This window comes from Leucobacter sp. cx-42 (assembly GCF_014529985.1).
Lineage (GTDB): Bacteria > Actinomycetota > Actinomycetes > Actinomycetales > Microbacteriaceae > Leucobacter.
Map to the genome: position 1 here is coordinate 1 of NZ_JACVMU010000014.1, position 57,671 is coordinate 57,671.

General features: G+C 62.0%; 53 protein-coding genes (1 of these 53 running past the window's edge). 8 read left to right on the forward strand and 45 right to left on the reverse strand.

Going from position 1 to position 57,671, the window contains the following annotated elements:
- Nucleotides 1–207: 207 nt before the first annotated feature.
- From trpB to rpoZ, 4 genes are all read right to left on the reverse strand, one after another.
- Nucleotides 208–1,419, reverse strand: a complete 1,212-nt coding sequence (gene trpB, locus ICM05_RS11895; protein WP_188024849.1) for a tryptophan synthase subunit beta — start codon at nt 1,417–1,419, stop codon at nt 208–210.
- A gap of 190 nt (nt 1,420–1,609) precedes the next feature.
- On the reverse strand, nt 1,610–3,721 hold the full coding sequence (locus tag ICM05_RS11900) for a hypothetical protein (RefSeq protein WP_188024850.1): 2,112 nt from the start codon (nt 3,719–3,721) through the stop codon (nt 1,610–1,612).
- A gap of 5 nt (nt 3,722–3,726) precedes the next feature.
- Nucleotides 3,727–4,911, reverse strand: a complete 1,185-nt coding sequence (gene metK, locus ICM05_RS11905; RefSeq protein ID WP_188024895.1) for a methionine adenosyltransferase — start codon at nt 4,909–4,911, stop codon at nt 3,727–3,729.
- Nucleotides 4,912–5,037: 126 nt separating this feature from the next.
- Nucleotides 5,038–5,292 carry a DNA-directed RNA polymerase subunit omega gene (rpoZ, locus tag ICM05_RS11910; protein ID WP_188024851.1) on the reverse strand — a complete coding sequence of 85 codons (255 nt, stop codon included), beginning with the start codon at nt 5,290–5,292 and terminating at the stop codon, nt 5,038–5,040.
- A 176-nt stretch (nt 5,293–5,468) separates the two neighbouring features.
- On the opposite strand from rpoZ, the gene ICM05_RS11915 reads away from it, so the two are divergent.
- Nucleotides 5,469–6,341, forward strand: a complete 873-nt coding sequence (locus ICM05_RS11915; protein ID WP_188024852.1) for an acyl-CoA thioesterase II — start codon at nt 5,469–5,471, stop codon at nt 6,339–6,341.
- A 74-nt stretch (nt 6,342–6,415) separates the two neighbouring features.
- On the opposite strand, the gene ICM05_RS11920 is transcribed toward ICM05_RS11915, so the two are convergent.
- Genes ICM05_RS11920 through ICM05_RS11930 form a run of 3 tightly spaced genes read right to left on the reverse strand, consistent with a single transcriptional unit; the run spans nt 6,416 to nt 9,089 of the window.
- On the reverse strand, nt 6,416–6,880 hold the full coding sequence (locus tag ICM05_RS11920) for a thioesterase family protein (RefSeq protein WP_188024853.1): 465 nt from the start codon (nt 6,878–6,880) through the stop codon (nt 6,416–6,418).
- Nucleotides 6,881–6,906: 26 nt separating this feature from the next.
- Nucleotides 6,907–8,586, reverse strand: coding sequence for an energy-dependent translational throttle protein EttA (gene ettA, locus ICM05_RS11925; protein WP_188024854.1), 1,680 nt, complete (start codon nt 8,584–8,586; stop codon nt 6,907–6,909).
- A gap of 11 nt (nt 8,587–8,597) precedes the next feature.
- Nucleotides 8,598–9,089, reverse strand: coding sequence for a hypothetical protein (locus ICM05_RS11930; protein ID WP_251364659.1), 492 nt, complete (start codon nt 9,087–9,089; stop codon nt 8,598–8,600).
- Between the two features lie 168 nt (nt 9,090–9,257).
- Here ICM05_RS11930 and ICM05_RS11935 point away from each other — a divergent pair, with 168 nt between their 5' ends.
- Nucleotides 9,258–9,812 carry a single-stranded DNA-binding protein gene (locus ICM05_RS11935; protein ID WP_188024856.1) on the forward strand — a complete coding sequence of 185 codons (555 nt, stop codon included), beginning with the start codon at nt 9,258–9,260 and terminating at the stop codon, nt 9,810–9,812.
- A gap of 87 nt (nt 9,813–9,899) precedes the next feature.
- Here ICM05_RS11935 and msrA read toward each other — a convergent pair whose 3' ends face one another.
- The 23 genes from msrA to ICM05_RS12050 all read right to left on the reverse strand — a co-directional run bounded on the left by msrA (nt 9,900) and on the right by ICM05_RS12050 (nt 35,564).
- Nucleotides 9,900–10,433 (reverse strand): peptide-methionine (S)-S-oxide reductase MsrA, encoded by a 534-nt coding sequence (gene msrA, locus ICM05_RS11940; protein WP_188024857.1) that lies wholly within the window; start codon nt 10,431–10,433, stop codon nt 9,900–9,902.
- The gene (gene nadE, locus ICM05_RS11945) at nt 10,430–11,263 is read right to left on the reverse strand and encodes an ammonia-dependent NAD(+) synthetase (RefSeq protein ID WP_188024858.1); all 834 of its coding nucleotides are present in this window, start codon (nt 11,261–11,263) and stop codon (nt 10,430–10,432) included. Before nadE ends, msrA begins: the two co-directional genes overlap by 4 nt.
- Nucleotides 11,264–11,265: 2 nt before the next feature.
- Nucleotides 11,266–14,784, reverse strand: coding sequence for a DNA polymerase III subunit alpha (gene dnaE, locus ICM05_RS11950; protein ID WP_223160482.1), 3,519 nt, complete (start codon nt 14,782–14,784; stop codon nt 11,266–11,268).
- Nucleotides 14,785–15,017: 233 nt separating this feature from the next.
- Nucleotides 15,018–15,935 carry an RluA family pseudouridine synthase gene (locus ICM05_RS11955; protein ID WP_188024860.1) on the reverse strand — a complete coding sequence of 306 codons (918 nt, stop codon included), beginning with the start codon at nt 15,933–15,935 and terminating at the stop codon, nt 15,018–15,020.
- On the reverse strand, nt 15,922–16,623 hold the full coding sequence (lspA, locus tag ICM05_RS11960) for a signal peptidase II (RefSeq protein WP_353055904.1): 702 nt from the start codon (nt 16,621–16,623) through the stop codon (nt 15,922–15,924). The genes ICM05_RS11955 and lspA overlap by 14 nt, the downstream gene beginning before the upstream one ends.
- A gap of 8 nt (nt 16,624–16,631) precedes the next feature.
- On the reverse strand, nt 16,632–17,288 hold the full coding sequence (locus tag ICM05_RS11965; RefSeq protein ID WP_188024861.1) for a DivIVA domain-containing protein: 657 nt from the start codon (nt 17,286–17,288) through the stop codon (nt 16,632–16,634).
- Nucleotides 17,289–17,372: 84 nt separating this feature from the next.
- Nucleotides 17,373–17,642, reverse strand: a complete 270-nt coding sequence (locus tag ICM05_RS11970) for a YggT family protein (RefSeq protein ID WP_353055905.1) — start codon at nt 17,640–17,642, stop codon at nt 17,373–17,375.
- Between the two features lie 31 nt (nt 17,643–17,673).
- Entirely contained in the window at nt 17,674–18,156 is a 483-nt protein-coding gene (locus ICM05_RS11975; protein ID WP_188024863.1) for a cell division protein SepF, read from the reverse strand.
- Between the two features lie 30 nt (nt 18,157–18,186).
- On the reverse strand, nt 18,187–18,876 hold the full coding sequence (locus ICM05_RS11980) for a YggS family pyridoxal phosphate-dependent enzyme (protein WP_353055906.1): 690 nt from the start codon (nt 18,874–18,876) through the stop codon (nt 18,187–18,189).
- 3 nt (nt 18,877–18,879) lie between these two features.
- Complete coding sequence (gene ftsZ, locus ICM05_RS11985; protein WP_188024864.1) at nt 18,880–20,112, reverse strand: cell division protein FtsZ; 1,233 nt, start codon at nt 20,110–20,112, stop codon at nt 18,880–18,882.
- A 125-nt stretch (nt 20,113–20,237) separates the two neighbouring features.
- Nucleotides 20,238–21,284 (reverse strand): FtsQ-type POTRA domain-containing protein, encoded by a 1,047-nt coding sequence (locus tag ICM05_RS13010; RefSeq protein WP_188024865.1) that lies wholly within the window; start codon nt 21,282–21,284, stop codon nt 20,238–20,240.
- A complete protein-coding gene (gene murC, locus ICM05_RS11995; protein ID WP_188024866.1) occupies nt 21,281–22,702 on the reverse strand; it encodes a UDP-N-acetylmuramate--L-alanine ligase in 1,422 nt (473 codons plus the stop codon). Before murC ends, ICM05_RS13010 begins: the two co-directional genes overlap by 4 nt.
- 28 nt (nt 22,703–22,730) lie before the next feature.
- On the reverse strand, nt 22,731–23,828 hold the full coding sequence (gene murG / locus ICM05_RS12000) for an undecaprenyldiphospho-muramoylpentapeptide beta-N-acetylglucosaminyltransferase (RefSeq protein WP_188024867.1): 1,098 nt from the start codon (nt 23,826–23,828) through the stop codon (nt 22,731–22,733).
- Nucleotides 23,829–23,832: 4 nt separating this feature from the next.
- The gene (ftsW, locus tag ICM05_RS12005; RefSeq protein ID WP_188024868.1) at nt 23,833–25,047 is read right to left on the reverse strand and encodes a putative lipid II flippase FtsW; all 1,215 of its coding nucleotides are present in this window, start codon (nt 25,045–25,047) and stop codon (nt 23,833–23,835) included.
- Nucleotides 25,028–26,545 carry a UDP-N-acetylmuramoyl-L-alanine--D-glutamate ligase gene (gene murD / locus ICM05_RS12010; RefSeq protein ID WP_370566784.1) on the reverse strand — a complete coding sequence of 506 codons (1,518 nt, stop codon included), beginning with the start codon at nt 26,543–26,545 and terminating at the stop codon, nt 25,028–25,030. Before murD ends, ftsW begins: the two co-directional genes overlap by 20 nt.
- A complete protein-coding gene (gene mraY, locus ICM05_RS12015) occupies nt 26,542–27,627 on the reverse strand; it encodes a phospho-N-acetylmuramoyl-pentapeptide-transferase (RefSeq protein ID WP_188024869.1) in 1,086 nt (361 codons plus the stop codon). Before mraY ends, murD begins: the two co-directional genes overlap by 4 nt.
- Complete coding sequence (murF, locus tag ICM05_RS12020) at nt 27,624–29,033, reverse strand: UDP-N-acetylmuramoyl-tripeptide--D-alanyl-D-alanine ligase (RefSeq protein ID WP_188024870.1); 1,410 nt, start codon at nt 29,031–29,033, stop codon at nt 27,624–27,626. Before murF ends, mraY begins: the two co-directional genes overlap by 4 nt.
- Entirely contained in the window at nt 29,030–30,625 is a 1,596-nt protein-coding gene (locus ICM05_RS12025) for a UDP-N-acetylmuramoyl-L-alanyl-D-glutamate--2,6-diaminopimelate ligase (protein WP_353055907.1), read from the reverse strand. Before ICM05_RS12025 ends, murF begins: the two co-directional genes overlap by 4 nt.
- A gap of 32 nt (nt 30,626–30,657) precedes the next feature.
- Entirely contained in the window at nt 30,658–32,454 is a 1,797-nt protein-coding gene (locus tag ICM05_RS12030) for a penicillin-binding protein 2 (RefSeq protein WP_188024871.1), read from the reverse strand.
- Nucleotides 32,455–32,499: 45 nt separating this feature from the next.
- Nucleotides 32,500–33,093 carry a hypothetical protein gene (locus ICM05_RS12035; RefSeq protein ID WP_188024872.1) on the reverse strand — a complete coding sequence of 198 codons (594 nt, stop codon included), beginning with the start codon at nt 33,091–33,093 and terminating at the stop codon, nt 32,500–32,502.
- Nucleotides 33,090–34,058 carry a 16S rRNA (cytosine(1402)-N(4))-methyltransferase RsmH gene (gene rsmH, locus ICM05_RS12040; protein ID WP_188024873.1) on the reverse strand — a complete coding sequence of 323 codons (969 nt, stop codon included), beginning with the start codon at nt 34,056–34,058 and terminating at the stop codon, nt 33,090–33,092. Before rsmH ends, ICM05_RS12035 begins: the two co-directional genes overlap by 4 nt.
- Nucleotides 34,059–34,072: 14 nt before the next feature.
- Nucleotides 34,073–34,504, reverse strand: coding sequence for a division/cell wall cluster transcriptional repressor MraZ (mraZ, locus tag ICM05_RS12045; protein WP_188024874.1), 432 nt, complete (start codon nt 34,502–34,504; stop codon nt 34,073–34,075).
- A 673-nt stretch (nt 34,505–35,177) separates the two neighbouring features.
- Complete coding sequence (locus ICM05_RS12050) at nt 35,178–35,564, reverse strand: DUF3040 domain-containing protein (RefSeq protein ID WP_188024875.1); 387 nt, start codon at nt 35,562–35,564, stop codon at nt 35,178–35,180.
- Between the two features lie 81 nt (nt 35,565–35,645).
- Between ICM05_RS12050 and ICM05_RS12055 the strand changes: the two genes are divergently transcribed.
- The gene (locus ICM05_RS12055; RefSeq protein ID WP_188024876.1) at nt 35,646–36,746 is read left to right on the forward strand and encodes a polyprenyl synthetase family protein; all 1,101 of its coding nucleotides are present in this window, start codon (nt 35,646–35,648) and stop codon (nt 36,744–36,746) included.
- 90 nt (nt 36,747–36,836) lie between these two features.
- Here the strand turns inward: ICM05_RS12055 and ICM05_RS12060 are convergent, their stop codons facing one another.
- Both ICM05_RS12060 and ICM05_RS12065 read right to left on the reverse strand, forming a co-directional pair.
- Nucleotides 36,837–38,267: a dipeptidase gene (locus ICM05_RS12060; protein ID WP_188024877.1), complete on the reverse strand. Its 1,431-nt coding sequence runs from the start codon at nt 38,265–38,267 to the stop codon at nt 36,837–36,839.
- A 169-nt stretch (nt 38,268–38,436) separates the two neighbouring features.
- Nucleotides 38,437–38,769, reverse strand: a complete 333-nt coding sequence (locus ICM05_RS12065; RefSeq protein WP_353055908.1) for an Rv2175c family DNA-binding protein — start codon at nt 38,767–38,769, stop codon at nt 38,437–38,439.
- Nucleotides 38,770–38,873: 104 nt separating this feature from the next.
- On the opposite strand from ICM05_RS12065, the gene pknB reads away from it, so the two are divergent.
- Nucleotides 38,874–40,817, forward strand: a complete 1,944-nt coding sequence (pknB, locus tag ICM05_RS12070; protein WP_353055909.1) for a Stk1 family PASTA domain-containing Ser/Thr kinase — start codon at nt 38,874–38,876, stop codon at nt 40,815–40,817.
- Between the two features lie 69 nt (nt 40,818–40,886).
- Here the strand turns inward: pknB and ICM05_RS12075 are convergent, their stop codons facing one another.
- A complete protein-coding gene (locus ICM05_RS12075; protein WP_188024900.1) occupies nt 40,887–42,218 on the reverse strand; it encodes a class II 3-deoxy-7-phosphoheptulonate synthase in 1,332 nt (443 codons plus the stop codon).
- Between the two features lie 136 nt (nt 42,219–42,354).
- On the reverse strand, nt 42,355–43,038 hold the full coding sequence (locus tag ICM05_RS12080; protein WP_188024879.1) for a lysophospholipid acyltransferase family protein: 684 nt from the start codon (nt 43,036–43,038) through the stop codon (nt 42,355–42,357).
- Nucleotides 43,039–43,185: 147 nt separating this feature from the next.
- Between ICM05_RS12080 and ICM05_RS12085 the strand changes: the two genes are divergently transcribed.
- On the forward strand, nt 43,186–44,985 hold the full coding sequence (locus tag ICM05_RS12085; RefSeq protein ID WP_188024880.1) for a long-chain fatty acid--CoA ligase: 1,800 nt from the start codon (nt 43,186–43,188) through the stop codon (nt 44,983–44,985).
- 101 nt (nt 44,986–45,086) lie between these two features.
- Here the strand turns inward: ICM05_RS12085 and def are convergent, their stop codons facing one another.
- On the reverse strand, nt 45,087–45,578 hold the full coding sequence (gene def / locus ICM05_RS12090; protein WP_188024881.1) for a peptide deformylase: 492 nt from the start codon (nt 45,576–45,578) through the stop codon (nt 45,087–45,089).
- A 123-nt stretch (nt 45,579–45,701) separates the two neighbouring features.
- Between def and ICM05_RS12095 the strand changes: the two genes are divergently transcribed.
- Nucleotides 45,702–46,544 carry a ParA family protein gene (locus ICM05_RS12095; protein WP_188024882.1) on the forward strand — a complete coding sequence of 281 codons (843 nt, stop codon included), beginning with the start codon at nt 45,702–45,704 and terminating at the stop codon, nt 46,542–46,544.
- A gap of 118 nt (nt 46,545–46,662) precedes the next feature.
- Here the strand turns inward: ICM05_RS12095 and ICM05_RS12100 are convergent, their stop codons facing one another.
- From ICM05_RS12100 to ICM05_RS12115, 4 genes are all read right to left on the reverse strand, one after another.
- Nucleotides 46,663–47,208, reverse strand: coding sequence for a MerR family transcriptional regulator (locus ICM05_RS12100; protein ID WP_188024883.1), 546 nt, complete (start codon nt 47,206–47,208; stop codon nt 46,663–46,665).
- Nucleotides 47,209–47,376: 168 nt separating this feature from the next.
- Nucleotides 47,377–48,054 carry a MerR family transcriptional regulator gene (locus ICM05_RS12105; RefSeq protein ID WP_188024884.1) on the reverse strand — a complete coding sequence of 226 codons (678 nt, stop codon included), beginning with the start codon at nt 48,052–48,054 and terminating at the stop codon, nt 47,377–47,379.
- 1 nt (nt 48,055) lies between these two features.
- Nucleotides 48,056–48,520 carry an FHA domain-containing protein gene (locus tag ICM05_RS12110; protein WP_188024885.1) on the reverse strand — a complete coding sequence of 155 codons (465 nt, stop codon included), beginning with the start codon at nt 48,518–48,520 and terminating at the stop codon, nt 48,056–48,058.
- Nucleotides 48,521–48,645: 125 nt separating this feature from the next.
- Nucleotides 48,646–50,124 (reverse strand): XRE family transcriptional regulator, encoded by a 1,479-nt coding sequence (locus tag ICM05_RS12115; protein WP_188024886.1) that lies wholly within the window; start codon nt 50,122–50,124, stop codon nt 48,646–48,648.
- 182 nt (nt 50,125–50,306) lie between these two features.
- Here ICM05_RS12115 and aceA point away from each other — a divergent pair, with 182 nt between their 5' ends.
- On the forward strand, nt 50,307–51,599 hold the full coding sequence (gene aceA / locus ICM05_RS12120; protein WP_188024887.1) for an isocitrate lyase: 1,293 nt from the start codon (nt 50,307–50,309) through the stop codon (nt 51,597–51,599).
- Nucleotides 51,600–51,649: 50 nt separating this feature from the next.
- Nucleotides 51,650–53,296, forward strand: coding sequence for a malate synthase A (gene aceB, locus ICM05_RS12125; RefSeq protein ID WP_188024888.1), 1,647 nt, complete (start codon nt 51,650–51,652; stop codon nt 53,294–53,296).
- A gap of 42 nt (nt 53,297–53,338) precedes the next feature.
- Here the strand turns inward: aceB and mnhG are convergent, their stop codons facing one another.
- The 6 genes in view from mnhG to ICM05_RS12155 are tightly spaced (each overlapping or abutting the next) and all read right to left on the reverse strand, a layout consistent with a single transcriptional unit that may run on beyond the window.
- The gene (mnhG, locus tag ICM05_RS12130) at nt 53,339–53,695 is read right to left on the reverse strand and encodes a monovalent cation/H(+) antiporter subunit G (RefSeq protein WP_188024889.1); all 357 of its coding nucleotides are present in this window, start codon (nt 53,693–53,695) and stop codon (nt 53,339–53,341) included.
- Entirely contained in the window at nt 53,688–54,023 is a 336-nt protein-coding gene (locus ICM05_RS12135) for a monovalent cation/H+ antiporter complex subunit F (protein WP_188024890.1), read from the reverse strand. Before ICM05_RS12135 ends, mnhG begins: the two co-directional genes overlap by 8 nt.
- Nucleotides 54,020–54,586 carry a Na+/H+ antiporter subunit E gene (locus tag ICM05_RS12140; RefSeq protein WP_188024891.1) on the reverse strand — a complete coding sequence of 189 codons (567 nt, stop codon included), beginning with the start codon at nt 54,584–54,586 and terminating at the stop codon, nt 54,020–54,022. Before ICM05_RS12140 ends, ICM05_RS12135 begins: the two co-directional genes overlap by 4 nt.
- The gene (locus ICM05_RS12145; protein WP_188024892.1) at nt 54,583–56,244 is read right to left on the reverse strand and encodes a Na+/H+ antiporter subunit D; all 1,662 of its coding nucleotides are present in this window, start codon (nt 56,242–56,244) and stop codon (nt 54,583–54,585) included. The genes ICM05_RS12140 and ICM05_RS12145 overlap by 4 nt, the downstream gene beginning before the upstream one ends.
- Nucleotides 56,241–56,720, reverse strand: a complete 480-nt coding sequence (locus ICM05_RS12150; protein WP_188024893.1) for a Na(+)/H(+) antiporter subunit C — start codon at nt 56,718–56,720, stop codon at nt 56,241–56,243. The genes ICM05_RS12145 and ICM05_RS12150 overlap by 4 nt, the downstream gene beginning before the upstream one ends.
- Nucleotides 56,717–57,671, reverse strand: the 3' portion of a protein-coding gene (locus ICM05_RS12155; RefSeq protein WP_188024894.1) for a Na+/H+ antiporter subunit A. 2,015 nt of this gene lie beyond the right edge of the window; 955 of the gene's 2,970 nt are visible here — the last part of the coding sequence; its start codon lies beyond the right edge, outside the window; its stop codon occupies nt 56,717–56,719. Before ICM05_RS12155 ends, ICM05_RS12150 begins: the two co-directional genes overlap by 4 nt.

Below are 57,671 nucleotides of genomic sequence, written 5' to 3' on the forward strand. Positions count from 1 at the left end.
AGGCTGAGATTCTGTTTATGCAGAACCAGCTCAATCGTCGCCCTCGGCAGACTTTGGAGTTTGCAACACCTGCTGAGACACTGAGTGAGTATCTCGCAGGTGTTGCACTCACCGTCTGAGACCGCCGTGTTTCATACGCATGAAACGGCCCGTCTCGACAGAAAGCGGCTGTTTCGCCGGTCTCGCCAGGTTGACGGCGAGGCCAGGCTATGCCTGGCGCAGACGCTCCGCGACGAAGTCAACGTCCTTGTCGCCGCGACCCGAGAGGTTCGCGATGACGATCTGGTCTTTGCCGAGGGTCGGTGCAAGCTTGATCACCTGTGCGAGTGCGTGCGACGACTCAAGCGCGGGAATGATGCCCTCCGTGCGGGTGAGCTGCTGGAACGCGTCGAGCGCCTCAGCGTCGGTGACCGACACATACTCAACGCGGCCGAGCTCTGCGAGGTGCGCGTGCTGCGGGCCGACACCTGGGTAGTCGATGCCCGACGCGATCGAGTGCACTGCCGAGGGCTCACCATCAGCATCCTGGAGCACAACCGTGCGCATGCCGTGCAGCACGCCGGCAGTACCGAGCGTCATAGTTGCTGCGTGGCGATCCGACTCGAGGCCCTCACCTGCGGGCTCAACGCCCTGGATCTTGACCGACTCGTCATTCAGGAACGCGTCAAAGAGGCCCATGGCGTTCGATCCGCCACCGACTGCCGCAACGAGGTAGTCAGGAAGCTTGCCCTCCTCAGCGAGAATCTGCTCGCGTGCCTCACGGCCGACAACCGACTGGAAGTCGCGCACCATCGACGGGTACGGGTGGGGTCCAACGACCGAGCCGATTGCGAAGAAGTACTCCTCGGGGTTTGCAGCGAAGACACCAAAAGCGGAGTCGACGGCTTCCTTCAGGGTCTTGCCACCCTCTTCAACCGAGACAACCTTCGCGCCGAGCAGCTCCATGCGCACGACGTTCGGATGCTGCTTGGCGATATCAACCGCGCCCATGTGGATCTCACACTTCAGGCCAGTGAGCGCAGCCGCGGTTGCGAGCGCAACACCGTGCTGGCCCGCACCGGTCTCAGCGATAAGGGTCTTCTTGCCCATACGCTTCGCGAGGAGCGCTTCGCCGAGGCAGTGGTTGATCTTGTGCGCACCGGTGTGGTTCAGATCCTCACGCTTGAGGTACACCTTTGCGCCACCGAGCTTCTCGGTGAGGTTACCTGCAAAGTACAGCAGTGAGGGGCGGCCTACGTACTTTGAGAGCAGCGCCTGGTACTCCGCCATGAAGGTCGGGTCGTTCTTCGCTTCGTCGTATGCACGGGCAACCTCGGCGATGGGCTCGACGAGGAAGGGAGGCAACTCTGCCCCACCAAATTCGCCGAAGAAGCCGCTTGCGTCGGCGCGGTAGATGGAAGTTGATGTCGTATCGACCATGATCGATGACTCCTTGTTGTTGGGACCCGCCACCGGGTCGCGTAACAAAAAGAAAACACCGCCCCTGGCGAGGCGGTGTCGGTTTCGTTGTTTTTTAGCTCACGAACGGGCACGCCTTCAGGCGTGCCACCACTGACGGTTCATAAGCATGTGTGAAGACTATCACGCGATTTCTGAAAACGGGACGGATCTAGCCGTCGAATACTCCGCGGTCGTCGAACCGCAGGCGCAGTGCCTCGGGTCGGGCGCGACCGGGAGCGCTCTTGCCGCGAGCTTTCGAGGATCCGCCTGCCGCATCAGCGACCAAAGCACCGCGCAACCGCTTCGCGATCTCGCCACCGCGGTTGTAGTCGAAGCGCACGATGGCGCGGCTGAGCTGCGGCGAGCCAGGCTCAGGCGGTAGCGCAGTCGGGCCGAGCACGTCATAGCCGGTGACCGCGGGATTCTTCTCAAGTGTGTCGAGTGCGCGGTCAATTTCGGCCCGACCACCGGACACACTCACAACGCGCACCGCTGGCGGGTACCGCAGCTGCTGGCGATCGCGCAGCTCGTGCCGGAGCCACTCGTCCGTACGTCCAGACACGAACGCCTGCACAACGTCGCCACCACCGGAGGCCATAATGCACACGCCGTCGGGGTTCGCGAGGGCCGCAGCATTCTCCCACCAGCGCAGGCAGTCTTCGCCGGCACGCAGGTGCGGGAGACCGAGCAAGCGTTCAGCGTCGAGCAGCACCACCGCACGGTAGCCGCCAGCAGCGAGCGGTTCAGCTCCGCGGGTCGCGACGACAAGGGCTGGGCGCGCATCAACGCTCTCGCGCGGATGTTCACCGTCACTCAGCAGCACCCGGAAACCCTTGAACTGCTGCTCAAACTGCTCAACCGTGCGACCTGAACCCATGCCGCGTTCCTGCAGCTGGCGACCATCACAGGTCGGGCACTGCCACTTCACGGGCGGCTCACCGCACCAACGACACGCAGCACGACCAGCGGCACGGAACCCAATCGGCCCCGCACACGCGCCGCAGCGCGCGAGATCGTTGCAATCAGCACACACCGCAACGGGCGCGTAGCCCGCGGTCGCCACCTGCACGAGCACCGGGCCGGTGCGCAATGCCTTGCGAATCTCGCGCGCAACGAACTCTGGGACACGACCGGCGAATGCGTCAGGCGCGAGCGCAGAGTCTGCGTGCACCACACGCGTACGCCGCGGTGGATTCACTTGCGCGTCAACGTAGCCGATCTCAATCAGCCGCTGCACATCAGTGCTGCGGGCGTGCGAGGCGAAGAACAGGCCTGCGCCGCTCTGACCAGCACGCACGAGCGCGGCGTCGCGCGCGTGCACGTACGGGGCAAGCGGTTCAGAAAGCAGTGAGTCGCCGTCATCCCAGAAGATCACGGCGCCAAGATTGTGTGCCGGCGCATACACGGCGGATCGGTTTCCCGCGATAATTCGAGGGGTCTTGTCGAGCGCGCGCAAGAAGCTCGCGTACCGCTCACCGTTCGACTGGCGGGAATCAACGCGCACAGTCTCGTCGTGGCCGATCGCCGCGAGCGCATCGAGCAGCTGATCTTGATCACGGTAGTCAGGAGCGACCAGAATGACGCTCTTGTCCTGCGCATAGACCTCAACCGCGAGCTTGGCGAGCTGCAGCGCCCAGCCACCAACCCACTCGCCCGTTTCAAGACGTTCAGGGCCGTGCGAAACGGTCATCGCAAGCCGAGCACCGGAGCACAGTTGAGTCGCGATCCGCGCCTCTGTTGAACGCTCGCCTGCTGCCGGCGCAGCATCGCCGTCGAGCGGCAGTTCTGCCGGCGCCGTCGCTCCTGCTGCGATCTCCGCACCGCCATCGCCGAGAGCGCCGTCGCCACCGATAGCTGCGTGCACCTCGGTCGCAGCGATACCCGCAGCGATGTGCTTCTTCTCCACGCGCACCTGACGCCCGGGAATTGCGAGTCGCAGAATGTCGCCAGCGGATCCGCCCGCGCGATCCGCTACTGCACGTGCAAGATGCCACACCTCGGGCGTCAGCAGCGGGACATCACCGACGAGATCGGTGATGGGTGAGAGCTGGCCCTTGAACTCGCTTGCTGCAGCGAACCCAATGACCCACCCAAACGTATTGCGACTGCTTGACCTGAACGGCACCCGGATTCGCTGGCCGACCTTGATGGTGTCGACCAGTTCCTCCGGGATGCCGTAATCAAACAGATGGTCGAGTTGCGGCAGCGCTGAATCCAGCAGTACCTGCGCAACCCGTCTCGTGCCGGGCGCCTCTGCCAGCTGACATGAACACCCGGTCATGCTGGTTAGAGACCCGCAGCTGCTCGCAGCTCGTCAACGCGCGGGGTTGCTTCCCACGTGAAGTCAGGCAACTCGCGGCCGAAGTGGCCGTATGCGCTCGTCTGCGCAAAGATCGGACGAAGCAGGTCGAGGTCACGGATGATCGCGAGCGGACGCAGGTCGAAGACCTGGCGGACAGCCGCCTCGATGCGCTCGCGGGGCACGGTCTCGGTGCCGAAGGTCTCGACATAGAGACCCACGGGCTCAGCAACGCCGATTGCGTATGCAACCTGCAGCTCGGCACGCTTCGCGAGGCCAGCGCGCACAACGTGCTTTGCCACCCAGCGCATTGCATAGGCTGCCGAACGGTCAACCTTCGACGCGTCTTTACCGCTGAACGCGCCACCGCCGTGACGGCTCGCGCCACCGTAGGTGTCGATGATGATCTTGCGGCCGGTGAGGCCGGCATCACCCATGGGGCCGCCAACAACGAAGGGGCCAGCCGGGTTGATGAAGAGGGTGGCGTCTTCGCTCGGCAACTCCACGCGGCCAAGCACCGGGCGGATCACCTCGCGGATCACCGCATCGCGCAGTGCGGGCTGCGAGATATCTGCGCCGTGCTGGGTCGAGACAACGATGGCCTCAATCGACGCAGCGCGATCGCCATCGTAGCCAACGGTGACCTGAGTCTTACCGTCGGGACGCAGCTCGGGAATGATGCCTTCCTTGCGCACGAACGCAAGGCGCTCCGCAAGGCGGTGCGAGATCCAGCTCGGAAGGGGCTGCAGCTCAGGAGTCTCATCGGTCGCGTAACCGAACATGATGCCCTGGTCACCAGCGCCCTGGCGGCTCAGCTCGTCGACCTCTGCGCCCTCACGAGCTTCAAGCGAGGTATCAACACCATCAGCAATGTCTGGCGACTGCTGGCCGATCGAAACCGAGACGCCACACGACGAGCCGTCAAAGCCCATATCGGAGCTGGTGTAACCGATCTCACGCACAGCGTCGCGCACGAGCTGCGGAATCTCGACGTACCCGGTGGTGTTCACTTCACCCGCAACGTGCACGAGGCCGGTGGTCACGAGGGTCTCAACAGCGACGCGTGCGCCGGAGTCCTGCTCGAGCATGGCATCAAGGATCGTGTCAGAGATACGATCGCAGATCTTGTCGGGGTGTCCTTCGGTAACCGATTCCGAAGTGAACTGACGCAGCACGGTGCTCCTTAGATAGGTGGTGGGTGCGAGACGCCGCCCGCTGAAAAGCCGGTGGCGCCGGTACCTCAAGGGTATCCGGCGCCACTGACAGTGACGCTCAGAGCGCCACAAGACGAAGAAATGTTACGCCGAACGACGCTTCATCTCGAGCTTGTCCTCAACGATCTCGTGCAGCGCGATCGAGAGCGGCTTGTCGTCAACTGCCGACTCAACGAGCGGTCCGACGTTATCGAACAGATTGCCGTCGTGGAGATCGGAGTAGTAATCGTTGATCTGGCGCGCACGCTGTGCGGCGAAGATCACCAGTGCGTACTTCGAATCGACCTTCTCGAGAAGGTCGTCGATGGGTGGGTCGATAATGCCGTTCACATTGGCCATGGGGACACTCTCCTCTGGTAGACCTTGACATTCTAGCCGAGTCAAACCGAAAACGTCGACGCGCCACCCTCGGCTTCTGGGTTTCACCCACGCTTCTTTCCCGCACACCAGCCGATAAACTGGCCACATCTCGCGCTTCACGCACCAGCGACCGCGCGGCAACAAGGAGAAACGTCATGACGCAATTCGTTGTTCCAGATCTCGTCGAGATGCTCAGTGTCGTCGATGCGGGAGCCCGCACGAGTTCAGACATCCTCACCGGCCCGCCATTCCCCACGCCACACGGGCGCGCGTTCGGCGGTCAAGTCATGGGCCAGGCGATCGCGGCCGCAGGCACGACTACGAGCACGGATCATCGCGTGCATTCCATGCACGGCTACTTCCTGCGCCCGGGTGTTGCCGATGAACGCATGACCTTCGAGGTCACGCCTCTGCATGACGGCCGCTCGTTTGCTACCCGCCGCGTTCAGGCATATCAGGACGGTCGTGAGGTCATGGCGATGATCGCATCGTTCCAGATCGAATCCGAGGGCCTTGAGCACCAGACTCCCTACGACATGACCGGCATCACTCCCCCTGAGGCACTGCCATCGGTGTGGGAGAAGTATGGCCACCTCGCCGATAGCGGACGCGCGTCGTGGATCCTCGCACGTCCGTTCGACTTCCGATACGTCGAGAGCGACACCCTCCTGAAGGTCGAAGAGAAGACGGGCTACCAGCGCGTCTGGATGCGCGCACGCGACACGATGCCCGACGGAGACATGCTGCACGCCGCAGCGCTCACCTTTGCGAGCGATTACGTCCTCATCGAGCCAGTCCTGCGCCGCCACGGTATCCCCTGGGCGACGCCCGGCTTCAAAGCAGCAAGCCTCGACCACGCAGTGTGGTTCCACCGCCCGTTCCGCGTCGACGAGTGGCTGCTCTACGAGCTCGACACCCCCGTCGCGAACAGCGGCCGCGGCCTCACGCAGGGCCGCTTCTACGACACGGCCGGTGAACTCGTGGCTACGGTCGCACAGGAGTCAACGATCCGCCTCCCGCAGCGCTAGGCACTCGCGCGCGAAGTAGCACTCGCGCGCACGCAGCTCACTGCACGGAGAAACGGCAACGCCGCTCCGCTCGCCTATCGGCGCAGCGTGAGCGGCGTATCTGTCCACGGCTCCACCGACGCGCGTCCTTCAGCGGACAAGCGAGTGGGCCGCAGCGTGAGCCCGTCGACGATCACCACGGTGGTGATCGCGCGGGCTACAACGGTGCGTTCTGGCTGTGCACCATCAAGCACCTCATAGTGAACTTCGAGGCTTGATCCCCCGAGCTTGCCGATCCACATTTCAATGGTGACCGGGTGCTCCGAGTACTCAAGCACTCGCAGAAACTCGATTTGCTGGCCGGCAACAAGCATCTTGGGGCCGTCGGGGGTATCCCCGCGGAAATGCTTCTCCATGCCGGTCTGTTCGCGACCGGAGCCGAGCCAGAAGAGGCGCACGCGCGCTTCCTCAAGGTACCGAGCAAAGGTCACGTTATTCACGTGCCCGTAGGCATCTTGGTCTGCCCACCTCAGTTCAAGGTCGATATGCGCGCGCGCCATCTTCTGTGCTCAATCCGTGCGACTGATTAGTCGCGGGTCAGCTTGCGGTAGTGGCTGCGCGAAGGCTTAGCAGCGTCTGCGCCGAGGCGCTCTACCTTGTTTGCCTCGTACGCCTCGAAGTTACCCTCGAACCAGTACCAGTCAGACGGGTTCTCTTCGGTGCCTTCGTACGCAAGAATGTGCGTCGCGATGCGGTCGAGGAACCAGCGGTCGTGCGTAATGACCACTGCACAGCCAGGGAACTCGAGCAGTGCGTTCTCAAGCGACTGCAGGGTCTCAACGTCGAGGTCGTTCGTCGGCTCATCGAGGAGCAGGAGGTTGCCGCCCTGCTTCAGCGTGAGCGCGAGGTTCAGACGGTTGCGCTCACCACCGGAGAGCACGCCAGCCTTCTTCTGCTGGTCCGGTCCCTTGAAGCCGAACTTCGACACGTAGGCACGCGACGGAATCTCGGTCTTGCCAACGGTGATGATGTCGAGGCCGTCCGACACAACTTCCCAGAGGTTCTTCTCGGGGTCGATGTTTGCACGGTTCTGATCGACGTAGCTGATCTGAACGGTCTCGCCGATCTTCAGCTCGCCACCGTCGAGAGGCTCGAGGCCAACGATGGTCTTGAAGAGCGTGGTCTTACCCACACCGTTCGGGCCGATGACACCGACGATGCCGTTCGGCGGCAGGCTGAACGACAGGCCATCGATGAGCGTCCGGCCGTCGAAGCCCTTGACGAGATCCTTTGCCTCGATGACCACGTTGCCAAGGCGGGGGCCAGCGGGGATCTGGATCTCTTCGAAGTCGAGCTTCCTGGTGCGCTCAGCCTCAGCAGCCATCTCCTCGTAGCGAGCAAGACGTGCCTTCGACTTGGTCTGGCGACCCTTTGCGCTCGAGCGAACCCACTCAAGCTCTTCCTTCAGGCGCTTCGCAAGCTTCGCGTCCTTCTTGCCCTGGATGTCGAGACGCTCGGCCTTCTTCTCCAGGTAGGTCGAGTAGTTGCCCTCGTAGGGGTAGAGACGACCGCGGTCGACCTCCGCGATCCACTCGGCAACGTTGTCGAGGAAGTAACGGTCGTGCGTAATCGCGATGACTGCGCCGGGGTACTTCTGGAGGTGCTGCTCGAGCCAGAGCACACTCTCAGCGTCAAGGTGGTTGGTGGGCTCATCGAGGAGGAGCAGGTCAGGCTTCTGGAGGAGAAGCTTCGTCAGTGCGACGCGACGCTTCTCACCACCTGAAAGGTTCGACACCGATGCTTCAGCAGGCGGAGTACGCAGAGCGTCCATTGCCTGTGCGAGCTGGTTGTCGAGATCCCAGCCGTCAGCAGCGTCGATCTCTTCCTGCAGCGTGCCCATCTCAGCGAGGAGCGCGTCGAAGTCAGCGTCAGGCTCAGCCATGAGCGCCGAGATCTCGTTGAAACGGTCGACCTTCGCCTTGATCGCGATGCCGTCCTGGATGTTCTCCAGCACAGTCTTCGTCTCATCAAGCTCGGGCTCCTGCATGAGGATGCCGACCGTGTACCCCGGGGTGAGCATTGCTTCACCATTCGAGGGAGTGTCAAGCCCGGCCATGATCTTCAAAATCGTCGACTTACCGGCACCGTTCGGGCCGACCATACCGATTTTCGCGCCGGGCAGGAACGACATCGTCACGTCATCGAGAATGAGCTTTTCGCCGACCGCCTTGCGCGCGCGAACCATCTGGTAAATGTACTCAGCCATGGTTCACAAGCCTACCAATCGATTACGCGAGTCTGGCCAATTAGACAGATGTCGTTATTGGGTCCGACTGCCGGGTCAACACGCGCGACGAACGAACGGTCCTCCGTCATGACCTGACCGAGGAGGCACGAGTCATCAATCTTCACCGACACGTAGATAGCGTCAGCAACGAGATCGGTCTTCGTCTTGTCGAACGAGACCTGCATGTTTTCGCGCGGGAATCCGGCTTCAATCACCGCAGTGGAGACCTGCTGGCCACGAACTTCCTCGGCGCCTTCGGAGAAGCCACGGAGCACCTCGGTGAAGTAGGGCAGATTCTCTTCCGCCGACCCGTCTGGCACCAGTTCAGGGGCAACCTCGGGAACTGGCGCAGTTTCACGCTCAGGCGTGTTGGGCACCGGCCCTGCAAGCAACGCACATGAGCTGAGCGTGACTGCGGCGAGCGCGGCAATGATTCCCGCTCCGGTGCGGCGGATCGTCTTCGCACGGTTTGAAGTCTTCACGCGACCCATCTTATGAGGTGCTTCCCTGCGAATGCAGTGTTGTTCACAGAAGTCATTTCTGCCTCGGGGCGCGGATCTCTCCACAATCACGAATTTCGGCTGCAGGCGGTAGGGCACTGGGCCGAAGCTGGCCTTCCCACACATTTGTACAGCGAAACGAGGAACCCCATGTCACAAGTACTCACCGTCGTCGGCCAGATCGCAACGGTACCGCGCTTTCACCGCTCCGCTAACGGAATTGAGTTTTGTTCATTCCGGTTGGCGAGTACCGATCGCAGGTTTGACCGCGAGGGAAACAAGTGGGTTGATGCCGACACGAACTGGTACACGGTGCATCTGTTCCGCCGACTTGCGAGGCATGCAAGAGAGTCGTTTGCCAAGGGTGAGCGCGTCCTGGTGAAGGGTCGGCTGCGTATCCGGCAGTGGGAGAACGATGAGAAGTCTGGCACGTCGGTAGAGATTGACGCTGATTCTGCGGGGCACGACCTCTTATGGGGTACTTCCACGTTCAGTCGGCGGCCAGTCGAAGGTGCTTCAGTGGAGCAGCAGGAGGGCGATGGCGATGCCCCAGGTGGGGCGTCAATTGGTGAGCCGATTGTTCACCAAGAGGGCCCGGTGGCAGACGCTTCCGATCTCCCAGCTCCCACCGCTGCGACTGAGCGATCTTCCGTGGCTGAGCTTTCTCCAGCAGTTGACCGCGAGCTTGCAGCTGCCCCGTTCTGAGCGCGCTCCCCCTGTGGTAGACACAGCTGCGCCCCGTGTGTTCGAGAACAACACGGGGCACAGCTGAACGTTCAGGGCAGCGAGTGGTTAGTCCCGCAGGTACTTCGTGAAGCGTGCGCGCACCTTGTTCACCTTGGGTACGGCGACTGCCATGCAGTAGCCCTGTGTGGGGTTCTTTGCGAAGAAGTCCTGGTGCTCCTCTTCTGCGCGGTACCACTCCCCGAGGTCATCGAGCTGCGTGACGACATCGCCCGGCCAGATCTCGTCAGCGCGGCTCATTGCGGCGAGCGCCGCCTCGCGCTGGCGCTCATCTGCGACGAAAATTGCCGAGCGGTACTGCGTGCCGACGTCAGCGCCCTGTCGGTTGAGCTGAGTGGGGTCGTGCATCGTGAAGAACGCGTCAAGAATGACGTCCTCAGGGATGACGTCTGCGTCGAACGTCACACGCACAGCCTCAGCGTGACCGGTCTGGCCGGTGCACACCTCACGGTACGTGGGGTTCGCAGTCACCCCGCCGGTGAAGCCTGACTCCACCTCGAGCACACCGCGTAGCGCACGGTATGCGGCGTCGAGGCACCAGTAGCAGCCGCCTGCGACGACCCAGGTCTGTACGTTACTCATCGTGCGTTCCTCCAGAAGGTATCGGTGGGTGCCACTGGCATCCGACGCTTATGTTCGCTCACGCGATACAGGTGTTCGATGCGTTCGGCTGCAGCATCAGGGACCTCACGTCCCTCAAGGTAGTCATCGATGTGCGCATACGAGACGCCCAGGTTGTCTTCGTCAGTCTGCCCGGGGTTGTCATCGAGCAGGTCTGCGGTCGGAATCTTCTCCCAGAGGCGACGCGGCGCATCCAGCGCTTCGAGCATGGCAGCACCCTGACGCTTATTCAGCCCTGCAAGCGGCGTCACGTCGGCAGCACCGTCGCCGAACTTCGTGTAGAAGCCGGTTACGGCCTCTGCGGCGTGATCGGTACCGACGACGAGCATGCGCCGGTCACCGGCGATACCGTACTGTGCGACCATGCGGGCGCGCGCCTTGATGTTGCCCTTGTTGAAGTCGGTCACGGGCTCCCCCGTCGCTGCAACGAGTTCATCCACCATCGCGTCGACAGCGGGCGCGACGTTCACCGTCACCACGCGGTCTGCACCGATGAATTCAAGTGCAAGCTGCGCATCGTCTTCGTCGTGCTGCACGCCGTAGGGCAGGCGCACGGCGAGGAACTGCACGTCCTGGCCTGCTGCGCGCACGCGTTCAACCGCGAGCTGCACAAGCCGGCCTGCGAGGGAGGAATCCTGTCCACCGGAAATTCCCAGGACGTAGCCCCCGATACCGGGCGCTGCACCGAGGTAGTCAGCGAGGAACGCGATCCGCGCTTCGACCTCAGCCGCAGCGTCGATCGTGGGTTGCACGCCGAGGGCAGTGATGATGGGTTCTTGCATCGCACGCATGGTTACAGGCTACTCCGCTCGCCGCCGCCCACAAGCTCTTCAACAGGAGACAAGCAGCGCGGTCCCAGAATGCCCTTAAGCTCACCAAACAGCTCGGTACTCACACGCACCTTCAACGGCAACTCAAAGACACGAATCGCGTGCGAGGTTGCGAGGTGCAGCCGCACTTCGCTGTCTCCAGAGTGCCGCTTCAACGTGTTGAGGAGCTCGTCCATGACGCGCTCGGTTGCGCGGGTATCGAGCAACGAAATCGTGAGCATCTGCGAATCGTCCTGCACGACAGCATCAACCGGGCGCACGCCGTACGCGTGCATGGACATGCCATCATCGCGAGAGTTGAGCTTGCCACGCAACGCAACGATCGAGTCAGGCACGAGCATGTGTCCGAATTCCTGATACGACTTGCCCATGAAGAGCGCCTGGATCTCACCGGTGAAGTCTTCGAGGGTCACCATGCCGTAGAGATTGCCCGACTTTGCGGTGCGGTGCTGCACGCTCGTCAGCAAGCCCGCGAGCACGACGGTCTCGCCGTCCATATTGGCGTCAGGGTTCGTCGCGTGTTCTACGTTGGTCGAGGACTCTTTCGCGAGCGCAGTCTCGAGCCCACGCAGCGGGTGATCGGAGACATACAGGCCGAGCATCTCGCGTTCGAACGCGAGCTTGTCCTTCTTCGTCCACTCTGGGCGATCTGGAATCGTGGAGACTGGCGCAGCACCCGTGTCTTCAGCTACCTCAGCGAACAGGCTGTCAAAGTCGAAGCCGACGTTGCCCATCTCGGCATCGCGCTTGTCCTTCACCGCGCTTTCGACCGCGGTCTCGTGAATCTCGAGCAGTGCGCGACGCGTGCCACCCATGTTGTCGAGCGCGCCAGCCTTGATAAGCGATTCCACCGTGCGCTTATTCAACGCGGCAACCGCAACCTTCTTCAAGAAATCATGGAACGACTCAAAACGGCCGTTCTGTTCGCGCCCCTCACGGATCGCCTCCACAACGTTCGTACCCACGTTACGAATTGCGCCTAGGCCGAAGCGAATGTCATCGCCAACTGCCGAGAAGTTCGAGAACGACTCGTTGACCGCTGGCGGCAGCACGTTGATACCCATACGGCGGCACTCATTGAGGTACAGCGCGAGCTTGTCCTTTGAATCGCCAACGCTCGTGAGTAGTGCTGCCATGTACTCAGCCGGGTAGTGCGCTTTCAGATACGCGGTCCAGTAGCTCACTACTCCATACGCGGCGGAGTGCGCCTTGTTGAACGCGTAGTCCGAGAACGGAAGCAGAATGTCCCACAGCGACTTGATGGCAGCTTCAGAGAAGCCGCGCTCCTTCATACCGCCGGCAAAACCCGCGTACTGCTTGTCCAGCTCAGATTTCTTCTTCTTACCCATCGCACGACGCAAGATATCTGCTTGGCCGAGGGAGAACCCAGCCACGCGCTGCGCGATCGACATCACCTGCTCCTGATAAATGATCAGGCCGAAGGTGGTCGAGAGGATATCTTTCAGCGGTTCTTCAAGCTCCGGGTGAATCGGAGTGATCGGCTGCAGACCGTTCTTACGCAGGGCGTAGTTGGTGTGCGAGTCGGCGCCCATTGGACCCGGTCGATACAGTGCGAGGACTGCCGAAATGTCTTCAAAGTTATCCGGCTTCATGAGGCGAAGCAGACCTCGCATCGGACCACCATCGAGCTGGAAGACACCGAGCGTATCGCCACGGGCGAGCAACTCATACGATGCATGATCGTCGAGTGCGAGGTGCTCCAGGTCGAGTTCCTCCCCACGGTTCAGCCGAATGTTTTCGAGCGCGTCTGAGATGATCGTCAGGTTTCGCAGACCCAAGAAGTCCATCTTGATGAGGCCGAGGCCCTCACAGGTCGGGTAGTCGAACTGCGTGACGATCTGGCCGTCCTGCTCACGCTTCTGCAGTGGGATGATGTCAATGAGCGGATCGCTCGACATGATCACGCCTGCCGCGTGCACGCCCCACTGACGCTTCAGACCTTCGAGTCCGAGCGCGGTCTCGTAGACCTGCTTTGCCTCGGGATCCACATCAATCACCGCACGGAACTCTGACGCTTCCTTGTATCGCGGATGCTTCGGGTCAGTGATACCTGAGAGCGGGATGTCTTTCGCCATAACGGCTGGCGGCATTGCCTTGGTGAGCTTCTCGCCCATGCCAAACGGGAAGCCGAGTACACGCGACGCATCCTTCAGTGCCTGCTTCGACTTAATGGTGCCGTAGGTCACAATCTGTGCCACGCGCTCGTCGCCGTACTTCTCGGTCACATACTTAATGACCTCGCCACGGCGGCGATCATCGAAGTCGACATCGAAGTCAGGCATCGACACACGATCGGGGTTGAGGAAGCGCTCGAAGATGAGGCCGTGCTGCAGCGGATCAAGGTCGGTAATACGCATCGCGTACGCCACCATCGAACCCGCACCCGAACCACGACCCGGACCCACGCGGATACCGTTCTTCTTCGACCAGTTGATGAAGTCGGCAACGACGAGGAAGTAGCCGGGGAAGCCCATCTGCGTAATGACGCCGATCTCGTATTCCGCCTGCTTACGCACCTCATCGGGGATGCCGTTCGGATAGCGGTAGTGGAGGCCATCCTCCACTTCCTTCACGAACCAGCTGTCCTCGCTCTCCCCCTCAGGAACGGGGTAGACCGGCATGTAGTTCGCCTTGGTGTTGAACTCGACGTTGCAGCGCTCAGCGATGAGCAGCGTGTTGTCGCACGCCTCGGGGTAGTCGCGGAAGATGTGGCGCATCTCAGCAGCACTCTTCAGGTAGTAGCCAGAGCCGTCGAACTTGAATCGGTTCGGATCGTCCAGGCGCGAGCCCGACTGCACACAAAGCAGTGCAGAGTGCGCCTCAGCGTCGGCCTCGTGCACGTAGTGCAAATCGTTCGTCGCGACGAGCGGAATCGCGAGTTCCTTCGAAAGACGCATAAGATCGTTCTGCACGCGACGTTCGATGTCGAGACCGTGATCCATGATCTCGCAGAAGAAGTTCTCTTTGCCGAAGATGTCCTGGAACTCGCCAGCAGCCTTGCGCGCCTCCTCGTACTGCCCAAGGCGCAGGCGTGTCTGCACCTCACCCGAGGGACAGCCTGTGGTCGTAATGAGCCCCTTGCCGTAAGTCTCGAGGAGCTCACGGTCCATGCGCGGCTTGAAGTAATATCCTTCCATCGACGCGCGCGACGACAGCCGGAAGAGATTGTGCATGCCCTGCGTCGTCTCCGAGAGCATCGTCATGTGCGTGTAGGCACCGGCGCCAGAGACATCGTCACCGCCACCGCTTCCCCAGCGCACACGTGTGCGATCAGTGCGGTGGGTACCCGGTGTGAGATAGGCCTCGATGCCGATGATCGGGTTCAGGCCATGGTCCTTCGCCTGCCGCCAGAAATCGAACGCACCAAACATGTTGCCGTGGTCAGTGACCGCGACGGCTGGCATGCCCTGTGCCTCGACCGCGTCCATGAGTTGTCCGACTCGCGCCGCACCATCGAGCATCGAATACTCGCTATGCACGTGAAGATGAACGAACCCGTCTTTATCTGACACCGGTCAGGCCCCTTTCGACGTTCTCCAGGGTACCCTGCCGTGCCCCGGAGTTCTCCCCACGCGCTGAATCCTGCGCGGGTCTTGTGCGGTGAAATGCGTGATCCGCCCACCGAGAAAGGATTCCGTTCGGGAACCCACATACTCAGTGAGCGGATCAGTGCAATGTGCGAGGATCGCGCGAGCTACACGTCCAACACGTTGAGGGCGTGTGCGAGGTCTGCCGGGTACTCAGACTCGAACTCGACGGGAAGTCCCGTGCCGGGATGGCGGAAGCCGAGGCGCTTTGCATGGAGCCACTGGCGATCAAGCCCGAGGCGTTCCGAGAGTGAGGGGTCGGCGCCGTACATCGCATCGCCAACGCACGGATGGCGCTGTGCAGACATGTGCACGCGGATCTGGTGCGTACGACCAGTTTCCAGCTCAATCTCGAGCAGGGTCGCGTACGGATACGCCTCCACAGTCTCGTAGTGCGTGATCGACGGCTTCCCGTCGCTCGTTACTGCGAACTTCCACTCGTTGCCCGGTGCGCGACCGATCGCGCCCTCGACGGTGCCAGCCGAGGGGTCAGGATGCCCCTGCACAACCGCATGGTAGATCTTATGCACTTCGCGGTCTTTGAATGCACGCTTCAGCAGGCTGTACGCACGCTCGCTCTTCGCGACGACCATGAGGCCACTCGTGCCAGCATCGAGACGGTGCACGATGCCCTGGCGCTCAGGCGGGCCGGACGTCGCAATGCGGTAGCCGGCGCCGGCGAGTGCACCAAGCACCGTTGGGCCGGTCCAGCCGATGGAGGGGTGCGCAGCAACGCCCGCGGGCTTATCAACGACGACGAGGTCTTCATCATCGTAGATAATTCCGAGTTCGGGAACATCAACGGGGACAACCTCGGGGCCCTTTGGCTCCGTCCACTCGATCGAGAGCCAGCCACCCTCAGCCAGGCGATCAGATTTCCCGAGCGCAACGCCGTCAAGCTCTACACCGCCGTCAGCAAGCACTGACTGTGCAAAGGTCCGCGAGAACCCCAGCAGTTTAGCGAGCGCTGCATCAGCGCGCTCCCCCGCGAGTCCCGGCGGAACCGGAAGACTACGCTGTTCCATTTCGGACCTCGTTCTCTTCTCCGGGAGCCGTCGGCTGCGCATCTGCAGCAGGTTCGTGTGCTCCGACTACGTCGCTCGCCGACTCGGAAGCGGCTGCTTCAGCTTCGGCTGCTTCGGCCGCAGCAAGTTCCTTGCGCGTACGCTCGCGAGGCCCACCCGTAATGGGGAGACCGAGCAGCGTCACCAGCACAAAGATGCACATCGCGGAAACGATTGCGACGTCGGCAAGGTTATAGATCGCGGGCATCATCCACGGGGTGTAAATGAAGTCGATCACGTGCCCCTCGGGGAACCCGGGCGCACGCGTCAGGCGGTCCGTGAGATTGCCAAGCACGCCGCCGAGCAACAGGCCGAGGAAGAGTGCCCAGGGCACAGAGCGAAGTCGCCGAATCTGCCACACAATCACGCCAGCGACAACCGCCGCGAGAATTGTGAAGACCCAGGTTGCACCGCTCGCCATGGAGAACGCTGCACCGGGGTTACGTACAAACAACCACTGCAACGCCTCGCCAAGTACCGGAACAGGTTCGCCTGGAGGCAGGTGTGCAACTACCCAGTTCTTCGAGATCTGGTCAATTGTGGCCACAACCAACGCGACCGCGATGAGCAGCACAGGGACCCAAATGGATTGCCGTGATGCCCCCGCGGTCTGCGAAGGTTCGGTGGCGGGAGTAATGTCTTCAGCCACCGTAAGTATTACTCGACGCCCTCGGGAATGCCCTCAGGCTCGTTCGTGGTGTCGAGGCCACGAAGCTGCGACTGGATGTACGAGCGGAGCGTCGTACGGTACTCAGCCTCGAACTGACGCAGGTCAACAATGCGACCCTTGATGTCCTTGACTTCGTCGGTGTGTACGCGCATCTCTGCTTCACGCTTGGTCTGTGCGTCCTGCGTGAGCTTCTTAGCGGTGCGCTCAGCATCGCTAACGAGCTGAGTACTCTTCTTCTCTGCGTCGCCTACGAGCTGATCGCGGGTCTCTTCACCCTCACGAACGTACTTGTCGTGGAGCTCGAGAGCCATCTGCAGCATCGCGCTCGACTTGACCGCGTCAGCCTCGAGCGACGTCGAGGACTCAGCTGCTGCGGGTGCAGCCGCGGGAGCCGGTGCTGCAGCAACGGGCTGCGCTGCAGCTACGGGTGCCGCAGCTGCCTGGCCAGCGTTCGCGCGAGCCTCTTCGAGCTGCGCGGTGAGTTCGTCAATCTTGGCCTGCAGTTCAGCCTTCTCAGCTTCGTGCTGGCGGAACTCTTCGACAATCGTGTCGAGGAAATCATCGACCTGATCAAGGTCGTAGCCATCACGGAACTTGGTGATCGTGAACTTCTGATTCACCACGTCTTCAGGTGTCAAAGCCATCGTTACCGTCTCTTTCGATTGGGGACCATTCGCATGATCGTCACACTTACGCTAGCAAACAAAGTGGCAATACCGCTCAGTTGTTTAGAAGTAACCCGGAATTAGTCCGAGTGCAATCCAACAAACAAACATTGCGATCATCCAGCCCATATCGATTGACACCTGGCCAAGTCGGATCGGCGGGAGGACCTTGCGAATCGCCTTCAGAGGAGGATCAGTCACACTAAACACGAGTTCGACCAGCACAGCGACGAAGCCGCGCGGCCGGAATCGTGGGTTGAGTACGACGACCCAGTCAATAATGAGTCGAGCCCAGAGGAACAGCACGTAGATTCGGATGAATACCCGAACCACAGTGGTGAGAATGTAAAAAAGCTCCACTTGGTTAAGCGCTGGGGCTCACGAAGAACGAACCAGTCTCTTCACGGACGGGCTCGTCGCTACCGACCTCGATATGCTCGGGAGTCAGCAGGAATACCTTGCTCGTCACACGCTCGATACGGCCGTGCAGGCCGAGCGTGAGTCCGCTTGCGAAGTCGATGAGACGCTTCGCCTCCGACTCCCCCATGCGGGAAAGATTGAGAATAACTGGGACGCCCTCGCGGAAGCTCTCTGCAATGGCGCGCGCATCCTTGTACTCGGTGGGGTGCACCGTAAGAATCTCACTCATTGGCTGAGCTGGCTGGTGACGCACCGGAGTCACACGACGCAACGGCGCGACGGTTGGGCGCGGTGCAGCCTTCGCCGGCACGGTCTCTGCAGCAGCGGTGGGTCGCTGGACAGGCGCAGCCTGCTCAGCTGCCTCTGCAGCAAGGTCCTCTTCTGCGAGGCCCAGGAATACCATCGTCTTCTTCAGCGGGTTACCCATTTGTTACTCCCTACAATGCTTGCTCCGAGGTTACCGCTGGGGCGGCCTATTCCCGGTAATTGCGCTTCCAATTCTCAGGTGTGTCGCCCCTGCGGCGATCGCTTCTGCGAAATCGTGGGTCATGCCCGCAGAAATCGCAGTGGCGCCGGCGTCGAGCGAACGCACTCGCTCGGAATAGCCGGCGAGACGCTCAAAAGCACGAGCGGGTTCTTCCTCAAGTGGAGCAACAGCCATCACACCGCGCAGATGCAACGAGGGGGTCTCGAGGATCCGCTCAGCGAGTGCCTCAATGCCCTCAGGCGCAACGCCACCGCGACCAGGATCGTCGGTGAGATTGATCTGCACGAACGCATCAATCTTTCGTTCGATTGGCGCGAGGGCATCAACCAGACGTTCACTGTCGATCGAGTGGATTGCACTTGCGTACTGCGCAGCCTGTCGAGCCTTCTTCGTCTGCAGCTGACCAATAAAGTGCCAGTTCAGCTCTAGGTCCGCAAGCTCTGCAGCTTTGTCGCGCGCTTCCTGGTGACGGTTCTCGCCAACATCGCGCACCCCAAGATCAGCAAGCGCGGCGACGAGCGCAGCCGGATGGAACTTCGTCACGACGATCAGCGTAACGTCCTCTGCCGCGCGGCCAGCAGCCGCGCAGGCAGAGGCAACATCAGACTGAACGCCCGACAGGCGCTCTGCGAGGGCCACGGTATCGATCTGCTGATCCACTATTTACCTCAGGAACTCCGGGATGTCGAGATCATCGTCATCATCACCATCGAACGCGGGATCATTGAGCTGAGCTTCAACGGGCGGGCTCGAGAGCACCTCACCGAACTGCGATGACAGCGTGGGCTCCGCCGCAACGGCGGGCTCGCGCGCTGCGGAGAAACCGGGGAACCCCAGTCCCGTCGCTTCACCGCCAGTATCGAGTGCGCGGCCGTTGCTCTTCGCCTCGTCAAGCGTTTCGTGGTGGCTACCGCGGCGACCGCGGTCGTTTGCCTGCTTCGAGACACCGTTATCGGCGTCGAATCCTGCGGCGATAACCGTCACGCGAACCTCGTCACCAAGGGTGTCGTCGATGACCGTGCCGAAGATAATGTTCGCCTCGGGGTGCACGACGTCCTGCACGAGCGTCGATGCCTCGTAAATCTCGCTCAGTGCAAGGTTCGAGGAACCCTGGATCGAGAGCAGCACGCCGTGCGCACCCTCGACCGATGCCTCAAGCAACGGCGACGCAACGGCGAGCTCTGCCGCCTTGATTGCGCGATCCGCACCCCGCGCCGAGCCGATGCCCATGAGCGCTGCGCCTGCACCCTGCATGACGGACTTGACGTCCGCGAAGTCAAGGTTGATAAGACCGGGAGTCGTAATGAGGTCGGTGATGCCCGAAACCCCGGCAAGGAGCACTTGGTCTGCCGCGGCGAATGCCTCGATCATGCTGATGCCAGGATCGCTGATCTCAAGCAGACGGTCGTTTGGCACGACGATGAGCGTGTCGACTGCCTCACGAAGCGTGTTGACGCCGTTGTCTGCCTGCGCAGCACGGCGCTTACCTTCGAAGCTGAAGGGGCGGGTAACGACACCAATGGTCAGCGCGCCAATCGACTTTGCGATGCGCGCCACGACGGGAGCAGCACCGGTACCGGTACCACCACCCTCACCTGCGGTCACGAAGACCATGTCTGCGCCTGCGAGAGCCTCTTCGATCTCTTCAGCGTGATCTTCTGCTGCGCGACGGCCAACCTCGGGGTCGGCGCCTGCGCCGAGACCACGGGTCAGCTCGCGACCTACGTCGAGCTTCACATCAGCGTCGCTGAGCAGAAGCGCCTGCGCGTCGGTGTTCACGGCGATGAACTCAACACCGCGAAGACCCAGCTCAATCATGCGGTTTACGGCATTCACGCCACCGCCGCCGACACCTACGACCTTGATGACCGCAAGGTAGTTCTGGTTGGTTGCCACCTGAGTTCCTCCGCTCAAACCTTAAAGTTCAACCTGAACCTTAAAGTTAGTATTGACGTATACGCTTCTCACCAAAGTTATGCGGGTACCGCGTTCTGCTTCTATCGACACGCCGATTTATCGGATCAACGGAATACCGGAGCCTCTGAAGATGAGACATCGATGTAAGACACGCCGCGATCCTGGAGTGAAGCAAGCATTTTCACCAGGACAGCAGATTTCGCCTGCGTGCGTTCACGGTTGCCCCAAAAGACCTCAACACCGTTATCCAGCGTAAATCTGACGTCCTGCGCACCCTTCGCCGCGACCGTCACAATTCGATTGCGCGGATCATCTGGCAGGTCACGAACAATTCGTGCAGCCTCAGCGAACGCGGGCGTCGACACATCGCTCACCTGCTCGCTGCCGAGCGGCACACCCGTTGGGCGTTCTGCAGCCGTGCCCACCTCGACGCCAGCGGCGTCGTAGAGCATGTAGCCCCCGTCACCCTTGAGTGATACGACGGGGGTTCGCTCCTTGACTCGCACAATCAGTGTGCTCGGCGGAACCAGCTCGATGCCAAAACGTTCAATGAGCGGAAACTCCTCGAGCGCAGTGAACACATCACCCTTTGAGACGAGCGCGAGCGGCTCCCCCTGCAGCGAGGACAGCTGATCAGCCACCACGACCGGATCAAGCGTGGTCGTGCCGGTCACCTCAATATTGCGCACCGACATGATGGGCGTGAAGACACCGATCAACACGAAGAGCGCAAGCGCGAGCACCGAGCCACCAACGACCATGAGTCGAAGCCGCTTGCGCCGACCGGCCGCTGAGAACCGCTTCCGTTCACGGCGCTCCCGTCGCTTCACGCTGCGTTCGGCGTCACGCACGCGTCGCTTGGCATCGCGCAGCGGATCCGCTGAACGCGCCTCGAGCGCCTGCGTACCCCGCTGCACCACATCGCCCAGCCACGCCTTTGCGATCGCAGTGGGTGCGGTAGCGGGCGCGGGTGATTCAGCGTCCCAGCCAGGAGTCGAGTCGCCGTCGTATGCACCGGATGCCGAGTCAGCCGATCGCTGGGGTTCACGGGGCGCTTCGGGCACGGCTTCGCCGACCGGCGGCGCTACGGGCGTCCGCTGATCTCCAGATTCCGGTTGGAATCCCGCGTCGAAGCCGTCAGGACGCTTCACGCGCTTTCGGCCTCGAATCGACGATTCAGCGCCTCAACCACCTGCGGGATGATCTGGTAGACCGTGCCGCAGCTCATCGTGACCATGAGGTCACCAGGCTGCGCGATTTCCGCGAGGTAGTCAGCCGCGTCCTGCCACTCAGGACGGTACGCGACGTTCGCGGGATCGACGAAGTCGTTCGCAACGAGTGCGCCGGTTACGCCCGCAACGGGATCTTCGCGCGCGCCATCGACCGCGAGCACGACCGTGTGGTCAGCGCCAGCTTCGAGCACCTGCGCGAATTCCTTATGGAAGAGCGACGTGCGGCTGTACAGGTGTGGCTGGTGGATCGCGATCACGCGCCCCTCACCGGCTGCGGCGCGCGCCGCCTCGAGCAGCGCCTGTACTTCGGTGTGATGGTGTGCGTAATCGTCGTAGACGCGCACGCCAGCAACCTCGGCGTGGAATTCAAAGCGACGCTTGGTGCCACCGAACGTCGCGATCGCCTCGAGTGCGGGGCCAGGCTCTACGCCCAGACCGACGAGCACGGCGAGCGCGCCTGCCGCGTTAATCGCGTTGTACTTGCCGAAGACCGAAAGCTGAGCGTCGTAGCGCTCCCCTGCGACCTCAACGGTGAACTTCACGGGCCCGGAGTCATCAACGGCCACGATCCGGACATCTGCGTCTGCTGCCTCGCCAAAGGTGCGGATCGGCACCTCGACACCGTTCGCGCGCAGGGTGGCCAGCACCTCAAGCGCACCGGGGTCGTCCGACGAGATCACGACGAGCTCACGAGCTGCGCTCGCGAAATCGACAAACGCCTGCATGAAGGCCTCACGCGACCCGTAGAAGTCAAGATGCTCGGGGTCGACATTGGTAATGAGTGCGACCAAGGTGTCATAGAGCAGGAATGACTTGTCAGATTCGTCGGCCTCGATGACGAACAGGTCGTCTTTGCCAGCGCTAGAGCTGACACCGAGGGACTCAATGATGCCACCGTTGACGAAGTTGGGGTCAGCGCCCGTTCCGAGCAAGCCGGTCACGACCATACCGGTCGACGTCGTCTTGCCGTGCGCACCAGCCACCGACACCACGCGACGGCCACGAGCGAGCCATGCGAGCGCCTGTGAACGGTGGAGCACCGGCTTGCCTTCCGCGAGTGCGCGCTGGTACTCAGGGTTGTCCTGCCACAGCGCGCCAGTCACGACGAGCGTATCCGCGTCGCCGACGTGTGCGGCGTCGTGACCGATCTTCACGGGGATACCAATCGCTTCGAGCGCAGCGGTCGAGTAGGTCGAGCTGCGGTCAGAGCCCGTCACCTGGACGCCAGCTTCGTGCATCATGCGCGCGATGCCGCTCATTCCTGAGCCGCCAATGCCGACGAAGTGTACGCGGCCGAGGTCTTCAGGAATTTCCAGGTCGAGATCGGGATAGATCATCTGCGCTCCTTAGCGGTGGGTGTTCGCGTTACAGACTACCGTTGCCGGTTGCGCGTTCGCGCAGGACTTCATCTACAAGCGAAAGAAGTCGTGCCGTGCCGTCCAGGCTGCCCGCGGCGCTCGCGCGCTTCGACATCTCGGCGAGACGGGCTTCGTCCTGCAGCAGCGGGATAAGCTCAGACGTCACCCACGCTGCGGTGATTTCTTCGTCCTCGACGAGCAGTGCTCCCCCGGCCGCAACAACGCCGGCAGCGTTGAAGCGCTGCTCACCGTTACCTACGGAGTAGGGCACGAACACGGCGGGCAGACCGAGGCCAGCAATCTCACTCACCGTGGTGGAACCCGCGCGCGAAACCACGAGATCCGCCGCCGCAAACGCGAGATCCATGCGGTCGCAATACTCGATGACGTTGTAGCCTTCAACGCCGGGATCTACGAGCTCGTTCAGGCCACCCCAAACATGGAGCACCTGAGCGCCAGACGCGACAATCTCGGCTGCCGATCCCGACAGCCCCTCGTTGATTGCGCGCGCGCCGAGTGACCCACCCGTTGCGAGCAGAGTCGTGCGGTGCGGATCGAGCCCAAAGTGCGCACGCGCTTCGGCGCGCAATGCCGCGAGATCGAGTGATTCTATTTCAGGGCGCAGGGGCATGCCGGTGACGATCGCCCCCTGAATCGGGGTGCCAGCAAAGGTCACTGCAACGCGAGCTGCGCTGCGAGCACCAAGCTTGTTTGCCATACCCGGCTTCGCGTTCGCCTCGTGAATGACCGTGGGGATGCCTTCGCGCTTCGCGGCCGTATAAGCGGGCGCCGAGGCGTAGCCGCCGAAACCGACAACGACGTCCACGTTGCGCTCGCGGATCACCTGACGGACGCGCTTCACAGCCTTCGCGTAGCGCGCGGGGAACTTCAGCGCGTACCCGCTCGGGCGGCGCGGGAAGGGAAGCTTCGCGATCGTGGTGAGCTCGTAGCCGCGCTCAGGTACGAGACGGGACTCGAGGCCCTCTTGGGTGCCGAGGACCACAATCTCCGCATTCGGGTCGCGCTTCGTGATGAGATCAGCGAGGGCGAGCAACGGGTTCACGTGTCCGGCGGTGCCACCGCCTGCGAGCAGGTAAGTCGTCATGGAACTATCGTCCCACGAATGACCCCTCCTCGAGTTCCTTTGCGTAGGCCGCGTTGTCTTTTGCGACCGAAATCACCACGCCCATCGCGGCCAAACCGACGATGAGGGCGGTACCGCCAGAACTGACGAGCGGGAGTGGCACGCCCAGCACGGGGAAGATGCCGATGACCACGCCAATGTTAATAAAAGCCTGGCCAACCACCCAGACGAGGATGCCGCCTACGACCGCACGGCCAAAGCGATCACGCGCGCGACCGATCACGCGCAGCATGACGACCGCGAGGACGATATAGAGCAAAATGACGCCAAATGCACCAACAAAGCCGAGCTCTTCACCGATGATGGCAAAGATATAGTCGTTGTCTGCAGCAGGCAGCCATGACCACTTGGCCTTCGAGTTGCCAAGGCCAACACCGAACAGACCACCATCGGCAATCGCCCACAGGCCATGCTGCGGCTGCCAGCCGAGGCCGCTGTAGTCTTCGTTGCCCGACGCGTGGCCGAACAGACGATTCATGCGGTTCTCACTCGTGACCACAAAGAGCATGAGCGCAACGAGCGCGCCGAGGATCATCACGCCAAGCGTCTTCAGGCGAATGCCACCGAAGTACATCGCGCCAAACACCACCGCAGCCATGACCATCGCGGTGCCGAGGTCTTTACCGAGCAACACGAGGCCGAGTGCGAGCAACGCACCAGGGAAAATCACGGGAATCAGCTCGTGCTTCATCTGCCCGAGGAGCGGCTCTTTCTTGAGCAGCACGACGCCGATCCACACAATCAGGGCAAGCTTGAGGGCCTCAGAGGGCTGGCCGTTGAAGGGGCCAATCTGGATCCAGTTACGGTTACCCCAGACCTCGACGCCCAGCGGGGTGAATACGAGCGCCTGCAGCACGAGACCCGCACCGAAGAGTACCCACGCCCACTTCTTCCAGAAGTCGAGCGGACGCGATGCCGCAAACACCATGATGGGAATACCCACCGCGGCGTACAGAAGCTGGCTCTTGAAACCGCCGAGGAAGCCCTTGTCGTCCAGGTACGAGGTAATCGATGATGCCGAGAGCACCATGATGAGCCCGAAACCGACGAGCAGCAGTGTGGCAGTCCACAGCGCTGTCGTCGTCTTATCGCCGCTCAGTTTGAACGACGATCCGAGGCTGATGCGTGATTGCGCCAGCCGTCCCGAGCCCTGCTCAGGGCTACTCGTTCCCGGTGCCACCCTGGCCGTCCCAGGCGATCATGCCAGCTTGGAACGCACGGCCGCGTTCGGTGTAGTCACGGAACTGATCCCACGACGCAGCAGCGGGCGCGAGCAAGACGGTGTCACCCATCTGCGCAATCTCACCGGCAGCGGCAGCAGCCGCGTGCATCGTCGCGGTGCCATCAGCCTCGTCAATTTCGACGAGGGGAACCTTGGGAGCGTGTTCGGCAAACGCGCGGAGCACAGGCTCACGATCTACGCCAATGACGACCGCACCACGCAGACGAGCAGCATGCTGCTCCACGAGGTCTGCGATGTCGACACCCTTCAGCGATCCGCCGACAATCCAGACGACATCGTGCATGCCGCGCAGAGCTGCGTCGGCCGCGTGTGCGTTCGTTGCCTTCGAATCGTCGATCCAGCGCACGCCTGGGCGGCGCGTGGTCTCGCCAAGCTGCTGCAGGCGGTGCGGATCGGGTACGAAGCTCAGTACCGCGCGAGCAATGTCAGCTGGCTCGACGCCACGCGAACGCGCGAGTGCGCTCGCTGCGAGGATGTCCTGGACGAGGTGCGGCGCGTTGAGGCCGCGCTCGGCAAGCTCCTCAACGGTCACGAGCTCGAACGCCTGGCCGTGACGCTCAGCGTGGAATCCGCGGTCGACGAGCAGCCCCTCAACGACGCCAAATCCGCTCGGAGGCGGGCTGTCGAGGCCGAACGAGATCGCGCGAGCGCCCTCAACGACGTCGGCACCCTCCACCATGCGAATGGTCTCATCGTCAGCACGGTTGAAGACGCAGGCCACCTGCGTGTTCTCGTACACCTTCGCCTTGGCCGCCCAGTACGCTTCGGTGCTGCCGTGCCAGTCCAGGTGATCCGCCGCGAAATTCAGGCAGACACTCGCGTAGGGCGAGATCGTGCCCATGCGCTCGAGCTGGAAGCTCGACAGCTCAACGACGATCGCGTCGTATCCCTGCGGGTCACGGAGCGCGTCAAGAATGGGCACACCGATATTGCCAGCGGGGGTCGCGCGCAGGCCACCCTCGACGAGCATATGCGCGGTGAGGCGCGTGGTCGTCGTCTTTCCGTTGGTGCCGGTGACGCAGATCCAGTCTGCGATACGGCCGGTCTTGTCACGCAGGCGCCAGCCGAGCTCGATGTCACCCCAGACAGTGATGCCCTGTTCCATTGCCCAATTGGTGAGCGGGTGGTTGGGCGCGTAGCCGGGTGAGACGATGACGAGGTCGGGCTCGAAGGCACGCAGGTCGACGAGCTGTTCGTCGGTGTCAGCTGCGAGGTAGCGCTCCGAACCAATGACGTCGAGCAGGCGCTCACGGTCGTTGTCGGGTGCGCCGTAGATCACACGCACACGGCTACCAAGCTCGACGAGGGTATCGGCGACCGAGAAGCCGGTCACGCCGAGGCCAAGCACAGCGACGCGCAAGCCGCTCCAGTCGTGGTGCCAGCTCGTGAGCGCCTGTACGCGCTCAGAAATCTCTGCCATATTTCGTTCGGTCACTGGGTCAACAGCCATTCTGCGTAGAAGCCGCCGATGCCGGCGATGACGAAGAGCGCGGCGATGATCCAGAAGCGGACCACGACAGTGACTTCCTGCCACCCCTTCAGCTCGAAGTGGTGGTGGATCGGGCTCATGCGGAAGATGCGCTTGCCCTTGGTTGCCTTGAAGTAGACGCGCTGGATGATGACCGAGCCGGACTCGATGATGAAGAGACCACCGAGCAGCACGAGCAGGAGCTCGGTGCGCGAGAGAATCGCGAATGCAGCAATTGCGCCACCGAGGCCGAGCGAGCCGGTGTCACCCATGTAGACGTGGGCGGGGCTCGTGTTCCACCACAGGAAGCCTGCGAGGCCACCAATGAATGCAGCGGCGACGACTGCGAGGTCCATCGGGTCACGCACCAGATAGCAGCCTGCCTCGTTCGCGGTGCTCACGCACGCCTGCGAGGCCTGCCAGAAGCCAATCACGAGGTACGCGCCAAAGACCATGATCGAGGCGCCACCAGCGAGACCGTCGAGGCCGTCAGTGACATTGACCGAGTTCGAGGTCGACACCACGATGAGAATGACCCACAGCACGAAGAGGCTGATGCCGATGACCGTACCGAGCGACAGGAAGTCGAACGGAAGATCACGGAAGAACGAGATGTGCGTTGACGCTGGCGTCAGGCCCTGCTCGTTTGGGAAGTTCAGCGCGAGCGCTGCGAACGCAACGGCAACGAGCACCTGGCCCGCGATCTTCGCCCAGCCGCCGAGGCCAAGCGACTGCTGCTTGCGCGTCTTCATAAAGTCATCGATGAAGCCGACTGCACCGGCGCCGACTGCCATGAGGAGCACGAGCAACGCAGAAGCTGTCGGTGTCTCCCCCATGACGAGCTTGCCAACGAAGTAGGCAATCACGGCACCGGAAATGAAAATTAGACCACCCATGGTGGGCGTACCACGCTTCGCGAAGTGCGACTCGGGCCCATCCTCACGGATGAACTGCCCCCAGTGCAGCTTCTTAAACCCACGCACAAACAGTGGCGTGAGAACGAGCGTGTACAGCAGTGAAAAACCGCCCGCAATAAGCAGCGCGATCATGCGTAAGCCTCCCCAAGCTTGTCGCCGAGAGCCTGGAGCCCAGCTGCGTTCGATGACTTCACCAGGACGGTGTCGTTCGGACGGAGCGTCTTGGCAAGATAGTCGAACGCTTCGTCCTTCGTCTCGAAGTACACGCTCTCACCATCCCAGGAACCCTCATTGATGGCACTGATGTGCAGGTTACGAGCTTCCTTGCCCACTGCAACAAGTTCTGAAATCCCGAGGCGCACTGCCTGCAGACCGATCCGCAGGTGCTCCTGGATGCTAAATTCGCCGAGCTCACTCATCGCACCGAGGACGGCGACCGAACGCCCCTCCGGCTTGCGAATCTGTGCGAGCGTGCGGATCGCGGCACTCATCGAGTCAGGACTCGCGTTGTACGCGTCGTTGATGATCGTGATGCCATCGCGACCGCCGAGCACCTGCATCCGACCGGGAGCTGCGAGCGTTGCCGCTTCGAGGACCTCGACGATGCTCTCGAGTGAGAGACCGAGTTGCAGACCAATCGTGGTCGCTGCAAGCGCGTTCATGACATGGTGTTCGCCAAGCACACGGAACGTGACGCCTGCCGACTGACCATCAGCGTGGATCGTGAACGTCGTGCCAGCTGCCGACGATGCAATGTCGGTCGCGCGAACGTCAGCCTCCGGGTGCAAGCCAAACCAGCGCACCTGCGCTGCGGTCTTGTCCGCCATGAGCACGACACGGGGATCGTCACGGTTGAGCACAGCAGTCGCGGTCGCGGGAAGGTCTTCGACCATCTCGCTCTTCGCGATGAAGGTTCCTTCAATGCCACCAAACTCACCAGCGTGAGCGAGGCCGACCGACAGCACGACGCCAATGTGGGGCGGTGCCATGGTGGTCAGACGGCGGATCTCGCCAATGCCACTGGCGCCCATCTCGGCAACGAGCGTCTGCGTGTCTGCCTCAACCCGAAGCATGGTGAGCGGGCCACCAACCTCGTTGTTAAACGACTTCTCGGAAGCCACCGAGGTGCCAAGCTTTTCAGCCATCGCTGCGACGAGGTTCTTCGTCGTGGTCTTGCCGTTCGAGCCGGTAATGCCCACGATCGTGAGCGCACCAGCCGCGCGAACCCGGCGGATGACCTCGGTCGCAAGCGCACCGAGTGCGTCGGTGCTGTCTGCAACGACGATCTGCGGAACGCGATCATCAATTTCGCGTTCAACGACGAGGAGCGCAGCCCCCAGGTCAATCGCTGCACCAACGAAGCGGTGACCGTCAGTCTCTTCGCCGCGACGGGCGAAGAAGATCTGGCCGGGGCCGACCTCGCGAGAGTCTGTCTGGGAAATTCCGGTCACCACCGTGGCCGCGTCGGCTCCGCTGGCGCCAAGCACCAGTCGGCCGTCGACGGCCTCAGCAATTTCGGTGAGCGTCAGGTCAATCACGCAAGCAATCCTGCCTCGCGGAGTGCACCGCGTACCTCATCACGCGCCGAGAACGGCACACGCCGTCCGGCAACTTCTTGATAATCCTCGTGTCCGGGACCGGCATACAGAATAACGTCACCCGGCCCCGCAAGCGAAATGGCCGTGTCAATCGCAGTACGCGGATCGGCAACTTCGTGCACGTTTGCACGTTTGCCCTCCTTCGCACCAGCAATGAGCTGGGCGCGGATCGCGGCAGGGTCTTCGGTGCGCGGGTTGTAGTCGCAAATCACGAGTTCGTCGGAGCCGGCTGCGGCGATCCGCCCCATCTCTTCGCGCTTGGTCGTGTCGCGGTCCCCATCTGCACCGAACATGAAGATGATGCGGCCGGGTGCGACATCGCCGAGCGCGTCGAGCATGGCTTCGAACGCACCTGGCGTGTGCCCGTAGTCAACGTAGAACCGCGGGCCCTGCCCAGCGGGAAGCTCCGGGTTGAGTGCTTCGAGTCGGCCCGGAATGTACACGGGAATGAGTCCGCTTTCGAGGCCGTTCTCGACCTCAGCGAGCGAGATGCCAGCCTCGTGCAGCATGATGAGCGCGAGCGCAGCATTCTCAGCCATGAAGCGGCCGAACATCGGAACGCGGCCGCGGAAGTATGCGCCCTCGGGGCCCTGCAGCACGAAGGCGACACCGTCGAGGGTCTGCGAGGTGATCGCGAGGTGCCAATCAGCGGTCTGACCGAACTCGGTCGCGAGCGTCGTGACTGGAATCTGCGATTCGCGAGCGATGCGCTGACCGTACGGGGAATCGACGACGACCACACCGTGCGCGGCATGCTTCGGCGAGAAGAGCGCGAGCTTCGCAGCGAAGTAGCTCTCCATGTCCCCGTAATCGTCGAGGTGGTCCTGCGAGAAGTTGTTGAAGGCAACGACGTCGAAGTGGACGCCATCGATGCGGCGGCGCGAGACAGCGTGTGCTGAGACCTCGAGCGCGACCGCGTTGACACCGACCTCCTGCATGCGAGCCAAGAGGCCGTGCAGTTCGGGGGTCTCTGGGCTCGTCAGGCCTGATGGCATGACGGTGTCGCCAGCGCGACGCTCAGCGGTCGAGCTGAGGCCGGGCGTGTAGCCAGCTGCGCGCAGCAGTTCGGCGATGAGGTAGACCACGCTCGTCTTACCGTTGGTGCCGGTGACACCGAAGAACTTGCTGTTGAGCTCGGCAGTGCCGTAGACGACAGCTGAGACATCGCCCATGACTTCGCGCGGGTTTTCTTCGCTCACCAGAACGGGCAGCGTCACGCCAGCCGCCTGCACGAGCGCGAGACCGGCTGCGTCGGTCAGAATCGCCGCTGCTCCGGCCTCAGCAACCTGCGCCGCAAATTCTGCACCGTGACGCTTCGCGCCAGGCAGCGCAGCGTACAGGTCACCCGGGCGGACATCACGTGAGTCCAGCGTGATACCGGTCACCACACCCGCATCGGCGGTAGGTTCAACTCCACTGATAGCAAGCTCAAATTGCGAGGCGAGCTGCTGCAGATCTGTCTCACGCTGTCGCGTGGGGCGGATCGTCGTGCCGTTCGTCTGATTGCCTGCTGCCGCGGGTCCGCTGGTCACTATCAATATCTCCTGGTGCGCGAAGCGCGGGTCTAGTACTCAATGGGGTACGGATCGAGGGATCCTGTCGAGGGCGGTACATGGAATGCGCGGATCGTTGCTTCCGCACTTTCAGTGAACGCAGCAATGGCTGCGGTGCCGCCGTCGCCCGACGATGGGAACGCAATAGATGCTACCGCTACATACTGCGGATCGTCGGCAGGGAAGATGCCTGCGAACGAATTCACGTAGTCGGGGCGGTAGCCGCCCTCGCCGTCAGACTGCTCTGCCGTGCCCGTCTTTCCGGCGATTCGATAGCCAGGGATCACCGCGAGATCGCTGTACCAACCGTGGGTCACCACGGTCTCCAGCATCCGCAATACGGTGTCCGCAGATTCTTCAGACACGGCGCGTACCGGCTTGCCGTGATCGTACGTGGTGACCGTGCCGTCGGCAGAGGTGCAGCTCTTTACGAGCGTCGGCGGGATCCGCACACCATCGTTCGCAAGCGCTTGGTAAGCGCCCGCGGTCTGAATGATCGTGCTCGAAATCGCTTGGCCGAAGGTGATGTTGTACACACTCTGGCGATCCCACTCGTCTGGCTCGTACAGCAAGCCCGAATCTTCCATCGGCATGCCCGAGTCCGTCGAAATACCAAACCCAAACTTCTGGTAGTACTCGAAACGCTCCTCGTTCGACATCTGTGTGCCAAAGTACGCGGTACCCACGTTCGAGGACTCGGTCAGGATGCCGGTCAGTGTCCAGGGCATCTCATCATGGATCGTTGAGTCACCAAAGGTCACGCCTTCCTCGGGAATCCAGCGCATCGGGGTGAGGTGCTGGGAGGTCGGCGTCGCTGTTCCTGAATCGATGAGCGCGGCAGCCGTGACCGCCTTGAACGTCGAGCCGGGCTCGTACGGACGAATGTATGAGCGTGCGTCACGCTTGTCCGGTTCGGACGCGTCAACGTCGTTGGGGTCGACCGAGCCGTCTTCTGCAATAGCGAGAAGCTCGCCCGTCTTCGCATCCATGATCGTCAGGTACCCCCACTCGGCCCCGACGCTTTCGGTCTGCGTATTAATAATCTGCTGCGCCTGCCACTGCAGGTCGCGGTCAATCGTGAGCTCGACCGTGCCGCCGTTCTGCACTTCGCGCGTCGTGACGACGCTGCCAGGCAGCGGGACACCGTCCATGCTGCGCTCGTAGTGCTCCTCGCCGTCAACGCCGGCAAGGCACTCATCCTGCGACAGCTCGATACCGGCCTGCGCTTCCTCATCGGCGCCAGAGAAGCCGACGAGGTTACCGCCAACCGCACCGTTCGGGTACACCCGCTTGTGGTGCGAAGCGAAGGTCAGCCAATCGACGTCGAGCGCCTTGAGTTGCTGGAGCTGCGACAGATCGATCCCGCGCTTAACGTATGCGAAGTCAGACTTCGGATCTTCTTCAAGGGCGTCATCAACGATCTTCTGAATCTCAGCACCGGACTGACCAGTGATCGCGCCGATCTCCTCGAACGCTTGCGCAGAAGTCACCTCGACGGTGCCAATGCCGCCGCCTTCAACCTTGCGGTAGAAGGATCCGCCATTCACCTTGGTGTTCTTTGGCGAAAGCTGCACGTCGTACCGCTCATCGGTCGTCGCAAGCACTTCACCGTTACGGTCGACAATGTCGCCGCGCACGCTCTTGATCACATCGGGAACCGCACGCTTCGACGCCGATTCCTCATTCATCGCAGCGGCAGAGACCACCTGCAGGTTGATGAGCTGAATCGCGAACAACAACGCCATGAACACGATAACGATGAGCACGGACGCGCTCCGAGCGGGAACACCTCGAAAGGTACGGCTCATACTCTTCCCCTCCTGAAGCGGGTTACCAGCGTGCGATGGCGCACATTAGTGAGTTGCAGGCGCAGGAAGCTTGCCCTTCCAGCGTACCGGCGCGGACGTCGCCGCAGCCTGAGACTTTGCGGGCTTCTGATCCGCCGAGAGACCGGCGGCGTCAACGGGCGTGAGTGCGGAAAGCGTTGCGTTCGGCACATTGTTCGCGCGCACCTCAGAGGTCGCGGTCTCGAGCGAGCCGAGAATCGCGCCGTCGCTCAGACGAAGCGTCGCAGGGTGCAGGTTCTCGACCATGCCGAGCTGTGCAGCGTTCGCTGCGAGGTTCTGCGGCGACGAGAGCTTGTCCATGTTCTGCGAGAGCACGCGCTCGACGCGCAGGAGATCGCGCTCCTCGGTCTTGAGTGCGCGGGCTTCGTACGCGCCACTCGAGATCACAATGCTCAGGGCGAGCTGGATGCCGAGCAGGCCGAGGAAGACACCAACGAGCACGGCCGATACGAGGACAACTCGTGAGGGCTTCTTCCGTGGCGTGGCCGAGACCGAGTGGAGGTGCTGCGGGGTTTCCTCACTCCGACGCTGCGGAAGCGAGGTAACTGGAGCTACTGACGCTGCTGTCGCTGCCGACAGGCGTGCGGGCTGTGCACTCATGAACGCTCCCTCAGTCTTTCAGCAGCACGCAGACGCGCGGGAATCGCGCGCGGGTTTCGCTGCTGTTCTTCTTCACTTGCCTTCTCAGCGCCGCGGGTCAAGAGCTTGACCTCTGGGCTGTGTTCCGGCAACTCCACGGGCAATCCCGCCGGAGTGGTCGATTTCGCACGCTGTGCGAGCTCGCGCTTGACGATGCGGTCTTCAAGCGACTGGTATGCCATCGAGACGAGTCGGCCGCCCACGCGCAGTGAGTCAATTGCCGACGGAATCGCCTCTGCAAGCACACGAAGCTCTGCGTTCACCTCGACGCGCAGCGCCTGGAAGACGCGCTTTGCCGGGTGGCGCTGGCTGCGAACTGCGGCGGGAGTTGCCTCCTGCAGTAGGTCAACGAGCTGTCCACTTCGCTCAATGGGCGCCTCTTCGCGAGCCGCCACAATTGCGCGAGCGTATCGAGCCGCGAGCGGCTCTTCGCCGTAGCGTTCGAAGATCTCGCGGAGTCGCCCCTCGGGAGCCTGCGCGAGAATGTCTGCCGCTGTCATACCGGTCGACTGATCCATGCGCATGTCGAGCGGCGCGTCCTGTGCGTAAGCGAAGCCACGCTCAGCAGCATCGAGCTGCAGCGAGGAGACACCGAGATCGAAGAGCGCGCCATCGATGTGCTTGAAACCGAGGCGACGAACAACATCGCTGATCTCGTTGTACACGGCATGGACGCGGATCGACCGATCGCCGAATCGCTCCAGGCGACGGCCAGCAAGCGCAAGCGCCTGGGTGTCGCGGTCAAGACCGATGACGGTGAGGTTCGGGAAACGTTCCAGCAGTGCCTCGCTGTGGCCACCCATACCGAGGGTCGCATCCACGATGACGGCGCCTTCTGCGCCGATTGCGGGGGCCAAGAGCTCGATGCACCGATCGAGCATGACTGGGATATGAAGGTCGCGCGGATCCTGTTCGATGTGGTTCATGATTGAGCTCCCGGCTAAAACATTCCGGGAATAACCTCTTCCTCGATCTCAGAGAAGGCGCTCTCCTGTGCTGACAGGTAGCGCGTCCATGCTTCGGCGTCCCAAATTTCGGCACGTGAACCAGCGCCGATAACGGCAAGTTCGCGGTCGAGCCCCGCATAATCACGAAGGCTTTGTGGGATCGTCACCCGGTGCTGCTTATCAGGCGAGTCAGGGTGTGCTCCGGACAGAAACACGCGCAGGTAATCGCGGGCCTGCTTTGACGTCACCGGCGCCTGCCGGATTCGATCGTGCATCTCCGCAAATTCGCGCTCACTGAACACATACAGGCAGTGTTCCTGCCCGCGGGTGATGACGAGGCCGTCAGCCAATTCATCCCGGAATTTCGCCGGAAGAATGAGGCGTCCTTTCTCATCTAAGCGCGGCGTGAAAGTACCAAGGAACATCGTCCCTTCTCCCTTCCTCACCGTTGCGTTGACCCCACAGTACTCCACTTCACTCCACTAGTCACCAACATTTGGGAATAAGAATTGAAATGAGTGAAACAGGGTTGAATTCGCGCGGTTTTAACACACCCCTGAGTGTGGCCTTTCGGGCAGAAATGTTGCGTGACATGACAACTCAACAGTGCGCTCGTGACATGAAAACCGCAGAATTTCGCGGTTTTCATTCCGCGCAGACTCGGCAATGGTGCCACTGTGGAGCTAAGTGGAGGCGTGCGGGGTGCGCGGCACGGCAGCGCGACACGGTGCCGTGCCGACACGCCGCCCCTCCGCGTGGCGCGGTGTGGCGTTGGCGCGGGTGCCGGTGCGGGGTGCGGGCGCGGGTGCGAACCCCGGCGCAGTCGCCACCCTTCCCCAACCACGCGAAAGCACCCCTTTCTCTCGAAAACATCCCTTTCAGCGTGCAGAAACTATCGATTTCGAGAGAAAGGTTCAGTCTCGAGGGGCTGACGCCTTCGCCAACTACTCCCGGAGGGCTCTGGGGCAACCCGCCGCACCTTCGCAGCAGCTGCGGCGCCCGCACCACCTACGGAAGCTATGGCACCTACAGCACCCCAGACAAACAAAAAGCCCGGGCAACTCCTAGGAGTTGCCCGGGCGAGAGGTCAGCAGCGCTTTAGCGCTCCCCCTCCATACGTTCATTCCAGCGACGCTCCATGCGATCGCTCAGCGATTCCTTCGCTGCAGCTGGCTTCGGCGCAGCACCTGCACGCGCCTTGCCGCTCACCACCGCTTCAGGATCGTTCTCGCGGCGTGTGAAGAACAGCACCACGCCACCGACCATTGCGGCAAAACCTACAAGACCAAGCCAGAGCATCTGACCTGCAACACCAGCCACCATGACACCGATGCCAAGGAGCGTGAGAAGCGTACCGAGAACAATCATTCGGTAGCTCAGCGCAGGGCGGCTCGCACCGGTTGTTGGAAGCACATCTGCTTCACTCTGATAGAAGCGACGCTCCATCTCATCGAGCAGTCGCTGCTCGTGCTCAGAAAGGGCCATCTCCCTGTACCTCCCGCGTAAATGCTGACTCATGCCAGCTTCACCAGTCTACGCCGCGGACGTGCGGCTAGGCTAGTTGCCGTGGATGAAACAACGAGACTCGCAGGCCTTCTCCAGGAGCGCCTGAATGACACGGTCGCCGGCCACCGTGAAGCGCTCACCGCGCTCGGTCCGGACGCGACTCCCCTCCTCGACGAGGCACTCGGCTTTTTGACCGGCGGTAAACGCTTCCGCGCACTCTTCGCAGTGCAGGGTTTCCGCGCGGTTCGCCCCTTCTCCGTACACAAAGATATTGACCGTGAGTTCAGCGCATTGCTCGATCTCGCGTGTTCACTTGAGCTGTTCCACGCAGCTGCCCTCATTCACGATGACGTCATCGACCGCTCTGACACCCGCCGTGGCCGCCCCTCGACGCACCAGCAGTTCGCTGCGCAGCATCAGTTGAAGTCGTGGCGCGGATCCGCCGATCACTTCGGCATCTCGGGCGCAATCTTGCTCGGAGACCTGTTGCAGTCGTGGTCTGACGAGCTCATGGATCGTGCCTGCACTGAGATTCAAGACATCGACGCCGCACGCGCCGTACGCCGCCACTTCAACCGCATGCGGTCTGAGGTTGCGGTTGGACAGTTCCTCGACATCGTCGAAGAACAGCGACCTGGGTTCGCGGATCACGATGAGCAGATCGCTCGCTCCACCCGCGTGCTCGTGTACAAGTCGGCAAAGTACAGCGTCGAGGCTCCGCTACTGCTTGGTGCAGCGCTTGCAGGCGCGTCCGCTGAACAGGAGCAGGCACTCGCTGAGTTCGGACTGCCCGTCGGTATCGCGTTCCAGCTGCGCGACGACATTCTCGGCGTGTTTGGCGATGAGGAACTTACTGGCAAGCCGAGCGGTGACGATCTCATCGAGGGCAAGCGAACGGTACTCGTTGCGTTTGCGCGCCGCGGCCTTGCTCCGACTCAGCAGCGCATTTTCGACGATCTCCTCGGCACCGAGCTCGATGCTGAGCAGGTCGCGATGCTCCAGCGCACTATCCGCGACAGTGGCGCCGTTGCAGACGTCGAAGAGATGATCGCCGGCAACCTCGAGCGAGCGCTGGAGACGATCCGCACCGCCCCCATCGATCCCGAGGCTTCGGCACGACTCGCACAGCTTGCAGATAAGGCTGGCAAGCGCGCCGCGTAGCCGATCCGCGCACCGCACGAGGTGCCCGCACACGACGAAGCCCCTGTCGCTCAGTTGAGCAGCAGGGGCTTCATCGTGTCACAGTGCGGGTTACGCGCCGCGCTCGTTCAGGCGCGAGAGGAAGAGCGCCTCGGTGAGGACCGACTTTTCGAACGCCTCAATGTGCAGCGACTCGTTGGGGCTGTGCGCGCGACCATCGGGATCTTCAACACCAGTGACGAGAATCTGCGCCTCAGGGAACTCGTCAACGAGCTCGGCGATAAACGGAATCGATCCGCCAGCGCCCATGTCAACGGGGTCAACACCCCAGGCGTCAGCCATTGCGCCGCGCACCTCAGAGACCGCCCAGCCGCTTGTATCGACGAGGAACGCCTGGCCGAGGCCGGCATCCTCAAACTCAAGCTCTGCACCGAACGGCGCACGATCCTCAAGGTGCTTTCGAATTGCCGCGTATGCCTCGTTCGGATCCTGGCCTGGCGCGACACGCGCGCTCACGCGAACCCGCGTCGCCGGAATCAGCGTGTTCGACGCGTTCTCGATGCTCGGCGCATCGATACCGGTGATCGAAATCGCGGGCTGTGCCCAGATCCGCGAGAGAATCTCGCCGCGGCCAATCGTCGAAACTCCGGGAAGCAGTGCCGACTCTTCACGCAGACGCGCCTCATCGTACTCAGGCGACGCGATATCGGCCGAGGTGAGGCCCGCAACTGCAACCGCACCGTCTTCATCCCACAGTGTTGAGAGAAGCTTCACTGCTGCGAGCATCGCATCGGGAACCGCGCCACCGAACATGCCGGAGTGCGATGCGTGACCGAGCGTGCGCACACGCAGATTGAACGCAACCGCGCCGCGCAGTGCGACGGTGAGCGCCGGGGTCTGCTCATCCCAGTTGCCCGAATCAGCAACGATGATCGCGTCAGCCGCGAGCACGTCACGATTCTCTCGCAGGAACGTGCCGAACGACTGCGAAGCCCACTCCTCTTCACCCTCAATGAAGAGCGCGATGCCGAGATCGAGATCGCCGCCATCGGCCGCAATTGTCTCAGCGAGGGCGCGGATCGCCCCAACGTGCGACATCACGCCAGCCTTGTCGTCTGCAGCGCCGCGGCCGTACAGACGACCATTGCGCTCGGTTGGCTCGAAGGCGGGTGATTCCCACTCCTTCTCGTCACCGGGAGGCTGCACATCGTGGTGCGCGTACAGCAGCACGGTCGGACGGCCGTTCTTCGCCTCGCGACGAGCCACGACCGCAGGCTGACCAAGCTCAGGCTCGGTTGCCCCCTCGGGCTGCACGTCAACCGGTGCCCGGCGCACGTCAACGATGTCGAAGATGCCCGTCTCACGGAGCATTTCTGCAATTTCAGCCGAGGTACGCTGCAGTGGCTCATGGTCGAACGCCGGCCACGAGACGGACGGGATACGAACGAGACGCTTGAGATCTTCAATCGTGTCGTCAAAGTTTTCGCGAACGTAGGCGCGGATCGCGGCCTCGCGCGGATGGGTGCCAGTCTCAGATGCCATGAACTGCCCTTCTCTTGGTGCCCGCAGGGGCAAAACTTCTGTGCCGATTCGGCTCACGAATAAGCCTACTCGCGAGGTTGCGGGATTCGGGGAGTCAGGATCCGCGCCCTTCCAAACGCACGAAACCCCCGCACGCGCACTGCACAGCGGGGGTTTCGATTTCAGGGTGTTAGAACGCGAGTCCCTGGGTCGCGCGGCGTACACCAGCCTTGCGGCCGAGGCGCAGCTCATCGATGGGACGTGCGTTAAGCTCGTCGTTCTGCTCGAGCATCCACTCAACTGCCTCGGTCTCTGAGAAACCAGCGTCGAGGAGAACGAGCGCGGTGCCACGCAGGCCAACGACCGGCTCACCGTCGAGCACAAACTCTTCGGGAACGCTGAGCACACCGTCAACGCGCACTGCGAGGAGGTAACGCTCCTCAATCATTCGGCGGATACGACCGGGGGTCACGCCAAACATCTCTACTAGATCGGGAATTGCCAAATAACGCTGCTCACTCACACATACAACTTTGCCACTCGTATCCCGATGACGCAATTGGCGCAACGCTCGGGATCTGCGGCGCGCATGCCAAAGAACGCGCGAATATTCCATAGACTTTGACAGTGACCACCCACCCTACGGACCCGCTCATCGGGCAAACCTTTGAGGACCGCTACACGATCCTGTCCAGGATCGCCCGTGGCGGCATGGCTATGGTCTACCTCGCTGATGACATCAGGCTGCACCGCAAGGTCGCTGTCAAGGTCATGCACCAGCACCTCTCTGAGGACGAAAACTTCACGAAGCGATTCGACCGCGAGGCGCGCAGCGCTGCTCAGCTGTCACATCCGAACCTCGTCAATGTGTTTGACCAGGGGCAGGATCTCGGCCGCTCGTACCTCATCATGGAGTACCTTCCAAGCATCACGCTCCGCGATCTCCTGAAGAGCCGCAAGAGCTTGACGCTTGACGAGACACTCGAGATTTCTGAGGCGGTTCTTGCTGGCCTCGCCGCCGCCCACGAGGCGAGCATCGTGCACCGCGACGTGAAACCTGAGAACGTCATGCTCGTCGACGACGGCCGCATCAAGATCGGCGATTTTGGCCTCGCGCGGGAAGTCAGTGCAAACACGACGACCGGCCAGGCGCTGCTCGGCACAATTGCCTACCTCTCCCCCGAACTCGTCACCCGCGGTATCGCGGACGCCCGCAGCGATCTCTACGCCTTCGGCATCATGCTGTACGAAATGCTCGTCGGGGCGCAGCCCTTCACCGGCGACCAGCCGATGCAGATCGCCTATCAGCACGCGCACTCGACCGTTCCGCGACCGTCCGAAGCCTCGGCTACGTCGACTCCGGCAATCGATGACTTTGTCACCTGGCTCACGCGTCGCACCCCGGAGGAACGGCCGACCGACGCCGGCGTCGCGCTCGAGGTGCTTCGTGACTTGCGCGCGGATCCGTATCGCACCCCAGACACGCTTGTCCTGCACGAGTTGCCGGAAGCAGACAACCCAACACCGGCCACGACGGTTCTTGACCCCGTCGCCGCAGCACCCATTGCTGGTGTCACCCCGGTAAACGTCGACAGCCACGCGGATTTCGTGCCGCCTCCCGCAGCGCCAATGCCTCCGGTAGCCGTTGCGCAGCAGAGTGCAGACCGTCGCCGTCGCCGCGGCCGCACGATTGCGCTGGTGAGCGCAGGTGCCATCGTGTTGGCTGGCGGCCTCGGGTTCTGGTTTGGGCAGGGTCCCGGCTCACGCGTCGTGATTCCGAGCTTTGTTGGCGAGACCCCTGCGGCCGCAGAACAGCTTCTCGCAGACCGTGACCTGCTGATGAAAACCGCGGAGTGTTCAAGCCTTGATGTGCCCGTCGGCAACGTGGTGAGCACACACCCGACTTCTGGCACTCGCGTGGACCGCGAGTCCACCGTAGAAGTGTGCCTCTCGAGCGGTCCGGAACAGCTCCCGGTTCCCTCGGTTGTTGGCCTCACCGCTGAGAAGGCCGAAACCGCAATCGTCGACGCACGCTTCACCTACGGCGAGGTGGTCGATACCCGCTTCGATGAGGCTGCAGCCGGCACCGTCCTCGCCGCACTGAATGAGGCACAGGAGGTCGTTGGCGAGACCCTGCCAGAGCAGAGCGTCATCAACCTCGTCGTCTCTGCTGGGCCGTTGCCGAACGTCGTCGGCATGGACGAGGGTGACGCGATCGACGCTCTCGAGGGCGCCGGACTCGTCCACGATGACTCTGACGACTACGAGGCGTACGACCCGACGATGAAGGAGGGCCGCGTACTTTCGGTCCGCATGAGCGCGGATCCGGTGCGCCCTGGTGACTCCTTCTCGATCACGCTGTCACTCGGCCCCGAGCTTTTTGAGATCCCAGATGTCGAGGGAGACAGCGTCAATGAAGCGGTGAAGACCCTTCGCGAAGCTGGCTTCGAGGTCGACACGGGTGTGATCCCTGAGGGTCTCGCTGGTGATCTCGTCGAAGTCAAGGGCACGAAGCCCAAGGCTGGCAGCGAGCACCCCGCAGGAACGAAAGTGGCGCTCAAGTACATCTAAGTTGAGTACTTGAGCGCCACTTCGGCGGGTACCGTGTCGGCACCCGCCGGCGTCGAATCGCTTGGTGCGTTAGACCGAGCGCTTGAGCTCTTCTGCGACCTGGAATGCCAGCTCGAGCGACTGATGATGGTTCAGGCGCGGATCGCATACCGACTCGTAGCGAGTCGCGAGACCCTCCTCGTCGATGTTCTCTGCGCCACCGAGACACTCGGTGACATCGTCACCGGTGAGCTCAACGTGCACGCCACCGGGGAAGGTGCCTGCCTCACGGTGCGCTTCGAAGAAGCCAAGTACTTCGTCCATGACGTCTTCGAAACGACGGGTCTTGTACCCAGTCGATGAGGTGATACCGTTGCCGTGCATCGGGTCGGTGATCCAGAGCGGGGTCGATCCCTCGCGCTTGACCCCTTCGAGGATGCCAGGCAGGACATCACGGATCTTGCCAGCGCCCATGCGGGTAATGAAGGTCAGGCGACCGGGCTCACGCTCGGGGTCGAGCTTGTCCATGAGGCGAACAGCGTCCTCCACCGTCGCGGTCGGACCAAGCTTCACGCCAATCGGGTTGCGCACCTTCGAGAGGAAGTCAACGTGCGCGCCGTCGAGCTCGCGCGTGCGCTCGCCGATCCAGAGCATGTGGCCCGAAGTGCCGTAGAGCTCACCGGTACGCGAATCGATGCGAGCGAGCGGGCGCTCGTAATCGAGCAGCAGCGCTTCGTGACTCACGTAGAACTCGGTCTGCGAGAGCGCAGCGTGATCGACCTTGCACGCTTCCATGAAGCGGAGCGCGCGATCGATCTCGGCAGCGAGAGACTCGTAGCGCTGGTTTGCGGGGTTCGCGACAAAGCCACGGTTCCACGCATGTACCTGACGGAGGTCAGCAAAGCCACCGTGCGTGAAGGCGCGAATCAGGTTCAGGGTCGAAGCCGACACGTGGTACCCCTGCACGAGACGCGAGGGGTCTGCGGTGCGTGAGCCTTCAGTGAAGTCGTAGCCGTTCACGAGATCACCACGGTATGCGGGCAGCGTGACACCCTCACGGGTCTCCTCGTTGCTCGAACGCGGCTTTGCGAACTGGCCGGCCATACGACCCACCTTGATCACGGGAAGCGATGCGCCGTACGTGAGCACGACCGCCATCTGCAGCAGTGTCTTCACACGGTCGCGGATCTTGTCTGCGGTTGCAGCGTCAAACGTTTCAGCACAGTCGCCGCCCTGCAGCAGGAACGCCTTACCCTGCGCAGCTTCTGCAAGGCGAGCGCGGAGCGCATCAACCTCACCTGCGAAGACGAGCGGCGGCTGTGTGCCGAGTTCGCGCTTCGCTGCTGCGAGCGCGTCGAGGTCTGGCCAGCTGGGCTGCTGCTTGGCTTCGAGCGTCAAATAGTTATCAAGCTCCGCGAAGATCTGCTCATCGGTAACGTTTTGCTGTCGACCAGTCACGTTCTCTGCTCTCCTTGGTGCTCAAAGACATTTGAATCCAACGCATAGATCCACAAAGCTGGCTATGCGTTTCCCTCAGCCTAGTGGGAGCGCTGGGGTTTTAGCGCACTGGGGCGCGGTTGCGTACGCTCGAGGCGTAGACGTCTTCATACTCCTGGCCGCTGAGCTTTTGAATCTCGAGCATGATTTCATCCGTCACACTTCGCAACACGAAGCGGTCAGCAGACATGCCCGCGAAGCGGCTGAAGTCGAGGGGCTTTCCGATGACGGTGCCGATCCGCCGAATACGAGGGATCTTGACGCCGATAGGCATCGCCTTTTCGGTGTCGATCATGACGACAGGCACGACGGTGGCGCCTGATTCCAGCACGAGACGCGCAACGCCAGTGCGGCCGCGGTACAGCTTGGCGTCTGGGCTGCGGGTGCCCTCGGGGTAAATACCGAGCACATCGCCGCGTTCCAACACCGAGAGGCCCGTGTTCAGCGAAGCCTCCGAGGCTTTGCCCCCCGAGCGGTCGATCGGCAGCTGGCCGACACCGAGCATGAATGACTTCACGATCCAGCCTTTTAGGCCTTTGCCAGTGAAGTAGTCACTCTTTGCGAGGAAGTACACCCTACGGTCCACCATGACCGGCAGCACGAAGGAGTCGATCACCGAGAGGTGGTTACCCACCAGAATGACAGGTCCGCTCTCGGGGATGTTCTCTGAGCCCTCGACCCACGGACGGTAAATCGTCTTCAGCAGTGGGCCGATAAGCAGGTGTTTAAAAATCCAGTAGAGCACAGTCGACGGCATCCCTTCCTCGCTGTATCCAAGGATACAAGAGCCATGGCGGATTGCGGCCATACATATAAGCTGTATCCAACTTATGCGGGCGAGCACTCAGCGGTTCACCACGCTACGGAACACACGACGTCCCAAGGAGTTGCCGTGAAACAAGCCGAAACCCCAGCCCTGGTCCCTTCTTCTCCGGAGACCAACATTGCCGATCTCCTCGAGAAGCGTGTTGCCCTCACTCCCGACCGTGTGTTGTTCGCAACGCCAGACGGCGTCGGCGGCTGGGACGACATCACTGCATCAGCATTCCGTCGTCAAGTGGTCGCACTTGCGAAGGGGTTCGTTGCGAGTGGCCTGCAGCCCGGCGACCGCGTGGCTTTCATGGCAAAGACAAGTTACGAGTGGACGCTCGTTGATTTTGCACTGCACTACGCGGGCGTCATCATGGTGCCGGTATATGAGACGTCATCGGCGCTGCAGCTGCACTGGATCCTTCAGGATTCGGGCGCTCGCGGTCTCATGACGGAAACTGAGCACCAGGCCGCACGCTTCCATGAGGTCCAGTCGGAATTGCCGAACCTCGATCTGGTGTGGCGTCTCGACCGTGATGCCCTGGCTGATCTCTTCGCAGCCGGCACTGAGGTACCTGACGAGGAAATTGATCGCAGACGCTCAATTGCTGTTGGCGGCGATATGGCGACACTGATCTATACCTCCGGCTCGACCGGTCGCCCGAAGGGCTGCGTCCTCACGCACTCGAACTTCATTGATCTGTCGAACAATGCGTCGGCAGGCCTCAGCGAGGTCGTCCAGCAACCTGGCGCTTCCACGCTGCTCTTCGTCACGCTCGCGCACGTGTTTGCGCGCTTCATTTCGGTGCTCGCGGTCTCTGAGGGCGTGCGCGTTGGCCATCAGGCCGACACCTCGAAGCTTCTCCCCGCGCTCGGCACGTTCCACCCGACGTTTATCCTCGCGGTTCCCCGCGTGTTCGAAAAGGTGTACAACTCAGCGGAGCAGTCGACCGAAGCAGACGGCAAGGGCAAGATTTTCCGCGCGGCAGCGAAGGTTGCCGTCGCCCATTCAAAGGCCGTGGACGAGGGCAAGGTCTCGTTCATGTTGAACGCAAAGTTCAAGCTGTTCGACAAGCTCGTGTACGCAAAGCTCCGCGAAAAGCTCGGTGGCCATGTGACCTACGCGATCTCAGGATCCGCGCCACTCAGCAACTATCTCGGCCACTTCTATCGCAGCCTTGGCGTCAAGATCCTTGAAGGCTACGGCCTCACTGAGACGACGGCACCGGTCAGCGTGAACCTTCCTGATCACTTCAAGATCGGCACGGTGGGTCCGGCACTTCCCGGCCACACGATCCGCATTGCCGATGACGGCGAGATCCTTGTGAAGGGCTTCGACGTCTTCAAGGAGTACTGGAAGAACCCCGAGGCCACTGCACAGGCGTTCACAAGTGATGGCTTCTTCCGCACCGGCGATATCGGCTCGCTCGACGATGAGGGTTACCTCACGATCACTGGCCGCAAGAAGGAGATCATCGTTACCGCTGGCGGCAAGAACGTCTCCCCCGCAGCGCTCGAGGACCCGATCCGCAGCAACACCGTCGTCGGTGAGGTCGTCGTCGTTGGCGATCAGCGCCCGTTCATTGCAGCGCTCGTATCCCTCGACCCTGAGATGCTTCCTGCCTGGCTCGCCAACAATGGTGAAGACGCGAATATGTCGCTTGCCGAGGCTGCCCGCAACCCGAAGGTTCGCGCGGAGATCCAGAACGCGGTTGATCGCGCAAACCTCTACGTTTCGCGCGCTGAATCGATCCGCAAATTCACGATTCTCCCTATGGTCTTCACCGAGGCAAATGGCCACATCACGCCGAAGCTCAGTATCAAGCGTGATGCGATCCTGCGCGACTTCGCTGATGAGATCAACGCGATCTACGAACCCTAGTCACAGATCCACACGCACAACGCACTGCGGGGCGGCACGAATTTACTCGTGCCGCCCCGCAGTGCGTTCATGAGGAATGGGCGCGGATCGCCCATCCGACATTAGAACCAGCTTGATGTGCGAATCTGGCGCATTGCTTCCCCACGCGTCTCACGTTCGAGTCGCGAAATGTACAGCTTGCCGTCGAGGTGATCGCACTCGTGCTGAAGCGCCTGCGCCATGAGACCCTCACCGTGAATCACGACGGGATTGCCGTCGAGGTCAATACCGCGCACCGACGCACGCGGGTACCGGAGTACATCGAACCACAGATCAGGAACCGAGAGGCACCCCTCGCCCGTGGGTACCGGCTCGCCCTCAAGGCCGAAGAGCTCAGGATTTAGCACGTAGCTCACCTTGCCGTCGATGTGCAGGCTAAACGCGCGCTGCGTGTAGCCAATCTGTGTCGACGCAAGGCCGGCACGGCCGTCAAACGCGACCGTATCCACAAGGTCCTGCACCATGGCACGCACCCCGTCGTCGATGGTCTCGATCGGGGTGCAGACCGTACGCAACACCGGATCACCAAACACGCGAATTTCGCGGATCGCCATAGCTGTAAGCTCCTCCCGTGAACCACGGAAAGTCCACCGTACGATGCTAAGCCATGAGTTACGCGTAGAGCGATTCGGGCCACTTTTCATCGCGCTCACACCGAGATCAAGTAGACTGTCAACGTGCATGTATTGAGTGTGAGTTCCCTCAAGGGCGGCGTAGGCAAGACAACGGTGACCCTTGGCCTGGCTTCTGCTGCGTTCTCGCGTGGTCTGCGTACCCTGGTTGTCGACTTCGACCCCCAGTCCGACGTTTCGACCGGCCTCGCAGTAAATCCCGCAGGTTTCTCCAACGTCGCTGACGTTCTCGAGAGCCCTAAGCCCGCAACCGTTCGCGCAGCAATTGCGCCAAGTGGTTGGAACGGTCTGCACGAGGGAGGCAAGGTCGACCTGCTCGTCGGCAGCCCCTCGGCCATCAACTTTGACGGGCCGCACCCGTCGACTCGTGACATTTGGAAGCTTGAGGAGGCGCTCGCGTCGCTTGAGTCTGAGTATGACCTCGTACTTATCGACTCGGCCCCCTCGCTGAACGCACTGACCCGCACCGCGTGGGCTGCAAGCGACCGCGTCATCATCGTCACTGAGCCCAGCCTGTTCGCTGTTGCTGCAGCAGACCGTGCCCTCCGCGCGATCGAAGAGATCCGCCGTGGCGTGAGCCCGCGTCTTCAGCCACTCGGCGTCCTCATCAATCGTTCGCAGCCGCAGTCGCAGGAGCACCAGTTCCGTATCCGCGAGCTGCGCGAGATGTTCGGCCCGCTGGTACTGAACCCCCAGCTTCCCGAGCGCCCTGCGCTCCAGCAGGCTCAGGGCGCGGCGAAGCCCGTTCACCTGTGGCCGGGCGAGGCAGCACAGGAGATGGCTGCGAACTTCGACCAGGTGCTTGACCGTGTCTTGCGCGCCGCAGAGATCGACGCCCCTGCAGCGCCGCACCGTGGTGCAACTGAGACCGCTGTCGCAGAGGGCTAGAGGCACACGCTTCTCGCCCCTCGGGCACAACAGGAAAGCCCCGCACTTCTCACATGAAGTGCGGGGCTTTCCTGTTGCAGTTTACGAAGCAGCGAGGAGCTGCCAGTGCTGCAGAAACTTAGGAGATCTTGCGGCGTGACTTGCGGCGAACTGCCAACTCGTCGACGGGGTCAGCTTCGCCCTTTTCGCGGTGGTCGTCCATATCGACGAGGGTGGTCTCGACCTCGCGAAGCACCTTCCCCACTGCAATACCGAATACACCCTGACCCTGGCTCACAAGGTCAATTACCTCATCGCTTGAGGTGCAGAGGTACACACCAGCACCATCACTCATCAGCGTAGTCTGCGAGAGATCATGCACACCAGCTTCGTGCAGCTGCTCAACAGCGGTACGAATCTGCTGGAGCGAAATGCCCGTATCGAGCAGTCGCTTCACGAGCTTCAGCACGAGGATGTCACGGAAACCGTACAGGCGCTGCGAGCCGGAACCCTTCGCGCTGCGTACCGTCGGCTCCACCAGACCGGTTCGTGCCCAGTAGTCGAGCTGACGATAGGTGATGCCGGCAGCGCGAGCGGCTACAGCACCTTTAAACCCGCCGTCGGTGTTCGGCTTCGGGAGGCCGTCATCGAACAGGAGATCAGCACCCAGCGAACTGAAGTGCATTCCTTCAACTGAAGGCTCCGATTGCTCCATGACGATCCTTTCGGGTGGGGTGGACACAGTCAAAGGTATCCCTGCTTTTCTCACCGCGCAACGACCGCCACGCGGCAATATTTCCCACCCGCGGTTCAGCGGGTTTTCACCCGCGATTTCCCGCGAATTTTCGTCTCGTTAAATCTCGTTGAGGGCGCGGCGCAACACGCCAGAGCGAACTGCCTCGAGGTCTTCAGCGAGCGCGAGAGCTGCCTCATGCTTCGCATGTGCGCCAGCGTTTCCCAGTCGCGCAGCAACGCCGCGTTCAATGAGTTCAGCATCACGTTCTGCCGCGATCCGCATTGCACGAAGGTGGCGCGGGCCAAGACCCTGTTCCGCGAGGCGCACGAGCGCCGTGAGCTGCGCGATGCACTCGAACGGGAATACCTCGGCAGCGGGCAACAGGCCCGCCGCGATGACCTGGCCAAGGAACCGCATGTCGGTGCCAGCCTTACGGCAGAGCTCGTCGCCGCTGAGCACCAGGCTCGGGGCAAGCATGCTCGACACGCTCCGCTCGGCGGCGCCAGGGATGACTGGGTCACCACCGGCATCGAGTTCTTCGAGCATGTCGGCAATCACCTTGAGCGGCAGATAATGATCGCGCTGCAGGGTCAGCACCAACCGAACGCGTTCGATGTGCTCTTGTGAGAACTTGCGGTAGCCCGACTTGGTGCGTTCGGGCGCGACGAGGCCCTGCTCTTCCAAGAAACGCAGCTTGGACGGAGTGAGGTCCGCAAAGCTCTCTGAAAGCACCGAAAGCACCTGCCCAATACTGAGCAGGCGCTCCGGCTGCTCGCGGGCAACCGCGACGGACACGCTAGATCAGGTCCGTAAGGTCGAAGCGCGAGGCGAAGAACGTGAAGCGGTACTTACCGACCTGCACCTCGTCACCGTCAGCGAGCTCACGCGCGCCAACGATGCGGGTACCGTCGCAGTAGGTGCCGTTCAGTGAACCGAGGTCAGCCACGGAGAACGTGGTGCCTTCGCGAGTGAACTCAGCGTGACGACGTGAAACAGTCACATCGTCAAGGAAGATGTCAACTGCGGGGTGACGGCCAGCGACAGTGCTTGCCTGATCCAGCAGGAAGCGCGCGCCCTGGTCGGGACCGCGACGTACCACGAGCAGAGCCGCGCCCGACGGCAGGGCCTCTACTGCTTCACGCTCATCGACCGTCAGGTCGGTTGCGCGGGCACGAATCATCGCGCCAAGATCATCTCGGAATTGCTGCGTTGCACGCACCTCAGTGTCGTCTGCTGCTCGCTGGCGATTTTCGCTGCTCATGGCTTCACCATTCCGATCTCGTGGCTCGAACTCGCATCGCGGGACTCCGTCGATGCGTTGCACTCTCTACGCTATCGCAGGCGAGTAGCTGGGCGCACCCCACAACACCATTTATCACAGACATATTACGGAATATTCGTTGCTGCACGCTCGTGAGCCTCCAAGAACGCGAAAACTTCGTGGTTGTCAACGCCGGGAAATGCGCCCGTCGGCAACGCGGCGAGCAGGCTGGTCGGGGTCGCTGCTTCCGGCCAGGCAAGGTCGCGCCACTTTTCGGTGAGCTCGGGCGAGGCCATCCGACAGCAGCGGTCGTCTGGGCACTGCGAGGCGGTCCGGTGCGGGGTGTCCCTCCCCCGGAACCACTTCACATCTTCAAACCGCACGCCGGCGCTGACCGAGTACAGCCCTTCCTTCGCCTTTTCGACGCGCGAGGTACACCAGTAGGTGCCGCCACTCGCCATGTCCGTGTACTGGTACCAAGGGTTGAACCTGTCTGGCTGCGCAAAGATCGTGCGCGCGGTCCAGTTACGACAGATCATTGCACCTTCAAGATTGCCGAGCGCGTCAGAGGGGAAGCGCACCCCGTCGTTTTCGTATGCCTTGATCAGGGTGCCAGACTCATGCACCTTGGTGAAGTGCACTTCGAGGTCCAAATGACTGGTCGCAAGATTCGTGAAGCGGTGCGCGGCCATCTCATACGACACCGCATAGGCATCACGCAGATCTTCCATGGAGATATCGCGTGCGGCCTTCGCTTCCTGCAGGGTGCGCAGTGTCGATCGTTCAGGCAGCAGGACTGCCCCAGCGAGATAGTTTGACTCCACGCGCTGCCGGAGAAAGTCTCCGTAGCTCTTTGGCTCCTCGTGCCCACACACAATGCCCGCGAGCGCCCGCAGGATCGGCGCACGCGCGTCCCGCGACGGGAGCGTACTACTCAAGTAGATGCGCCCGTTGCGGCGATCAATGACCGACCTGGTCGAGTGCGGCATTCCCGAGACATAGTGCAGGCTGAATCCTAGCTGCTCCGCAATCCCGGAGACCGTGCGCTGAGACACGGGCCCATCGGTGTACCCCACACGCTCCAACAGCTCACGGGCGACACGTTCGAGATCTGGGTAGTAGTTGTTGAGGGCCCGCATTTCTGCACGCAACTCGGTGTTCGCACGTCGCGCTTCTTCCGGCGTGGCAGCCCGCTCACGGTGCACCCGCTCCACTTCCTGGTGCAGTCCCAAAATCGCTTTCAGCACTTCGTCACTCGCGGTCTTTGAGACGCGGATCGGCTGCAGTCCAAGCGCCTGAAACACCGGCCCACGCTGCGCTCGCTCAACGGCGATCTCCAGCGCAGCCCGCTCGCTCGGCGCCTCGTCGCTCAGCAACTCATCGAGCGAAGCTCCGAGCGCAGCCGCAATGGCTCGCAGCAGCGGCAAATGCGGCTCGCGTTTCCCGTTCTCAATGGCAGAGAGCTGCGAGGGCGCCCGATCCACGCTTTTTGCAAGGTGATCAAGCGTCATGCCGAGTTCCATTCGGCGTTCGCGAATGCGTCGGCCGAGCACCAGCGCATCGCTTGTCTCGGATGTTGAAGGGTCTGGGGTGACTGACGGCATTGTCAGCTCCTCTCGTAAAGGCTTCTCCTCATCGTGACAGCTTCACGAAAGTTTGCGCAAGCAGAAATACTGCGATTCTTCACCCGGAAAAACCGATAACTCCCCCCGTGCAGTGCCCGCAAGATGGGGGTACCGCACAGAAATCCCTCTCACTTTCAGCGGATTAACCGAAGGAGCACATCGTGACGAACGACATCGCAAGGGCAGTAGAGCTCGAGCAGGACTGGGCAACCAACGCACGTTGGAAGGGCATTACCCGCGACTACACCGGCGAAGACGTCGTGAAGCTCAGCGGTCGCGTACAGGAAGAACACACGCTCGCTCGCCGTGGCGCAGAGAAACTCTGGAAGCAGCTTGCCGAGGAGTCTGCCACCGGTGACTACACCAACGCACTCGGCGCCCTCACCGGCAACCAGGCAGTTCAGCAGGTCAAGGCAGGCCTTCGCGCCATCTACCTCTCGGGTTGGCAGGTAGCTGCTGATGCCAACATCTCGGGCCAGACCTACCCCGACCAGTCGCTCTACCCCGCAAACTCAGTCCCTCAGGTCGTTCGCCGCATCAACAACGCGCTGCTGCGCGCCGACCAGATCGAGTTCTCGGAGGGCATCCACACGGTTGAGGATTGGCTCGCACCCATCGTCGCTGACGCGGAGGCAGGCTTTGGTGGCCCACTCAACGCCTACGAGCTCATGAAGTCGATGATCGCTTCGGGCGCAGCAGGCGTTCACTGGGAAGATCAGCTCGCGAGCGAGAAGAAGTGCGGCCACCTCGGCGGCAAGGTCCTCATTCCGACCCAGCAGCACATCCGTACCCTGAACGCAGCTCGCCTCGCTGCCGACGTGGCAGACGTACCGAGCCTCATCATCGCTCGTACCGATGCGGAGGCAGCAACGCTCATCACCTCTGATGTCGATGAGCGCGACCGCCCATTCATCACCGGCGAGCGCACCGCGGAAGGCTTCTTCAAGGTCGAAAACGGTCTCGCACCCTCGATCGCTCGCGCGAAGGCCTACGCACCCTACGCAGACCTTATCTGGATGGAGACCGGTACCCCCGACCTCAAGCTCGCTCGCGAGTTCGCTGAGGCAGTCAAGGCCGACTTCCCCGACCAGATGCTCGCGTACAACTGCTCGCCTTCGTTCAACTGGAAGCAGCACCTCGACGATGCAACCATCGCAAAGTTCCAGCGTGAGCTTGGCGCAATGGGGTACACCTTCCAGTTCATTACGCTGGCCGGCTTCCACTCGCTCAACTCGTCGATGTTTGACCTTGCACACGGCTACGCACGCAACGGCATGTCGGCGTACGTCGAGCTGCAGGAGCGCGAGTTCGCTGACGAAGCTCGCGGCTACACCGCAACCAAGCACCAGCGCGAGGTCGGCACCGGCTACTTCGACGCAATCTCAACCGCACTCAACCCCTCGGCATCGACCCTCGCACTCGTGGGCTCGACCGAGGAGGGCCAGTTCCACTAATCCACGCTTGCTCAGCAACGCAGACACGTAACGCATAGAACGGAAAGATCATGACCACCATGCAGGCGGCCGCGCCGCAGCGCACCGCCACTCCCCTCGGCCCCCGCATTGAGGTGCTCGGCCGGCCCCAGCCACGATTCGATGAGATCCTCACACCCGAGGCACTCGAGTTCGTCACTGCCCTCCACGAGAAGTTCGCGACCACCCGCCACGAACGCCTCGCAGACCGCCAGCGCCGACGCTACGAGATCGGCAACGGCCGCGACCCGAAGTTCCGTGCGGACACCCAGCTCATCCGCGAGGATCCGAGCTGGCAGGTCGCGGGCGCAGGTCCTGGTCTGGAAGATCGCCGCGTCGAGATCACGGGTCCGACCGACCCCAAGATGACGATCAACGCGATGAACTCCGGCGCCAAGGTGTGGCTGGCAGATCAGGAAGACGCCACGAGTCCGACCTGGCACAACGTCATCGGTGGTCAGCTTTCGCTCTACGACGTGATCCGCGAACAGCTCGAGTACACGAGCCCCGAGGGCAAGCAGTACCGAGTGACCGCTGAGCAGACTCCGACAATCGTGATGCGCCCCCGCGGCTGGCACCTGGTTGAGAAGCACATGCGCTTCGTTGACGCCCAGGGCCAGGCCGGGGCCGCCTCAGGCAGCCTGGTCGACTTCGGTCTCTATGCTTTCCACAACGCGCGCGAGCTCGTCGCTCGCGGCCGCGGCCCGTACTTCTACATTGCCAAGCTCGAATCGAGTGAAGAAGCAAAGCTGTGGGATGACATCTTCACCTACACGGAAGAAATGCTCGGTCTCGCGCACGGCACGATCCGCGCAACTGTGCTGATCGAGACCCTGCCCGCAGCGTTCGAAATGGAAGAAATCCTCTACGTCATGCGCGACCACATCGCTGGTCTCAACGCCGGCCGCTGGGACTACATCTTCTCCATCATCAAGAACTATCGTGGCCGCGGCGCACGCTTCGTACTCCCCGACCGCAGCGAGGTCACCATGACGGTGCCATTCATGCGGGCCTACACGGAACTGCTGGTGAAGACGTGCCACAAGCGCGGCGCACACGCCATCGGCGGCATGAGCGCGTTCATCCCGAACCGTCGCGACCCAGAGGTCACTGCACGTGCAGAGGAGAAGGTCACAGCCGACAAGCGCCGCGAAGCCACCGATGGCTTCGATGGCACCTGGGTGGCGCACCCAGACCTCATCCCGGTTGCGCGCGCAGAGTTCGACGCGGTGCTCGGCCATCGCCCGAACCAGGTAGATCGACAGCGCGATGACGTTGAGGTCACCGCCGCACAGCTGCTCGACGTCCACATCGGACGCGACGTTACCGAAGCCGGGGTTCGCGAAAACGTGTCGATCGGCATCCGCTACATCGAGGCCTGGCTGCGTGGCCTGGGTGCTGTCGCCATCGACAACCTCATGGAGGACGCCGCGACGGCTGAGATCAGCCGCTCGCAGATCTGGCAGTGGATCCACCAGGATCAGACCACCGCAGAGGGTACTCGCATCACCCGCGCGTGGGTCCAGGAGCTCCTTGACGAAGCGGTTGCGGGCTTCACCCGGTTCGATGGTGATCGCTATGACGATGCGGCAGAACTCTTCGCAGAGGTATCGCTCGGCGACGACTTCCCAACGTTCCTGACGCTTCCTGCTTACAGCAGGTATTTGGTAGACGCGTAACCATACGCGTCACGGCAAACGCCGAGGCAGAACCGGTGCTGGTTATGCCTCGGCGTTTGCGCGTTCAATGGCGGGTTCGAGCTCGTCAAGCACGAGGCTCTCATCGTCGAGCTCGCCGGTGCGGTACGCCGCGCGACCCACCATGTGCGCGGCAACGGGCGCCGTGAGTGATTGGAAGATGAAGACCGGCACCAAGGCAAACAGGGTCATGAACGACTGCTGTTCAAGAGCGATTGCGAGAATCACGAGGAGCAAGCCAAAGATCTGCGGTTTCGTCGCAGCGTGCAGCCGGCTCAGGACATCAGGGAAGCGCAACAAGCCGATGCCCGCCGCCACCGAAAGGATGGCAGCAACCAGCAAGCAACACATCGAGATGACGTGGAGCACATCTTCAATCATGAGCGCCTTCTCCTTCGGGAACCGATGGTTCGATCGGGGTTGCTTGCGAGGTCTCGAGCTCTGCCTTACGACGCACGAACTTCGCCACCACGATCGTGGCAAACGTTGCGGTTGCGGCAATCACGATCATGAGCGGGATCGTGTGCGTGTGACCGCGCACCACCATGTCGACGCCCAGCGCCAGCATGACCGTGGTGAGGAGTACGTCAGACGCGACCATGCGGTCAAGAATTGACGGACCGCGCATGATGCGGATGATGGCGGCGATGGCCGTGAGTGAGAGGCCGGCGCACACCGCGATCAGCATGATCATCGTGAATGTGGTCATCGCACCTTCCCCATTTCTTCCTTCGACCCTGCCGCGAGGATGAGCAACCGTTCAATTCGCGCAACTTCTGCACGCATTGCGGCGACCTCTACCCCGGTCGGCGTATCGATCGCGTGGAGATACAGCGTGGACCGGTACCGATCCACCTCAACGACGAGCGAGCCGGGAATCAGTGAAATCGTCAAACCCACCATCGTGAGGATGAAGTCAGATCTCGTGCGCAGCGGCACCTCAATGATCGAGGTCTTCGGGGCTGGCCCCGGCTTCACCGCGAGCCATGCCACGTTCCAAGAGGCGATGGCAAGCTGCGAGAAGAAGTGCGCCAGATAGCGGATCGCCCACCACACGTTGAATCGACCTGCGAGATCAACCGGCGGCAAATAGAACACTCGCATCGCGAAGAAGGCAACGACGAGGCCGCTCACTGCTGACAGCAGCGAAACTTCACGCCAGAGCATCATCCAGAGGATGACGAGGCCGACAATGAGGGGAATCTCGTGCAAGCGGATCCGCCACTCAATGCGACGCGCGTTTCGCTCTGCTGAGCGCTGTGCAGAATTCAATGGGCACCTCCCTCATCGGTCGATGTGGTCTCACCTGAGCCGCCTGGCAGCGCGGGGTCACCGTTCAGCACCTGTTGCACAATCGCCTTTGGTGCCATGAGGTCGTTACCACCACGTTCCGCATACGCCATGAGCGGGCCGGCAAACACGGTGAGCAGGATACTCACGACGACCATGCCAGCTGTAGCTCCGGTCATGAGCTTCGGAATGTCTTTCTCTTCCTGCGTAGGCTGCGCATCTGGGGCGTCCTGCAGCTGCTCAAACATCTGCTCCTCGCGGCGACGCAGAATCATCGCCTCGGTCGAGGGCTGCTTTGCGCTGCCGCGATCCGCGTCCTTGCGTGCCTTGGGGCGCCAGAACGCCAGCACCCACGTGCGCGCGAGGGCGTACAACGTCAAGAGCGACACCAGTGTGCCGATGCCGATGAGCCAGTAGGCGCCGACCGTGCCGGACTGCGCGGCCGCGGTGAAGAGACCAATCTTGCCGATGAAGCCGGAGAACGGTGGGATGCCGCCCAGGTTCAGCATCGGAATGAAGAAGAGCACGCCAATCACGGGTGCGGATCGCAGCACGCCACCGAGCCCAGACAGCGAAGTCGTGCCGCCGTGCCGTTCCAGCAGACCCACCGCAAGGAACAGCGTCGTCTGCACGATGATGTGGTGGACCATGTAGTAAATCGTGGCGCCGAAGCCCAGGCCGGTCGCCATGCTGATGCCGAAGATGAGGTATCCGATGTGGCTGATCAGCGTGAAGGAGAGGAGTCGCTTCACATCGAGCTGCGAGATCGCGCCGAGAATACCCACGAGGAGCGTAAGTCCGGCGATCACCATGAGGAGGCGATCGATACTCGATTCTGGGAACAGCTGCGTCTGCGTGCGCAGAATTGCGTACACGCCCACCTTGGTGAGCAGGCCAGCGAAGACCGCGGTCACGGGCGCGGGAGCCGTCGGGTACGAGTCTGGCAGCCAGAACGCGAGCGGGAACACCGCTGCCTTAATGCCGAACGCAATGAGCAACAGCAGGTTCAGCACGAGCTGGACATCATCGGGGAGCTCTGCGATCCGCACCGTGAGCTGGGCCATGTTCACAGTGCCGGTCGCGCCATAGATGACACCGATCGCGGCAAGGAACAGGGTCGAGGACACGAGCGACACGACCACATAGGTGACGCCGGCGCGGATCCGCTGCGCGGTGCCACCAAGCGTAATCAACACGTAGCTGGCGACGAGCAGAATCTCAAAGCCAACAAAGAGGTTGAACAGGTCACCGGCGATGAAGGCGTTGAAGACACCCGCGCCGAGCACCATATAGGTCGGATAGTAGATCGAGACCGGTGTCTCATCGTCACCGTCGGCAAAACCCTGGCCGATGGAGAACAGGAAGACCGCGAGCAGCACGACCGCGGACACCGCAATCATGATCGCCGAGACACTGTCGATGACCAGCGAGATGCCAAACGGGGCAGCCCAGCCGCCCACCTGCATAATGAGAGTGCCGTTCTGGTGCACCAAGAACATAAACGCGATGCCAATGACCAGGACTGCGGTCAGGACCAGCAGGGTGATGCCCTGCTGGATTCGGCGGCGGCCGGGCAACGCCAACGCGAGCGCCGCGCCAGCGAGCGGAATGAGGACAACGAGCGGAACAAGCTGAATCATGCGTTGCGCTCCCCCGTCACGAATCGATCGCGGCCGTCAGAATCCTCTGGCGTCTCGTCTTCGAACTCAGGTGCGTCCTCGAGGTCTTCGTCTGTGAGTTCCTCAGTCGTGAGCATCTCTGCGTCAGCAAGACCGAGATCCTCTTCATCGTCTTCCAGGCGGTCATGTGCACCCTGGGCAAGTCGCCAGGAACGGTAGATCAGTGCAAGCAAGAACGCACTTACACCGAATGTGATCACAATTGCCGTGAGAATGAATGCCTGCGGAAGCGGATCACTCATATCTTCAGCAGCGGTGCCGTCAGCGATTGGGGCGCTGCCAAACGAACCAGACATGAGGAAAATGAGCAGGTTCGTCGCATTTCCCACCATCAGGAAGCCAAGCAGCAGACGGGTGAGCGCACGGTCGAGCATGAGGTAAATGCCGCACGCGTACAGCACCACCATCACGAGTACCAGAATGAGTGGCATCGTCATCGCGTCTTCACCTCCGTTGCGATCGTGTCGGTTGTTCGAATTTCTTGGGTCGGCGCATCATCGTCCGATAAGTCTTGGCCAGAATCGAAGCCAAACTCTTCGTCTTCTTCTTCGTGCTCGTCAATCTCTGCGCCAAGGCTGCGAATCACGTCAAGCACGAGCCCGAAGACCACCAGGTACACACCGACATCGAAGAGGGTCGAGGTGACGAATGGCAGTGTGCCGAATGGGCCAAGATCAACATCTACCCAAGCCGAGGCAAGCGCGGCCTGACCGAAGAACATCGGCAGAATCGCCATGGTGACCGCAAGCGCAAGTCCGGTGCCGAGGATGCGACCAGCATCAAGCGGGACCGTTGCCCGGAGCTCATACCGACCGCCGGCGAGGTATCGTGCAACGAGTGCAAGACCCGCCACCAGGCCTCCTGCGAAGCCGCCACCAGGCAGGTTGTGGCCTGCGAGGAGCAGATAGATCGACAGGATGATCAGCGCGTGGAAGATCAAGCGCACCACGACCTCGAGAATGATCGAGCGACGATCCGGATCGAGCATCCGGCCAGAAAGCAGCCAGCTCAGACGACGCTCGGGATCCTTCGGATCAATCACTCGCATCATGTGATCCTGGATCGCACTGCGCGCCTCGCGACGGCTCAGCTTCGGCTTCGTGTCGACGCGCGTACTCAGGAACACGAGCGAAGCAACACCCGTGGCAGCCGCGAGCACGACGGAGAGCTCACCAAGCGTGTCCCAGCCGCGGATGTCGACCAGCATGACGTTGACGACGTTGTGGCCATGACCGCCATACACGGCAAGATCTGGCAGCTGCAGGGAAATCGGATCCGCCACTCGCGAGCCAAGCGCAATGAGCGCGACCGCGCCGAGCACCAGGCCGACACCGATGCCGATGCCAGCGCGAGCCCAACGCACCTTCACCGACGCTCGATTCCCGAAC

Excerpts from the sequence above, each read along its gene's own strand:
- trpB (WP_188024849.1), bottom strand. The coding sequence starts at position 1,419 with ATGGTCGATACGACATCAACTTCCATCTACCGCGCCGACGCAAGCGGC.
- ICM05_RS11900 (WP_188024850.1), bottom strand. The coding sequence starts at position 3,721 with ATGACCGGGTGTTCATGTCAGCTGGCAGAGGCGCCCGGCACGAGACGG.
- rpoZ (WP_188024851.1), bottom strand. The coding sequence starts at position 5,292 with ATGGCCAATGTGAACGGCATTATCGACCCACCCATCGACGACCTTCTC.
- ICM05_RS11915 (WP_188024852.1), top strand. The coding sequence starts at position 5,469 with ATGACGCAATTCGTTGTTCCAGATCTCGTCGAGATGCTCAGTGTCGTC.
- ICM05_RS11920 (WP_188024853.1), bottom strand. The coding sequence starts at position 6,880 with ATGGCGCGCGCGCATATCGACCTTGAACTGAGGTGGGCAGACCAAGAT.
- ettA (WP_188024854.1), bottom strand. The coding sequence starts at position 8,586 with ATGGCTGAGTACATTTACCAGATGGTTCGCGCGCGCAAGGCGGTCGGC.
- ICM05_RS11935 (WP_188024856.1), top strand. The coding sequence starts at position 9,258 with ATGTCACAAGTACTCACCGTCGTCGGCCAGATCGCAACGGTACCGCGC.
- msrA (WP_188024857.1), bottom strand. The coding sequence starts at position 10,433 with ATGAGTAACGTACAGACCTGGGTCGTCGCAGGCGGCTGCTACTGGTGC.
- nadE (WP_188024858.1), bottom strand. The coding sequence starts at position 11,263 with ATGCGTGCGATGCAAGAACCCATCATCACTGCCCTCGGCGTGCAACCC.
- dnaE (WP_223160482.1), bottom strand. The coding sequence starts at position 14,784 with ATGCTCGATGGTGCGGCGCGAGTCGGACAACTCATGGACGCGGTCGAG.
- ICM05_RS11955 (WP_188024860.1), bottom strand. The coding sequence starts at position 15,935 with ATGGAACAGCGTAGTCTTCCGGTTCCGCCGGGACTCGCGGGGGAGCGC.
- ICM05_RS11965 (WP_188024861.1), bottom strand. The coding sequence starts at position 17,288 with ATGGCTTTGACACCTGAAGACGTGGTGAATCAGAAGTTCACGATCACC.
- ICM05_RS11975 (WP_188024863.1), bottom strand. The coding sequence starts at position 18,156 with ATGGGTAACCCGCTGAAGAAGACGATGGTATTCCTGGGCCTCGCAGAA.
- murC (WP_188024866.1), bottom strand. The coding sequence starts at position 22,702 with ATGATCTATCCCGATCTCGACCTGGAAATTCCTGAAGACCTCGGCCGC.
- murG (WP_188024867.1), bottom strand. The coding sequence starts at position 23,828 with ATGACGACTTACCTGCTCGCAGGCGGTGGCACCGCCGGACACGTGAAC.
- mraY (WP_188024869.1), bottom strand. The coding sequence starts at position 27,627 with ATGATCGCGCTGCTTATTGCGGGCGGTTTTTCACTGCTGTACACGCTC.
- ICM05_RS12030 (WP_188024871.1), bottom strand. The coding sequence starts at position 32,454 with ATGAGCCGTACCTTTCGAGGTGTTCCCGCTCGGAGCGCGTCCGTGCTC.
- ICM05_RS12035 (WP_188024872.1), bottom strand. The coding sequence starts at position 33,093 with ATGAGTGCACAGCCCGCACGCCTGTCGGCAGCGACAGCAGCGTCAGTA.
- rsmH (WP_188024873.1), bottom strand. The coding sequence starts at position 34,058 with ATGAACCACATCGAACAGGATCCGCGCGACCTTCATATCCCAGTCATG.
- mraZ (WP_188024874.1), bottom strand. The coding sequence starts at position 34,504 with ATGTTCCTTGGTACTTTCACGCCGCGCTTAGATGAGAAAGGACGCCTC.
- ICM05_RS12050 (WP_188024875.1), bottom strand. The coding sequence starts at position 35,564 with ATGGCCCTTTCTGAGCACGAGCAGCGACTGCTCGATGAGATGGAGCGT.
- ICM05_RS12060 (WP_188024877.1), bottom strand. The coding sequence starts at position 38,267 with ATGGCATCTGAGACTGGCACCCATCCGCGCGAGGCCGCGATCCGCGCC.
- def (WP_188024881.1), bottom strand. The coding sequence starts at position 45,578 with ATGGCGATCCGCGAAATTCGCGTGTTTGGTGATCCGGTGTTGCGTACG.
- ICM05_RS12100 (WP_188024883.1), bottom strand. The coding sequence starts at position 47,208 with ATGCACTTCAGTTCGCTGGGTGCTGATCTCCTGTTCGATGACGGCCTC.
- ICM05_RS12110 (WP_188024885.1), bottom strand. The coding sequence starts at position 48,520 with ATGAGCAGCGAAAATCGCCAGCGAGCAGCAGACGACACTGAGGTGCGT.
- ICM05_RS12115 (WP_188024886.1), bottom strand. The coding sequence starts at position 50,124 with ATGCCGTCAGTCACCCCAGACCCTTCAACATCCGAGACAAGCGATGCG.
- aceB (WP_188024888.1), top strand. The coding sequence starts at position 51,650 with ATGACCACCATGCAGGCGGCCGCGCCGCAGCGCACCGCCACTCCCCTC.
- mnhG (WP_188024889.1), bottom strand. The coding sequence starts at position 53,695 with ATGATTGAAGATGTGCTCCACGTCATCTCGATGTGTTGCTTGCTGGTT.
- ICM05_RS12135 (WP_188024890.1), bottom strand. The coding sequence starts at position 54,023 with ATGACCACATTCACGATGATCATGCTGATCGCGGTGTGCGCCGGCCTC.
- ICM05_RS12145 (WP_188024892.1), bottom strand. The coding sequence starts at position 56,244 with ATGATTCAGCTTGTTCCGCTCGTTGTCCTCATTCCGCTCGCTGGCGCG.
- ICM05_RS12150 (WP_188024893.1), bottom strand. The coding sequence starts at position 56,720 with ATGACGATGCCACTCATTCTGGTACTCGTGATGGTGGTGCTGTACGCG.